The organism is Streptomyces sp. NPDC004647 (assembly GCF_040609575.1).
Lineage (GTDB): Bacteria > Actinomycetota > Actinomycetes > Streptomycetales > Streptomycetaceae > Streptomyces.
Genome location: NZ_JBEXKU010000031.1, coordinates 1 through 56,606, shown reverse-complemented (window position 1 = coordinate 56,606; position 56,606 = coordinate 1). Strand labels below are relative to the sequence as shown.

Here is a 56,606-nt window from a genome sequence, read left to right as displayed (position 1 = left end):
CAGCATCGGGTCCAGTACGTACACCTGGCGGCCCGAGAGGTCCTCGGGCATCCGGGTCGCGTACGTGGACGCCTGGAGCGTCTCCTCGTCCCGGATCATGCCCAGGAAGCCGACCTCGGCGGTCGGCAGCAGCCGGACCATGCCCTCGAGCATCCCCAGCCCCGCCCTCAGGATCGGCACCACCAGCGGGCGGGGGCGGGCGAGCCGCACACCGGTCGTCGCCGTCACAGGGGTGACGAGGTCTGCCTGCTCGGTGCGCACATCGCGGGTCGCCTCGTACGCGAGCAGGGTGACCAGCTCGTCGGCGAGCCGCCGGAAGGTGGGTGAGTCGGTGCGCTCGTCGCGCAGCGTGGTCAGTTTGTGCGCCACCAGCGGGTGGTCGACGACGTGGATCCGCATGGCTTCGACAGTAGCCGAGCCCCGCCGCACCGGGGCCGCCCGGTCGGCCCCCGGCAGTCTGTGGCAGCGGTGGCATCAAACCATCTGATCGGGGGAAAGTGGGGACGTATGCCCGTTGAGACAGGTACGACTCCTCGGCGGGGCTCCCACGCCGACGGGGCAGGACCGTCGGCCCAGCTCGGGGAGGTGTGGCTGTTGCCGGACCGGAACCAGCCCAGTGACGCGCCCGTTCCCCAGGACGATGCGGAACGGCGCAGGCGACGCGCCCAATTCCTTCGTGAACTGAACGAGGCCAAGGCGCTGCGGGAACGCGTCAAGCCGCGCAGGGCCCGAGCGGCCCGGATGCGCCAGCAGATGCGGATGAGGACCTTTCGCTGGTAACCCTCCGATGGGTGGCGAAATGCGGTCCGGTGGCAGGACTGGTGCACGACGCACAGCGGAAGACCTCTCGCGGACGCGTTGTTTCTGCCACGATTCCGAGTGGGCGGGTCCAGAGGAGAAGACCGCTGTTCCCGCCGGACCCGGCACACGCCTATGACCAGTGGGAGAGTCACGGTGTACTTCGCCGCACTGCTCGCGCGCACCGAAGACGGGTGGGAAGCGAGCGATACAGAGCTCGACGATGTGGAGACCTTGGCCGATCTGACGGATCTGGCCCGTGAGGCATCGGTCGACGACGACACGGTGCTGGCCTTCATCGAGCAGGAGGACGCGTGGTTCGGCGTCGTCCGGGTGGACGGCGAGGAAGACCCTCGCATCTACATCTCGGATGCTGCCGCCGCCGCACGCAGCTCCTACGGGGAGATCCTGCTCACCGACGAATTGCTCGGCCGCGACCCGGACGACGATCTGGACCGCCTGGTCGACCTGGACGGCACGGAGGACGGCGAGCCCGAGGAGGACGAGGAGGACTCGGTCGACGCCGACGAGCCCGTGCCGCCCGGGCCGATCGGCGACTCCGAAATCCTCGATGACCTGGGGATGTCGGAGAAGCAGCTGGTCGTCCTGGACAGCGACGCCCTGGGCACCATCGCCGAGGCACTCGGCTGCGTGGACGTCCTGGAGGCGGTCCGCTGACCTGCACCGCCCACCGCTGACCGACACTGTCCCCATGGACGCTCCTCCCCCTGCCCCGCCGGATCCGCCGCGAGACCCGCTGCGCGATCCGTGGCGCGCGTCGATGCGCCTGGCGCTGGAGGAGGCCGCGCGGGCACCGGAGAACGGGGACGTGCCGGTGGGCGCCCTCGTGCTGAGCCGGGACGGCACCGTGCTCGGACGCGGGCACAACGAGCGGGAGGCGACCGGTGACCCGACGGCGCACGCGGAGGTCCTGGCCCTCCGCGAGGCGGCTCGCGCCGCGGGAGAGTGGCGGCTGACGGGCTGCACGCTCGTGGTGACACTGGAGCCCTGCACGATGTGCGCGGGCGCCATCGTGCTCTCCCGGGTCGAGCGGGTGGTCTACGGCGCTGCCGACGAGAAGGCGGGCGCGGTGGGCTCGCTGTGGGACGTCGTACGGGACCGCCGGCTCAACCACCGGCCGGAGGTCGTCCACGGGGTGCTCGCCGAGGAGTGCGCCGGGCTGCTCACCCGCTTTTTCCGCAGGACCGATACCGATTTCGGAGCAGAGCCACCCGTCCGCTAAGCTCTCTCTCGGTAGCGTGTCCGAGCGGCCTAAGGAGCACGCCTCGAAAGCGTGTGAGGGGGCAACTCCTCCGTGGGTTCAAATCCCACCGCTACCGCTTCGACGAAGAAGGCACCGCCCCACGGGACGGTGCCTTCTTCGCGTCCGTCCCCGCCCGTCGGATCCCGTTGCCATCGGATCACCGTCGGTGGCCCGGCCGTCGCGGCGAACAGCACCGGCACCCGGGTTCCCGCAAAAGACCCCGTACGCCGGGAGCTTGGCCCGAAGGCCGTATCGAAGATCGGATGAACGGATGCCACCGGCCTGCTGATTCGGCCGTACGTGTGGATAGACTCTCGCGACCCGCCAGGGGACAGGCGACCGGGACACCGCGGCAAGGGAGGCGGCACGGCATGGTGCAAACGAAGAAGATCGGGCTCTACGTGGTCATCGTCTTCGTGCTGTACACGATCATCACGTCTCCGGATCGGGCGGCCGATCTCGTCCAGGTAGGGTTCGAAGGCATCTCGAGCGCGGCGCACGGCGTCGGCGAGTTCATGACCCAGCTGGTCAACTGACCGGCTGCGCGTTGTCCCGAGGAGTGCCCGAATGATTCGCCACCTTGTCCTCTTCAAGCTCAACGACGGTATCGAGCGTGACGACCCCCGCGTCGTCGCCGGAGTGAAGGCCTTCCAGGAGCTGGGCACGCAGATCCCGGAGCTGGAGTTCTGGGAGTGCGCCTGGAACATCTCGGAGCGCCCGATCGCCTATGACTTCGCGATCAACTCCGCGGTCGCCGACACTGACGCCCTGAAGCGCTATCTGGAGCACCCGGCGCACCAGGCGGGCGTGGCGCAGTGGCGGGAATTCGCCACCTGGGTAGTCGCCGACTACGAGTTCTGATCCGTCCGGGTCCGAGGCCCCTCGCCGCATGGGCGAGGGGCCTTCTGCATGCCCACGCAATGCCCCAACTTGCCGCCAACACGGCGTTATACGGTGCTTGCACACAGTGCACATGTCTTGTGATGCTATGACCGCTTTTGCCGGATCAGTGGATCGAGACACCGTGAAGGGGTGGCATGACCGCATCGGCCCGTACTGCGTCCGAAGCGCCGCCGCCCCAGGAAGAGGGCGCCGGGAGGACCCGCGAGAGCCGGGGCGCAGATACCAGGGCGCTCACCCAGCTGCTCTTCAAGGAGTTGTCCGGCCTCGAGCCGGGGACACCGGAGCACACGCGTGTGCGGGCCGAGCTGATCGAAGCGAACCTCCCGCTGGTGCGCTATGCCGCGGCCCGCTTCCGCAGCCGCAACGAGCCCATGGAGGACGTGGTCCAGGTCGGCACGATCGGCCTGATCAACGCGATCGACCGGTTCGACCCCGAGCGCGGTGTCCAGTTCCCGACCTTCGCGATGCCGACCGTCGTCGGCGAGATCAAGCGCTACTTCCGGGACAACGTACGGACGGTGCACGTGCCGCGCCGACTGCACGAGCTGTGGGTGCAGGTGAACGGAGCCACCGAGGACCTGACGGTGCAGCACGGCCGCTCCCCCAGCACCGCCGAGATCGCGGAGCGGCTGAAAATCGCCGAGGAGGACGTGCTCGCCTGCATCGAGGCCGGCCGCTCCTACCACGCGACCTCGCTCGAGGCGGCCCAGGAAGGTGACGGGCTTCCGGGCCTGCTCGACCGACTCGGCTACGAGGACCCAGCACTCGCCGGAGTGGAGCACCGCGATCTCGTGCGCCACCTGCTCGTACAGCTGCCCGAGCGCGAACAGCGCATCCTTCTGCTGCGCTACTACAGCAATCTGACGCAGTCCCAGATCAGCGCTGAGCTGGGCGTATCGCAGATGCATGTGTCCCGGCTGCTGTCCCGCAGCTTCGCCCGGTTGAGATCCGCAAATCGGATCGAAACGTAACCGGAACGAGGGACCAACCCAGCGCAGATATGTCGACTTGGCGCTACAGCGTGTTGCCGACATGTGACATTCTGCTGGAACCGCGTTTGCCGCAGCCTCACCTCCGGTATTCAGGTGGAGGTTGCGTTGCTCGAAGGCAGAGCGCGCTGCGATCCGTCCGCGACCTCAAGGGGGTGGCATGTCCGTAGAACTGGGCAGCTCGAAGGTGCTCTCCACTGACGCACCGCACGTGCTCGACAACTGTGACACCATCGACACCCGCACCCTCTCCCGCTCCCTGTTCCTGCGGCTCGCCGCCCTCGACCGGAACAGCGCCGAGCGCACCTACGTCCGCGACACCCTCATCGAACTGAACCTCCCCCTGGTGCGCTACGCCGCGGCCCGGTTCCGCAGCCGCAACGAGCCTATGGAGGACATCGTCCAGGTCGGCACCATCGGCCTGATCAAGGCGATCGACCGGTTCGACTGCGAACGGGGCGTGGAGTTCCCGACGTTCGCGATGCCGACCGTCGTCGGCGAGATCAAGCGCTTCTTCCGCGACACCAGCTGGTCGGTCCGGGTACCGCGCCGGCTCCAGGAGCTCCGTCTCGCGCTGACCAAGGCGAGCGACGAACTCGCGCAGAAGCTGGACAGGTCGCCGACGGTGCCCGAACTCGCCGTGTGTCTCGGGGTGTCGGAGGAGGACGTCGTCGACGGACTCGCGGTGGGCAACGCCTACACCGCGAGTTCGCTGGACTCCCCGTCGCCCGAGGACGATGGCGGTGAGGGATCGCTCGCGGACCGGCTCGGCTACGAGGACTCGGCCCTGGAGGGGGTGGAGTACCGCGAGTCGCTGAAGCCGCTGCTGGCCAAACTCCCGCCCCGCGAACGGCAGATCATCATGCTCCGGTTCTTCGCCAACATGACACAGTCCCAGATCGGTGAGGAGGTGGGCATCTCGCAGATGCACGTCTCGCGGCTGCTCACCCGCACCCTCGCCCAGCTCCGGGAAGGGCTCATCTCGGACTGACCCACGACCGTCCGCTTCACAGCTGACGCTTCGTCAGACAAACTGTGCCCCATGCGACGGATGACGCGAGGCCTGCCGCTCCACGGCCGCCGGGACAGGGCGATCGCCTCCTCGGCGGCCGCGCTGTGCCTGGCGGCGCTGCTCGCCGGATGCGGCGGTGACGGCGCGGACGACGGGTACGTGGCGGTCGGTGCGGTGGGCCCGGGTTCCGATGGGGCGTCGGCGAGATTCGTACCGCCCGAGGGCGATGTGACGCTGGTCCCGCTCGACGGACGGGGGGACGGCAGCCACGCGCCCGGTGGTGGGGACCGGGCCGCGGCCAGGGACGGCGGGGAGCGTACCGCCGGTACGTCAGGGCCGGGCGATACGCCGCGGGGCGATGGCGGCGGGGGCGAGCGCGGTGGCGACGGCAAGGGCGGACGTCCCGGCGGCCGACCGGGCACGGGCCCGGGCGGCGGAGCCGACGACGGCTCCCCCGGCGCCGGTGGCACCACCGGCAGCGGAAGCGGAAGCGGGTCCGGAAGCGGAGCCGCAGCCGGCGGCGGCTCCGGCCGCCCGGGGGATCACGACGACGGCCCCGCCGACCCTGCCCCGCCCACCCCGAAGCCGCAGACCCCGGCCTCGCTGTCCACCGGTGCCCCGGAGCGCACGGCCACCGACAAGCGCTGGTGCGAGAAGGTGACCCTGGAGTTGCGCAACACCGGGGACAGACCGGTCACTTCCGGCACCGTCACCTTCGGCATCCACATCATCGGCGCGCTCGGCACCGACTGGGCGACCATCGGTTCGACGCGGGAGCTGCCCGCTCCGATCGACGGCGGTACGCGTCAGAAGAAGACCTGGACCGTATGCGTGGATGCCTGGCGGGTCCCGCTGGGCATGCACATCGAGACACAGGACGTCGACGTCCACTGGAGGTGACTGCGGTCCGGTGGGCCGCGGACCACTCCCTGCGGCGGATCAGCCCAGGGCGAGCCAGGCCACCGCACCGATGATCGCGACGACGGCAATCACCGCGACGATCAGGCCGGGGCGGGGGCCGGCCGACGCTGCGGGGGCTGCCCGACGCTGCGGCCCGCCCTCGTCGACGAAGGCGCGGAACATCTGAGTGCTGCCGGCCGGGTCGTGGTTGCCCTGGGGGACGTGAGGGTTGTTCGTCATGGGGCAGGACCCTAGCGAACCAGCGGGTCCGCCCCAACCCCTGGGGCCGCGCCCCGCCGTATCCGTTCGCCCGGCCGACGCGCACCGGGCTCTCTTGACCTGTGGCGAACGGAGCCTTTTCGCTTCCTTTGCTCCGCAGACCCCCGATTCATTTGCCTTCAGCAACCATTCTTTTCTATGGTTGCCCTAAGCAACTTGACGCCCGGGGGAGTGCCCATGACTGAGCAGAGTCGGTACGAGGAACTGGCCCGGCAGCTCAGCGACTTCGGCGCCGTCAAGCGCGATCTCGCGCGCACGCTGCCCCATGAGTGCCCGGCGGGTTCCACGGCCGTACTGACCCTGCTGCACCGCCACGGCGAGATGCGGATGAGCCGGCTCGCCGAACTGCTCGCGATCGACATGTCGGTGACCAGCAGGCATGTCGCACACGCCGTCGAACGCGGCTGGATCGACCGGCTGCCCGACCCGCTGGACAAGCGATCGCGGCTGCTCCGTCTGAATCCCAGCGGCGAGCGGCTCCTGCGCGAGATCTCCGACCGTTACGTGGCGAGGCTCGCCGGGGCGCTCGGGGACTGGTCCGACGAGGAGGTCGGACAGCTGAACACCCTGCTGGCCCGGCTGCGCGACAGCTTCGGCGACTGCCGGTCGCGAGGCACGGTCCACGCTCCGGGACACGGAGACGGCCACGGACACGGAGACGGCCAGGGACAAGGTCCGGGACAGGCCCAGGGACAGGAACCGCCTCAGCGCCTGGGACAGCAACAGGGAAACACCATCGACTCCACCACCCGTACACCCGCGTGAAGACAAGGAACAGAATGACAACGACCACACCAGCCGGTGTGCGGGAAGACGCAGGCACCGGCGCGCACGCCGGGCACGCCGCGCCCATGAGCCATCGGCAGATCATGGAGGCGCTGTCCGGGCTGCTGCTCGGCATGTTCGTCGCAATCCTGTCGTCGACGATCGTCTCCAACGCACTGCCGGAGATCATCAAGGACCTCGACGGGGGCCAGAGCGCCTACACCTGGGTCGTCACGGCGGCCCTGCTCGCGACCACCGCCTCCACCCCCCTGTGGGGCAAGCTCGCCGACCTCACCAGCAAGAAGACGCTGGTGCAGATATCGCTGGTGATCTACGTCATCGGCTCGGTCGTCGCGGGTCTGTCGCAGAGCACCTCGATGCTGATCGCGTGCCGCGTGGTCCAGGGCATCGGCGTCGGCGGCCTGGCGGCACTGGCCCAGATCATCATGGCGGCGATGATCTCCCCGCGGGAGCGCGGCCGCTACAGCGGCTACCTCGGCGCGACGTTCGCCGTCGCGACCGTCGGCGGTCCGCTCATCGGCGGGATCATCACCGACGCCGAGTGGCTGGGCTGGCGCTGGTGCTTCTACGTCGGCGTGCCGTTCGCGCTCATCGCGCTGGTGGTTCTGCAGAAGACCCTCAAACTCCCCGTCGTGAAGCGGGATGTGAAGGTCGACTGGTCCGGCGCCTTCTTCATCACGGCCGCGGTTTCGCTGCTGCTGGTCTGGGTGACCCTGGCCGGTGACAGGTACGACTGGATCTCCTGGCAGACGTACGCCATGGTCGGTGGTTCGGTCGTCCTCGGGGCGATCTTCATCCTCGTCGAGTCCAGGGCGAGCGAGCCGATCATGCCACTGCGGCTCTTCCGCAACAGGACGATCACTCTCGCCTCCTTCGCCAGCCTCTTCGTGGGCGTCGCGATGTTCGGCGCGACCGTTTTCCTCAGCCAGTACTTCCAGCTGGCCCGGGACGAGTCGCCGACGATGTCCGGTGTCATGACCATCCCCATGATCGCCGGCCTGTTCGTCTCCTCCACGATCTCGGGGCAGGTCATCACCAGGACCGGCCGCTGGAAGGCCTGGCTGGTCGGGGGCGGTGTGCTGGTGACGGCGGGCATCGGGCTGCTGGGCTCCGTCCGGTACGACACCAAGTACTGGCACATGGCGGCCTTCATGGTCGTCCTCGGCCTGGGCATCGGCATGATGATGCAGAACCTGGTACTCGCCACCCAGAACCAGGTGGCCCCGAAGGACCTCGGCGCGGCCAGCTCGGTGGTCACCTTCTTCCGCACCCTCGGCGGCGCTGTCGGCGTCTCGGCGCTCGGTGCGGCGCTCAGCAACCGCATCACCCACTACGTCGAGGACGGCCTGCGCGAACTCGGCCCGAAGGCCGCCGGTGCGGGCGCGGCCGGTGGCCACGGCGCGCTGCCGGACCTGGACGCCATGCCGGCCCCGGTCCGTACGGTCATCGAGAGCGCGTACGGGCACGGCGTCGGTGACATCTTTCTCTATGCGGCGCCGGCGGCACTGGTCGCCCTGCTGATGGTCCTCTTCATCAAGGAGGTGCCGCTGAGGACCAGGAGCGGTCTGCAGCAGGCCTCCTCCGAGAGCGCCCCGGACCCGGCCGCGGCCCCCGCGCCGAACGCGGAGCAGGAGCCCGCCCTCACCACGGTGCAGGAGGCCGGCGCGGTCGCGGCGCAGGAGAACATTCCGGTGGGTGTGGCCGTCGCGGCTCCGTCCGGGTCCGGCCAGGTGAGCGAATCCGCACCGGCCGGTGCGGCCGGCCCTCCGCAACTCGCCGCGTCGACCTCGGTGGGCGGCGGGGACCGTGCGCCGTCCGGCACCGCGATCCACGGCTTCGTACGGAATGCCGACAGCAGTCCGGTACCGCGGGCCGCCGTCACGCTCATCTCGATGGGCGGCCGTCAACTGGGCCGTTCCGTGGCGCACTCCGACGGTGCGTACGCCCTGGACTCCCCCGGCTCGGGTTCGTACGTCCTGATCGCGTCCGCCGTCGGGCACCAGCCGCAGGCGTCCACGGTCGTCGTCGGCGACGAGCCACTCGCCCACGACGTGCTGCTGTCCGGTACGAGCGGGCTCGCGGGCACCGTGCGCGACGCCACCGGCGGCCTGCCGGTCTCCGCGGCGATGGTCGTCGTCACCGATGTGCGCGGTGAGGTCATCGCCACGGGAAAGACCGGTGGCAACGGCGAGTTCGGCTTCGACGAGCTGGTGCCCGGCACTGTCACGGTGGCGGTGAACGCACCGGGCTTCCGCCCGCTGGCGCTTCCCGTCGAGGTCGGCGTCCAGGGTGTCACCCGGATCGAGGTCGAGCTGCGGTCCGGCGCCCGGGTGCAGGGCACCGTACGAGCCGGCGCCGACCGACGTCCGCTGCCGGACGCACGGGTGACCCTGGTCGACGCGGCCGGAAACGTGGTCGCGACCTCCACAACCGGTGAGGACGGTGCGTACACCTTCACCGACTTGGACACGGGCGACTACACGCTGATCGTGAGCGGCTACCCGCCGGTGGCGAACCCGCTGCCCGTGACCGGCCGCGGCGTCGACCGCTGCGACATCGAACTCGCCCACCCCGGCGAGTGACTGAGCCTCCCCGGCCCTCCGGGCCTGGGAGACGCCGGGGCCGGGGGGCGCGCGTGGAGCGGAGACGCGCCCCCTGGCCCACGGCGGGGGGCCACCCCGCCGCTGGGGGAAAAGGAGCCCGGCCAGGGCGGCCTGGACACCTCCACCACACCGGAGGTCCTCGCACATGAACACGACCCACGACGGTCAACGACGCTCATGGCAATACAGCTGGCGCGGCACGTCGGCGACACCGGCGCCGCGAGCGATCCCGCTGCGGCCGGCCGGGCGCCGCCGGGTCGTAGGCTTCGCGCCATGGCTCCGAACATCGCGACCAATACCACCGTGGACCTGGACCGGCTGCTGGAGTTCGTACGCCCCCGGCACCGGGCGATCCTGCTGACCACCCGCGTCGACGGCCGTCCCCAGGGCTCCCCGCTCACCTGCGGAGTGGATGATTCCGGTCGGCTGGCGATGTCGACCTACCCCGAGCGCGCCAAGACGCGCAACGCCCGGCGCGACCCCCGGGCGAGTGTGATCGTCCTGTCCGACGAGTGGAACGGGCCCTGGGTACAGATCGACGGCACGGCTGAGGTGATCGACCCGCCGGAGTCCGTCGAGCCGCTGGTGGAGTACTACCGCAACATCGCGGGCGAACACCCGGACTGGGACGAGTACCGGGCCGCCATGCTCAAGCAGGCCAAGGCGCTGATCCGTGTCACGCCGGAGCGCTGGGGTCCGATCGCCACCGGCGGCTTCCCCGCGCACCTCGCCCCACAGGACTGACCCGGCAGGACTGACCGGGCAGGCCGACCGGGCATGTCCGGACGGGGCAGAACTCCCCCCGGCAGGACCGCTGCACGGGGCTGCTGCACAGGCCGGCCCACAGGAATGGCCCACCGGCCCAGCCACCCGGCCCGGCCCCGCAGGACCGGTCAGCTCCCTGCCGTACGTCCCCGCATCGCTTCGATGCCCGCGATCGCGCAGTCCAGTGCGATGTCGAAGTCCCGCGTCCGCATCTCCTCGACCGTGCTGTCGCCCCGGGCCCCCACCATGTCCCTCGACTCCTCGAACTCCGGGCGGTCCTCGATCGCGCCCGTCACCCGGCGCAGGAAGTCGTCCTGGCTGATGCCCGCCTCCTGGCAGCGAGCCGTGAAACCACCCTCGATGGTGCCGAAGCCGTAGGCGAACTGGTAGACGAGGGCCATCGCGCCCGGCAGCTGTTCTGGCGTCAGACCGCTGGCGCGCACCACGCGTTGTGCGGCGGTGGCGAAGGCCATCGCCTGCGGCCCGACGTTGAGGTACTCGCCCATCAGCCGGGACACCCAGGGGTGCGTGACCAGCAGGTTCCGGTACGCCGCCGCCAGTAGGCGGAGGCTGTCGCGCCAGTCCGCCGCCTCGTTCTCCTCCGGCAGCGGGATCTCACCGGTGACCGAGTCGAGAGCGAGCTCCAGCAGGTCGTCCTTGGTATCCACGTACCAGTAGACCGACATCGCGGTGACGCCGAGTTCCGCGGCGAGCCGGCGCATCGAGAACTTGGCCAGACCCTCGGAATCGAGCAGCCGCACGGTCGCCGCGACGATCTTGTCGCGGTCGAGTCCGGCCGGCTGTTCGCTCCTGCGTCTGGGCGCCGGGCGGCCCTCCAGCCACACACTGGTCCGAACCGGGTCCTTCGTGCGGTCGGCAGCTGCCATGGCGCACCCCTCCTCACGGTCGTCCTCAAGGCCGTACTCCGGGCCCGTGCCGCTCCGGTGGGACCGGCCGTTGACCAGGATCGAGCGGACCCTCGGGTTCCGGTCCACCCGGGCCCTCCGATGCTATGCCGCCTTCGCAGGTCGGTCTGCCCTCCCCCCGGACTCCACCCGGGGTGCCGCCGGCCCTGCGCAGGATCATCGCGGCGACCGGTCCGCCGAGCATCACAGCCGCCGCGCCGACCAGCCGGCTCGTCTCCAGAACGACGTGTTCCGTGTGCTCCGTGTGCGGGTCCGCTACGGTCTTCGGCGCCGAGCCACCAAGGAGCCTGGGATGCCGCTGCGCCGTCGTTACGCTCGACTGCTGCTCGCCGCCGGACTGCTGGGAGGGGTCACGACGCCGCCCGCCCACGCCGATGCCGCCCGTGCCGCCGATGCCGCCGATGCCGCCGATGCCGCCGATGCCGCCGATGCCGCCGATGCCGCCGATGCCGCCGATGCCGCCGATCGGTACGTGCCACTGCGAGTGGCCTCGTACAACATCCATGCGGGGGCCGGGAGCGATCAGATGTTCGATCTCCCGCGCACAGCCAAGGCGATCCGCGCGCTCGACGCCGATGTGATCGGTCTTCAGGAGGTCGACGTCCACTGGGGCGGGCGCAGCGAGTGGCGCGACCTGGCCGAGGAGCTTGCCGAATCGCTGGGGATGCGGGTCTACTTCGCGCCCATCTACAGCCTCGATCCCGCGGCGGAGGGCGAGCCGCGACGGGAGTACGGTGTCGCGCTGCTGTCCCGCTTCCCGGTGCTCGACGCCGAGAACCACGAGATCACCCGGCTGTCGACACAGCTCCCCGATCCGGTGCCGGCACCGGCACCCGGCTTCGGCGAGGTGGTCCTACGGGTGCACGGCGTGCGGGTGCACGTCTACACGACACATCTGGACTACCGCGCAGAACCGTCCATACGGCAGGCGCAGGTCGCCGACACCCGGCGCATCATGGCGGAGGACTGCGACCGGCGCGGCCGGTGCCCGCGTCAGGTGCTGGTCGGGGACTTCAACGCGGAGCCGGGTGCGGCGGAGTTGGCACCGCTGTGGGAGCGGCTGACCGATGGGGTGCCGAAGGGGGATGGTCTGACGTATCCGGCGCAGCAGCCGGTCAAGCGGATCGACTATGTGACGGTGTCGGACGGGATCCGGGTGCGCGGCGCGGCGGTGGCCGAGACTCTTGCCTCGGACCACCGCCCCGTCGTGGCCGACCTGCTGGTGCGGAGCGGGCGCTGATCGAACCGGTCGGTTGGTGGCCGGTCAGCTGGTCGACCGGCCAGCTGGTGGGCCGGGTCAGCTGATGGGCCGGGTCAGGTCGTAAAGGGTTACACCGTCCACGGTGACCTTGGTGAAGTTGCCCTCGACCCAGGAGCTGATGGAGCCGCTGCTGTTACTGCCGCCATCGCCGTTGCCACCGGGGCCGGCTCGGCCGCCGCTGATGAAGTAGTGGATCCGGCCCTGCTCCACGTACTCCTTGAACCCGGCGAGGGTCGGGGACGGGTCGCTGCCGTTGAAGCCGCCGATGGCCATCACCGGGTCCTCGGTGGCGAGTTGGTAGCTCGCGGCGTTCTGCGAGCCGACGGCGGCTGCGATCCAGGTGTAGTCGCCGGAGTTCCGCTGGAGCCGGGCGGCCACCTCGTCACTGACTTTCGCGCCGTCGAGCAGTCCGCCCATGCCCCCGCGTCCGGCTCCGGCTTCGCCGCCGGGGCCGCCCTGCTGAGCCTGATTCCGGCCTTGACCACCTATGCCGGGCGGGTTCCCCTGTGCGCCCGCGGGGGGACCACCGCGCTGCGGGCCGTTCCCGCCCTGGGAGTTCCGGCCCGGGAAGTTGCCCTGCGGGTTCTGGTTCTGCGGGTTCTGGTTCTGCGGGTTCGGGTTCTGCGGGTTCTGGTTCTGGGGGTTCGGGTTCTGGGGGTTGGGGTTCTGGGGGTTCCGGTTCTGCTGCCCCGGCGGCTGCATTCCGTCGCCCGGCCCGCCACCGCGGCCGGCGCCGCCCGGCCCGCCCGCCCCACCCGGTCCTCCCATGCCGCCCGCGACCCTCGGACCCGCGGTCACGATCGACCCGGTGTGCGGGCTGTCGACCGTGCTCAATGTGTACGCGAGCGGACCGGCCAGCGAAGCCGCGAGGCCCAGTCCGGCCACCCACAGAGCGAGTTTCCGGCTCATACGGCCCGCGAGCAACAGCCCGGCGCCCGCCGCCAGTCCGGCGCCGAGCACCGCCCAGCGCAACCACGGCAGCCAGTCCGCACTCCGCCCGAGCAGGACGTACGCCCAGACCGCGGTGACCGCGACCGTGCCGCCCAGCATCGCGGAGGCGGCGGAGCTCCCACGCCGCTCCCACAGGGTCACGGCGCCCATACCGGCCAGCGCGGCGCCGTAGGGCGCGAGCGCGACGGTGTAGTACTCGTGGAAGATCCCGGCCATGAAGCTGAAGACGACCAGCGTCATCAGCAGCGAACCGCCCCAGGCGAGGAAAGCCGCGCGGCGCGTGTCCGTGCGCTCCGTACGCCAGGTCAGAGCAAGTCCGGCGGCGAGCAGGATCAGAGCGGCCGGGAGTAGCCAGGAGATCTGGCCGCCGGTCGATTCGGCGAACATCCGCCCGATACCCGACTCGCCCCACCGTCCCCCGCCGCCGGGACCGCCGTCCCCGCCGACGCTGCCGGTCTCGTTGCCGTTGATCCGGCCGAGGCCGTTGTAGCCGAAGGTGAGCTCCAGGAAGCTGTTGCTCTGCGAGCCTCCGATGTACGGGCGGGAGGAGGCGGGCCACAGCTCGACGAGGGCAACCCACCAGCCGCCCGCGACGACCACCGTGAGCCCGGCGAGAGCGAGTTGACCGAGCCGCTTCCGTACGGACGTCGGCGCACACACGGCGTACAGCAGAGCGAGCGGCGGCAGGATCAGAAAGGCCTGCAGCGTCTTCGTGAGGAACGCGAAGCCGACCGCGACACCGGCCAGGACCAGCCATTTCGTCCCAGCGTCCTCGAGAGCCCGCAGCACGCAGGCGACCGTGACGGTCATCAGAAGCGCGAGCAGCGCATCAGGGTTGTTGAATCGGAACATCAGCGCGGCGACGGGCGTCAGCGCGAACACGATGCCCGCGATCAGCCCGGCCGCTGGGCCGAACCGGCGCCGTACGGCCACGTGGAGCACCCAGACCGTCGCGACGCCCATCAGCGCTTCGGGCACCAGGATCGACCAGGAGCTCAGACCGAAGAGCCGTACGGACAGGGCCATGGGCCAGAGCGCGGCCGGCGGTTTGTCGACGGTGATGGAGTTGGCGGCGTCGGACGATCCGAAGAACAGGGCCTTCCAGCTCTCGCTGCCGGCCTGGACGGCCGCCGAATAGAAGGAGTTGGCGTAGCCGGAGGAGCTGAGGTTCCAGAGGTACAGCAGTGCGGTCCCGGCCAGCAGTGCGAGGAACGCGAGGCGCGCCCAGCGAGGGTCTTCGGGGCTGCCACGCCAGGCTCGCTGCGCAGGCGTCGGGTGCCCCGGACCGGGTCCCCGCCCCGCTCGCCTCCCGTCTCCCCGCCCGCCCGGGGCAGGCCCGGCGGAACGAGGCGGCGGGGGCGCGCCGGCCGGGGCGGGCATCCGGCTCTCCCCTGCCGGGGGGAGCGCGGTCGGGGGGTGCGGGGGAGGGGCGTACGCGGGCGCCGCCGGGATATCCGCTGGGGCGCCCGGCGCGGGCGTGCCGCTTCGTCCGTTGCCTGGGTGCGGGTGGGGCGGGTGGCGCGGGTGGTGCGGGTCCTGCTGGGGCGCGGTCATCGGTCGATCCTCGGGGTGTGGTCGCGGTCATGGCCGTGGTCATGGTCGTGAAGGTCTGCGAAGTGCAGGGCCGGGGGAGTCCGGGCGTCATCGACAACAGCTCGACCGGTACCGGAAGTCGACCCGGACTGTGCCGGAGCAGCGGTCATCGCGCGGACCCGCTCCGGCCTCGGCTCGGCCCGGCCGTCCGGGTCGGCACGCAGGGCCGGGAAGACCCAGGCCCGCAGCAACAGGAAGCGCAGCACTGTCGCGGCCAGATTCGCGGCGATCAGTACGGACAGTTCCGTGGCATGCGACGGGCTGCCGCCGCCGGCAAGATCGAGGGCTGCCAGGGAACCGCTGGTCAGGGCAAGACCGATGGCGAAGACCAGCATGCCCTGGGCCTGGTGCCGAACGACCCGCTCGGGGCCCCGTACGCCGAAGGTCAGCCTGCGGTTGGCCGCCGTGTTGGCGACGGCCGACAGCAACAGCGCGACCGCGTTGGCGATCTGCGGCCCGGCGCCCAGCCGCAGCAGTGAGTAGAGCGCGATATAGACCAGCGTGCTCAGGGCGCCGACCGTACAGAAGCCGACGAGCTGGCGGGCCAGCCCCTGGGGAACGTCGCCCAGTTCGCGGTCGCGCGGATCGTCCCCGAAGGGACGGCGCAGACGCGCCAGGGGGAGCGCGCCCGTACCGAGCGCACGCCCCACGCGCCAGACGCCTTTGAGGTCGTCGACGGCCGTCTCGACGATGTCGACCCGGCTGTCCGGGTCGTCCACCCAGTCGACCGGCACCTCGTGGATGCGCAGCCCCGCGCGCTCGGCGAGCACCAGCATCTCGGTGTCGAAGAACCACCCGGTGTCCTCGACCATCGGCAGCAGCAGCTCCGCGACGTCCTGCCGTATGGCCTTGAACCCGCACTGGGCGTCGCTGAAGCGCGTCGCCAGGCTCCTCCGCAGGATCAGGTTGTAGCTGCGCGAGATGAACTCCCGCTTCGGGCCGCGGACAACCCGCGAACTGCGCGCCAGCCGCGAGCCGATCGCGAGGTCGGAGTGGCCGGAGATCAGCGGGGCGACGAGCGGAAGCAGAGCGTTGAGGTCCGTGGACAGATCCACGTCCATATAGGCCAGGACCGGCGCCGGGGACATCGACCAGACCGTGCGCAGCGCCCGCCCGCGCCCCTTCTGCTCCAGCCGCACAGCGATGACTTCGTCGATGCGGTCGTCGAGCCGCGCCGCCACCTCGGGCGTACGGTCGGTGCTCGCGTTGTCGGCGATGGTGATGCGGAAGCCGTACGGGAAGGTGCGGGTCAGGTGGCTGTGGAGGCGGCGGACGCAGGGCTCGAGGTCGGCCTGCTCGTTGTGGACGGGGATGACGACATCGAGCACCGGCCCGTCGTGCGGGGCGCCCGGACGCTGAACGGCCGGCAGGTGCTTGCGGGCGGGCAGGGTGCCCAGTGGTGGCATCTCTGTTGGCATGCAGGTGACACTCGCCGGGCGCGCTGTCACGGCTGTGTGATCGGCCTGTGCCCCGCCTGTGAGTGCTGCACCTGCTCAGGCCTCGGCGAAAGTCCCTGAGGAAATCCCTGCGGAGGCCCCTGAGAACGTCCCTGTGGAAATCCCCGCGGAGGACCCTGCGGAGATGCGTGCGGAGATGCGTGCGGAGATCCTTGCGAAGGCCGTCGCGAAAGCTCCTGCGAAGGACCGTGCGGAGATCCCTGCGGCTGGGGCACGCGCGCGTGGGCAGCGGGAAGGTGCACCGCGAAGACCGTACGACCCGGCGCGCTCCGCACCGCAACGCGCCCGCCATGAGCGCTCACCACGGCCTGCACGATGGCCAGCCCCAGACCCGTACTTCCCGCCGCACGCGCGCGTGAGACGTCCCCGCGCGCGAAGCGTTCGAAGACGTGCGGCAGCAACCCGGCCGGGATGCCGGGCCCGTCGTCGTCGATCTCCAGCAGCATCCCGCCGCCGTCCGGACCGCGACCGGGCGGCCGTACGCGAGCGGTCACCGTCGTTCCGGCCGGAGTGTGCGTACGGGCGTTGGCCAGCAGGTTGACCAGCACCTGGTGGAGCCGCTCGGGATCACCGCGTACGAGCGCGGGTTCGTCCGGGAGTTCGAGCCTCCAGCGGTGATCCGGCCCCGCCGCTCGCGCGTCGCTGACGGCGTCCACCACCAGCGGGGACAGATCGGTCTCGGCCAGGCCGAGCGGCCGGCCGGCGTCGAGCCGGGCGAGCAGCAGCAGATCCTCGACCAGGGTGGTCATCCGGGCCGCCTCGGATTCGATGCGGCCGAGGGAGTACCGGGTGTCGGGTCCGGTCTCCTCACGTCCTCGCCGGGTCAGCTCGGCATAACCGCGGATCGAGGCCAGGGGCGTACGCAGCTCATGGCTGGCGTCCGCGACGAACTGCCGCACCTGTGTCTCGCTCACCTGCCGTGCGGCGAGCGCCGAACCGACGTGCCCCAGCATCCGGTTGAGCGCGGCTCCGACCTGTCCGACCTCCGTCCGTACGTCGGTGTCCTGCTCCGGAACCCGCTCGAGGAGCGCCACTTCCCCGCGGTCCAGGCGGAGTTCGGACACCCGGGTCGCGGTCGCCGCCACCCGGTGCAGCGGACGCAGCGCGATCCTGATCATCACCGTGCCCGCCAGTCCGGCCGCGGCCAGGGCCGCCGCGGCCACGCACACCTCGGCCACGATCAGGGTGTCGACCGTGTCCTGGACACCCCGCGCGGGCAGCCCGACGACGATGCTGCCGCCGGCCACCTCCCGGTCCGGCACGGCCTTCAGGCGGTAGCTGCCGGCCCCCGGGATGTCGACGGTGTGCGGCGTGCCGTCGGCGGTCGCCGACTCGATGGCCGCGGTCTGCTCGGCGGTCAGCCTCACCGCCTCGCCCTGTTCGGTGCTGCGCGCGGCCGAGGTGACCTCGCCGCCGGCCAGCCGCGCGCCGAGCGTGCCCGGCGGCTGTCCCGGCCCGGTGATGAAGCCGAGGTCGCCTTCCGGGGAAGGCGGATGAGGGCGCAGGGCGCGCTCGGCGACCCCCCGGAGGTCGCCGTCCAACTGCCCGTGGAGATAGGAGTGCAGAGTCATCGTGGTGACGCTCCCGATGACCGCGCAGACCACGGCGATGAGCGCGACGGACGAGACGACGAGCCGGGTGCGCAACGACCTGCGCCGCCGTATCCGGCCGCGGCGCCGTTGCGCGGGCGGCGGCGGGATGCGCACGCTCACTCTCCGGGCTTGATCAGATAGCCGGCCCCCCGCCGGGTGTGGATCATCGGTGGCCGGCCGGCGTCGATCTTCCGGCGCAGGTACGAGATGTAGAGCTCGACGACGTTGGCCTGTCCGCCGAAGTCGTAGGACCAGACCCGGTCGAGTATCTGCGCCTTGCTGAGCACGCGGCGCGGATTACGCATCAGATAACGCAGCAGCTCGAACTCGGTCGCGGTCAGATGGATCGACTCCCCGGACCGCTCCACCTCATGGCTGTCCTCGTCCAGCACGAGGTCGCCCACGACGAGCGACGACTCCGCTCGCGCCGCTGCCGCACCGGAACGCCGCAGCAGTCCGCGCAGCCGCGCCACGACCTCCTCCAGGCTGAACGGCTTGGTGACATAGTCGTCGCCGCCCGCCGTCAGCCCGGCGATCCGGTCCTCGACCGCGTCCTTGGCGGTCAGGAACAGCACCGGTATTTCGGGGATCTCGCGGCGCAGCCGCTCCAGTACGGCGAGGCCGTCCAGGTCCGGCAGCATGATGTCGAGCACGACCGCGTCCGGCCGGAACTCCCGCGCCGTGCGCAGCGCTCCGGCCCCGTCGCCTGCGCTGCGCACCTCCCACCCCTCGTAGCGCAGGGCCATGGAGAGGAGATCGGCGAGTGCGTTCTCGTCGTCCACGACGAGAACGCGGACCGGGCTGCCGTCCGGCCGGAACAGTTCGGAACGCCCGTTGGGCATCGTCGCGGTCATACTCCCCACCCTTGACGCCGCCTCTGAGAGTCACCTTTCCCCAGGCTGTGAATTCCCTGAGAATCGGCTTTTCGCGACCCCGAAGCGGGTGATCTCCAGGTCCGGCCAAGTCACCAGTGGGCCGTGCGCAGCGACCCGGACGGCAGATTATCCGCGACCGACGGCTGACAGCCGTCAGCCGTCAGCTGTCAGAAGAGGCTGTCCTGGACACCGTCGGTCTCGGCCCGGCCGACCGCGAGAGTCCGCTTCGGCGCGGTGGTCCCCGTCGCGCTGTCCGCGGTCCGCAGCCGCCACCCCGCCATCAGCCGGGCGTCGGCCACCAGCACCCCGCTCTCCGTGCCCAGATGGAGGTCGGGACCCGCCGCGCCGAGCAGCTCGCCCGCCAGCGTGACGCCGTCTTCGAGCCCGGTGATCTCGGAGATACCGTCGGCGCCCGCCCGCGCGGCCAGCCGGTCGAGCCCGAAGACGCCTGTGTGGTCGACCGGTTCGAACGGTGCGCGCTCCATCGAGCCGGGCCACCCGGGCAGCGCGGCTACGCGCGCGTGGAGCGAGGCCAGTTCGGCGAACCGCTCTCCCACCGGCGGCAGCACCGCCCGTACCGCCCGCTTCTCCCGGTACGGGATCCGGTCCTTCACGCCCAGCGCCGCCCCCAGCAACTCCTCGGTCCGCCGCGCCGCCATCAACGGCCCCGTCCCCAGCCGGCTGAAGGCCACCGCCCCTTGCTCCAGCAGCCGGGCCGAACCACGCGCGGCCGCGGTGATCCCCACCTTGAGCAGACCGGGCCCGAAGTAGGCGAGATAGACGGCGTAGGGCTGCGGGTCGTCGGCCCGGGTGTCGGCCGCGACCGACCGGGACCGGTCGAGCCGCGCACAGTCCGCGCACTGTGCGTTCGTGCTGCGTACGGGCACGGTGGCGGCGACGGGGCACAGGGTCCGATGCCCTCCGCGCCACACTCCGGTGCAACCGCGCGTGCCGTCGGCGACGCATGCCAGCGGGCTGCCGGGCGACAGCAGACTCATACGCTCCTCGGTTCCGGCCCCGGCCCGGACTCCCGCTCCCGCTCCCGCTCCCGCTCCCGCGCGATACCACCCGAGCCCGGGCCCTCCGGTCCCCCAGAGCAGCCCCGTGCACCGCCATTCGCCCACCGTCGCCGTCACATCCGTCCCCCTTTTCAGCCTCTTCAGGCTTTTCAGACCTTTCGTCCATTTCGACCAAGAGGAGCGGTTGCTGTCAACCGCCGCCTCCAGGCCAACGCAAAAGGCCCCTTCCATTTCTGGAAGGGGCCTCTGAGCTGCTGCGCGCTCGGCAGGATTCGAACCTGCAACCTCTTGATCCGTAGTCAAGTGCTCTATCCGTTAAGCTACGAGCGCTTGCGTTCCGGGCGATTTGTCGCCGGTCGGCGTTGCGGGAACAACATTACATGACCCGCTGCCTGAGACGAAATCCGTTACCCATCCACCCTCTGAGCTGCGAAAACGACCCTTGAAGCGGCCAAAGACGGCTGAAGCCCCGGCCGTCGGGGCCGGGGCTTCAAATGATCGAGAAGATCGAGCGGAGGCTCCGGGATTTGAACCCGGGATGGGGGGTTACCCCAAACCGCATTAGCAGTGCGGCGCCATAGACCAGACTAGGCGAAGCCTCCCCACACAACACTCTCGCGCGAACGCGATGTGGTGTGTGCAGATGATGGCACAGCCGCGCGGGCTGTCACCAATCGCAGCCTACGGTACCCGGGACGCTGCCAGTGGAGCAAAGCCCTTCCTGGTCGCGCCGGGGTCCCCTCCGTTTCAGGGCCGGAGACCGCCCGTTTCAGGGCCGGGGTCACGGACCGGGTCATCCCTGCCCCGGACGGCGGTCACCCGGAGGGCCGCGACAGGTTGCGCAACGCCTCGGCGGCCGGAGCGTTAGTTATGGCGGGCCGCATCAGCGGCCCCTGCCGCCTCTGTCCCGCCCCGCACCTCAGGAGTCCCCGATGCTGCTCCGACGTCTCGCCGTCACCGCGTTCTCCCTGGCCGCTGCCTTCGCCGCCCTCCCGGCCACCGGTGCCGGCGCCCTGCAGATGCCGCTCCCCATGCCCGCCCCGGCAGCGGACACCGAGCCGGTCCCGGACGACGTCATGCCCAGGGACACCCTCACCCCCAGGGACCTGATCACCCCGAGCGACGAGTTCCCGCCCCCGGCAGTCCTCGTACCCCCCGCCGGCGAGGACCGGCTCACCATCACCGTCACCGACAGCGGCAACCGCTCCTTCGACGGGTCGTACCGCCTCGACTGCCACCCCGCGGGCGGCACGCACGCACATGCCCGGTCCGCGTGCGACCGGCTCGACGAGTTGACCCGGTGGGGCGAGGACCCCTTCGCGCCCGTCGCCCCGCGCTCCAACTGCACGATGATCCATGGCGGTCCGGCCACGGCGCACGTCACCGGCAGCTGGGCGGGCCGGCCCGTGGACGCCCGTTTCGACCGCAAGAACGGCTGCGAGATCAACCGCTGGAACAACCTCCGGCCGGTGCTCCCGGACACCACTTCCTGACCGGTCCGGTCCCGTCCCCTGACCTGGAATGGGCCTGTTTCCCACCCCATCACAGGCTCGAACGCCTTATGTCGGGCGTGCGGCGAGTCGCACAAGGTCGTCGCCCGCCCTCCCCTCATCCGCCGTCGCGCCCGTAACCACTGCCCGTAGACTCCCTCTAGTGACACGCCCCGGAGCGCGCGGCAAGATGACCGGGGCTGTCGGCAAGGTGCAGTGATCAGGGAGGAATGGTCGTCGTGAGCAGCAGGCCATCCCGAGGCGCTGCTCGCCTCGCATCAATACTCGATGCCCTCCCCGACGCCCTGTTGCTGGTGAACTGCAATGGCACGGTCGTCAACGCCAACACCATCGCACTCGAGACCTTCGAAGCCCCCGGGACCGCACTCGTCGGCCGGGGTCTCCTCGACCTGCTGCCCTCCTTCGACTCCCGGCGCATCCCCGGCTCGATGCGACGGCCCGACGGCGACGGGGAGGACGGCCGGACGAAGCCGACCCGGATGGTTGCGCGGCGTACCGACGGGACGGAGTTCCCCGTCGAGGTGACCAGCGCCAACCTGGAGGACGGCCGCACCCCGTACGCCGACCCGTACGAGCACCACTACACCGGGGACGAGCTGCTCATGCTCGTCGTACGGGATCTCAGCGGCACCGTCGACACCGAGGCCGAGCTCGCCCGCCAGCAGCGCCAGACCGAGATGATCCTGCGGGCGGCCGCCGAGGGCGTCGTCGGCGTCGACACCGAGGGCAAGGTCGTCCTGGTCAACCCGTCCGCCGCGCAGATCCTCGGCTACCGGGCCAGCGACCTCGGCGGCCAGGAGCTGCACCCGCTGATCCACCACTCGAGGCCCGACGGCACCCCGCTGCCGTACGACGAGTCGCCGCTCGCCGACAGCCTCCGCTCCGGCCGCAAGCACCGGGTACGGGGACAGGCGCTGTGGGCGAAGGACGGTCGCGCGGTACCGGTCGACCTGACGACCGCGCCCGTACGGGACGGGGAGCAGCTGGTCGGAGCGGTGATGACCTTCACCGACCGGCGGAAGTACAACGCGCTGGCCGAGCGCCACGCCCAGTTGCTGGCCGTACTGGACGAGTCACTGCGCGGGCCGCTGGAGCAGCTGCGCTCGGAGCTGGGCACGCTCGCCGCCGATCCCGCCGGGCAGCTCTGGCCGGAGGCCAACCAGATCCTGCACTACCTCACCGCCGGCTACGCCCGGATGACCACGCTCGTCGACAACGTGCTGAGCTACCAGGCACTGGACATGGGCGACGAGCGACTGGACCGGAAGCCGGTCTCGCTCGACGCGGTCGTGGCGGACGGTGTGGAAGGTGCCATCGAGCTCATCGGTCCCGGGCGCGCGCAGTTCGCCGTGCACGCCCCGCCGATCGAGGCCGAGGTGGACCCGGCCCGGGTGGCGCAGGCCCTCGCGCATCTGATCGCGGACGTGGCGGGGGTCGATGCCACCGGTAACGCCCCGGCCGGGGGCGGATCGGGCGACTCGACGATCGTGGTGGCGGCGGCGCAGCGCGGTGAGGTCGTACGGATCGAGGTGCGCGGGCCGTACTCCGGGGGAGACCCGGTACACCAGCCGATCGTGCGCGGCATCGTCCAGCGGCACGGGGGCGTGCTGCAGACCCATGAGGTTCCGGGCACGAACGGCAGCGCGTACGTACTCGAGTTGCCGCTCGAGGCGGGGGCCGCGCCGGTGACCGAGCGGCAGCCCACCGACCGGGAGCGCGAGAACGCGACCACGGTGATGCCGGTGCCGAAGGAACGGGCGCGCGGGACGGCCGATGCGCCGGGCGCGAGCGACGCTTCGCACGCCGGGCGGGCGCACGGAGACTCCGGCACCGGAGCGGGTGCCGAGGCCGGAGCGGCCGGCGTTTCCGCGCAGGCAAGCGATTCACAGACCCCGACCGGCCGGCGCCGCGCGCGCCGGGGCCCGGAATTGGGGCAGGGGCAGTGGGCGGACCCTGAGTCGAACGGCTCGGGCATACAGGGCGGTACCGCGGCGGACGCTCCGGAGACGGGCAACGGAAGCTCGGCCGCGGACCAGGACGGCTCGTACGGTGCCGACGCTTCGGCCGGCCGGACCGCCGGGCGCCGTTCCGCGATTGTCGATCCGCGACGGCGTTCCGGGCAGGGCCGCGCGGTGCCCGAGCTGCCGTCGGCCGCCGCGCAGGACGCTTCACAGGGCGGTCAGCAGGGCACGAGCAGCTCCGCGGAAACGGGAGCGGCTCCGGAAGCAGCCGGCTCCCGGCCGACCGGGCGGCGCCGCGGGCGCCCCAGTCCTGCCGAGGAGCCCGTGCCGTCCGGCGGCATGACAGAGGGGTTGATGGCGGGCCAGGTGCCGGAGGACGCCGACCACGGCTCGGGGCCGAAGCCGTCGCGGCGCGCCCGCCATGGCGGAGGCTCGGCGGAGTCCTACGGTTCGCTGGCGACGGCCGGGGACGCGTGGGCGGCGAACGAGGACGACGACGCGTTCGAACCCCAGGACACGGCGTACGCCCCTGGAGCGAACGGCGCGGGCCCGACCGTGCCGCCGCAGGGGACCGGCGCCGAACCGACCGGGCGCCGGGCCCGCCGCGTCCCAGGCCCGACGGACAGCACCGGCGGCGGACCGGCAGGCCGCGGACTTCCCGCGTTGCCCGCGGCACGGGCGGACGCCGGGCAGCAGGCCGGCTGGCCCACCCCGGACGAGCGGGGACAGCAGGGCCTCAGCCCTGTCCCGGCACAGCTGCGGCCGGCCGGGCAGCCGGGCATGCCTGCCGCGGCCACCCACGGTGCGGACAACACGTTCGGCTCCCAGGACACGGCGTACGCCCCCGGAGTGAACGGCGCTGCCGTGCCCCCGCAGGGGACAGGTGCCGACCCGACCGGCCGCCGTGTCCGCCGCCCCGCAGCTCCTACGGACAACACCGGCTCCGGAGCCATGCCCGCGCTGCCCCCAGGGAGCGGACCGGTACCGGCCGCCGCGCCCGCCGAGGGCAGGCAGACGCAGCAACCGCAGCCGTACGGTTCCGAGGGCGGCTCCGCCCTGCCGCACCAGGCACAGCCGGAGCAGCAGCCCCAAGCCCAACCAACGGGAGCCCAGCAGCAGAGCCGCAGGGTGCGCCGGCCGCTCGCCGATGCCACCGAGCGGTCGGTTCCCGGTCAGGACCGGCCTGCCGGCGCCGAACCGGGCGCGGCGCGGCAAGCCTTCGCGCTTCCGCCCGCCGCAGCCGACCGGGCCCAGCCCGCGCCCCACACCCCGGACCAGCCGGGCGACTGGCCGGCCGACGAGCACGGCCGCGACCTCACAGCCGCCGGTCCCGACGCCGACCACACCCCGCCGCAGGCGCACCCGCTGCCGACCGGTCGCCGTCGAGCCCGTCCTGATCCGGCCGAGGAGCAGCAGGCGCAAGCACCCGGCGGCGGCGCGCAGGCGGCCCCACCGCAGGGAGCCCCGGCACCGGGGGCTACCGCACCGGGGGCCGGAGAGAACGCGGCCGGGAACGTACAGGAGCCGGTGCAACCGCAGGCCGCACCGGCCGAAGGCATGCCGGGGCAGCAGCCGCAGCCCTACGACAGTCCTGCCGGGCCGCCCCCCGCACAGCCCCAGCCCGAGCACGAGCCACAGCCCGAACCACAGCCCCAAGCCCAACCAACGGGAGCCCAGCCGCAACCGCAACCACAGGCCGACGACCCGGCAGCTGCCCAGTCGCGCGCGATCAGCGTGCGGACGCTCGGCCAAGGCGTGCCCTTCGCACAGCAGATCGCCGATCAGCAGCGACCCCAGCAGACGCAGGGCGGATCGCCCGCGCAGCCGTCCACCGGGTCCGGCAGACGGCGCAGGCTCGCCGCCCCGCCGCAGGACGGGGGTCGCACTCCGGCCGACGCGCTCGAGCCCACCGGGCGCCCCCGGGACGCACAGCAGCAGCCACAGCCCCAGCGGTTGCTGGACAGCACCGAGGGCCGGGCCTACGCCATAGGCGCGCCCGACGAGGGAGCCGAGGGCCCCGAGCCGCTGGACGGTCCGAACGGTGCCATCGATGTCACCGACTCGCAGAGCGCACCGCCCCGGGACGACGAACTGCCGCCCGAGCCGCTCGACAACCCGCGCCGGCTGCTCGTCTGGCCCGCGCCGGACGTCTCCACCCAGCAGGCGCTGAGCGACCGCGGCTACCGCCCGGTGATCGTGCACTCCAGGGAAGAAGTGGACGCGCAGATCGCGGCCTTCCCGGCGGCGCTCTTCGTCGACCCGCTGACCGGGCCGATCACCCGGACCGCGCTGCAGTCGCTGCGTACGGCGGCGGTGGCGGCCGAGGTGCCGGTTCTGGTGACAGCGGGCCTCGGGCAGGCGACCCGGGAGGCTGCGTACGGCGCCGACCCGGCCGTACTGCTCAAGGCCCTCGCCCCGCGCGACAGCGAGCAGCACCCGTCGCGCGTCCTGCTGATCGAGGCGCACGACGCCATCGCCGGCGCACTCTCGGCGACGCTGGAGCGGCGCGGGATGCAGGTCGCACGCGCGGCCGCCGACGCGGACGCGGTGACCCTGGCCACCCAGATGCGGCCGAATCTGGTGGTGATGGACCTGATGCAGGTACGTCGCCGCCGTGCCGGGATCGTCGACTGGCTGCGGGCGAACGGCCTGCTCAACCGCACGCCGCTCGTCGTCTACACCTCCGCCGACATGGACCCCGCGGAGCTCCCCCGGCTCACCTCCGGCGAGACGGTGCTGTTCCTCGCGGAGCGCTCGACGAGCGCCGAGGTGCAGAGCCGGATCGTGGACCTGCTGGCGAAGATCGGCGCGAACTGAAGGCCCCCGGCCGGGGCGGTGCTCACCGCCCCGGCCGGGTCGCCTCACAGCTCGGTGATGTCCAGCTCCCCGTCCGCGTACTGACGGCGCAGCACCTTCTTGTCGAACTTGCCGACGCTGGTCTTCGGCACGGCCGGGATGACCGCCCAGCGCTCGGGCACCTGCCAGCGGGCGATCCGGCCGGCGAGGTAGGCCTTGAGCGACTCGTAGTCGGCGGTCGCGCCTTCCTTCAGTACGACGGTGGCGAGCGGCCGTTCGCCCCACTTGTCATCGGGTACGGCGACCACCGCCGCCTCGGCGACCTCCGGGTGGCTCATCAGCTCGTTCTCCAACAGAACCGAGGAGATCCACTCGCCGCCGGACTTGATGACGTCCTTCGCCCGGTCGGTGAGGGTGAGGTAGCCGTCCGGGGTGATCGTGCCCACGTCGCCGGTGCGCAGCCAGCCGTCCTCACTGAACTTGTCCTCGGGACGGATCGGCTCATCGGCTACCCCGCCGTAGTACGCCCCCGCGATCCACGGGCCGCGCACCTCCAGCTCCCCGGCCGACTCACCGTCCCAGGGCAGGAATTCGCCGCCGGGTCCCGCCAGCCGGGCCTCGACGGAAGCGGGGAAGCGGCCCTGGCTGCAGCGGTACGTCCACGCCTCCTCCTCGGTGACCCCGGCCGGCGGATGGGAGACGGTGCCAAGCGGCGAGGTCTCCGTCATGCCCCAGGCGTGCAGGACCCGGATGCCGTGCCGCTCCTCGAACGCCTTCATCAGGGTCGGCGGGCAGGCCGATCCGCCGATGACCACAGTGCGCAGACACTGCACATCGCGCTGCTTGGAGTCGAGTTCGGCGAGCAGACCGCTCCAGATGGTGGGCACAGCGGCGGCGATGGTGGGCCGTACCGTCTCGATCATCTCGGCGAGCGGCTCGGGCTGCAGGAAGCGGTCGGGCATCAGCAGGGAGGTGCCGGCCATGAAGGCGGCGTGCGGCAGGCCCCAGGCGTTGACGTGGAACATCGGTACGACGGGGAGGGTGATGTCGCCCGATGTGATCGCGAAGGACTCGGCGCTGTTGACCTGCATCGAGTGCAGATAGATCGAACGGTGGCTGTAGACGACGCCCTTGGGGTCACCGGTGGTGCCGGAGGTGTAACAGAGGGCGGCGGCCCGGCGTTCATCCAGCTCCGGCCAGTCGAAGTCCGCGGGACGCCCTGCGATCAGCTCCTCGTAGTCATGGACGCGCACGCCGCTGCCGTCCAGGACGGAGCGGTCACCGGAGCCGGAGACGACCACGTGCTCAACCGGCTCCAGCTGAGGCAGGAGCGGGGCGAGCAGCGGCAGCAGGCTGCCGTCGACGATGATCACGCGGTCGGCGGCGTGGTTGACGATCCAAGCGAGCTGGTCCGTGGGGAGCCGGAGGTTCAGGGTGTGCAGAACGGCGCCCATGGAAGGGATGGCGAGGTAGGCCTCGAGGTGGACTGCGTTGTTCCACATGAGCGTGGCGACCCGGTCGTCACCGGCCACGCCCAGCTCGTCGCGGAGCGCGTGCGCCAGCTGCGCGGCGCGGGCACCCGTCTCGCCGAAACTGCGGCGCTCAGGTGCGCCATCCCCGGTCCAGGTCGTGACATACGACCCGGAGTGGACAGTCGATCCGTGTCGCAGGATACGGCTCACTGTCAGCGGTACGTCCTGCATCGTGCTCAGCACCGGGGCCTCCCGAAGGCGGTTGTGCGAGGGAACGGTGTTTCCCGGGGACACCCCCCGGACCCTCACTGCCCGCGATTCTGCGGCCATACCACTGGGTATGTCACTACCCGGCGGCGAAGCTTCCACCGCCTGTATCAGCCCGTGCCGACGAAGTCCAGGTGCCGCCGACCGTGAAATTCGGAAATGCCTCCGCCATGCGACAGCGGGGCTCGGGAAGCGCCGGGGACGGACGGGCCCCCTCCCTTCCGGGCCCTCGTCCGGAGAATTTCCGTCTCAGGCGGCGCGGCTCAGTTCGGGGTCTTCCCGCAGCTTGGACAGGGCACGGGAGACCGCGCTCTTGACCGTGCCGACCGAGACGCCGAGCAGCTCGGCGGTCTGCACCTCGCTCAGGTCCTCGTAGTACCGGAGGACGACCATCGCCCGCTGCCGGTCGGGAAGGCGGACGACCGCCCGCCACATCGCGTCGCGCAGCACCTGCTGCTCGGCCGGGTCCGGCGCGGGGGTGGTCTCACGCTCGGGGAGCTCATCACAGGCGAACTCGTCGACCTTGCGCTTGCGCCACTGCGACGTCCGGGTGTTCACCAGCGCCCGCCGTACGTAACCGTCGAGCGCCCGGTGGTCCTCGATCCGCTCCCAGGCCAGATACGTCTTCGTCAGCGCGGTCTGCAACAGGTCCTCGGCATCGCACGGGTTCGCGGTCAGCGAGCGGGCGGTGCGCAGCAGCACCGGCCCCCGTGCTCGTACGTACGACGAGAACGACGGAAACACTGCAGCGGATGCGCTGGTGCAGACAGGCGTGGTCATGCGCATAACGCTAGGAGCGCAAGGGGTCTACGCGGATCGGCCGGAGGTGCCGAAGAGGGGTCCGCCTCAGGTTGTAGTGGCGGTGCCGGCCCCACCTCCCACAGGTGGAGGGGGTGTCGGTCTTGGGTCAGGGTCCGCGACGCGGGTTCGGCTCCGGCATCGCGTGCCGCCGGTGCCCCTGCTGTTCGCGTGCGGGTACGTGTGCCGCTCCGGCGTCATTCGACGACCGCGACGGGGGCGTCCACCAGGTTGCGGTCGATCTTCATGGTCACGCCGCCGTACTCCTCGGTGACATTTCCCTTGTACTGGTGAATGCGACGGTGCGGGGACCACGCTTCCTGGTCCAGCACCGGCTCCCCGTACAACGACGGTGACACGTCCCAGCGGGCGAACCAGACCACGTCCGGAAGGTCCGACACCCCGAGCTGCCGTGCCGTCGCGAGGTGCTGCACGCCCGAGGTGGAGCTGGAGTAGAAGCCGGCCAAGTAGCCCTGGCTGCGGACCTCGTCGCTCCAGGCGCGGATGAACTCGAGGGTGGTCTCGGCGCATTCGGTGTCGTACTGGTCATAGGCCTCCATGTCCAGATAGAGCGCGCTGCCCTCCGCCATACCGTGCTCGGCCGCGCGCTCCACGGCATCCATGCCCTCCTCGACGCCCAGGCTCACGGGGTCTCCGCTGATGGTCACCTGCTTCTTGTTCTCGCTGTGGACGCAGGGCGACTGCGATCCGACGTAGATCGGCAGGACGCTCCAGCCCGAGTCGTACACGCTCCGCACCCAGTTCCGGTCCAGGTTGGGCTGCTGCTTGCAGGCTCGGCCACGACCGCCGAAGTAGACGCCGACGGCCCGGTAGTGGGACTTCCGCCAGGCGTTCATGGAACCGAGCGGAGGCGCCTCACAGGTGTCGAAGGCCAGACCGGTGAAGACCTCGGCCCCCTGCGTCAGCGGGTCGACGTCGGAGCCGTCCTTGGGGTTCACGGCGAACGCGCTGGGTCCGGTGAACAGTCCTCCGACGATCGCGGCCGTCGCCGCCAGCAGCGCGATCACATATTGAATGATCTTCTTTCGTCGTTCCATAGGGCGAGTGAACGGCGCGCGCAACTTGAAGCAACGCCTGACACGCCACCCGGGGGGCCAAGGTCAGCCGTCTGTACCAAGGATCAGCCCGGATGTCGGAACGCCGGTTCCGGCCGTCACCAGGGCACGCGAGGCTCCGGACATCTGGTTCACCGAGCTGCCGCGCAGTTGCCGAACGGCCTCGGCTATGCCGTTCATCCCGTGCAGATACGCCTCACCGAGCTGGCCGCCATGGGTATTCAGCGGCAGTGCGTCCGCGGCGACGAAGTCGGCGCCCTCCCCCGGCCCGCAGAAGCCGAACTCCTCCAACTGCATCAGCACGAACGGAGTGAAGTGGTCGTAGAGAATCCCCACGTCGATGTCGCCGGGCGCCAGCCCACTGGTGCGCCACAGCTGACGGGCCACCACGCCCATCTCCGGAAGTCCGGTCAGATCGTCACGGTAGAAGCTGGTCATCTGCTCCTGGGCGCGGCCCGCGCCCTGCGCCGCCGCGATGATCACCGCGGGCGGGTTCGGCAGATCGCGGGCACGCTCGGGCGAGGTCACCACGACCGCCTGGCCGCCGTCGGTCTCCTGGCAGCAGTCGAGAAGGCGCAGCGGCTCGACGATCCAGCGCGATGCGGCGTGATCGGCGAGCGTGATCGGCTTCCGGTGGAAGTACGCGGCGGGGTTACGGGCGGCGTATCGGCGGTCGGTGACGGCTACATGCCCGAACACCCCGGGGGAGAGCCCATAGGTGTGGAGGTAGCGCTGCGCGGCGATGGCGACCCAGGAAGCGGGGGTGAGCAGGCCGAAGGGGAGGGACCAGCCGAGGGACGCGCCCTCCGCCGAGGGCTCGCGGTGCTGCACCCCGGAGCCGAAGCGGCGGCCGGACCGTTCGTTGAAGGCGCGATAGCAGACGACGACTTCGGCGACGCCGGACGCGACGGCCAGGGCAGCCTGCTGAATGGTGGCGCAGGCGGCACCGCCGCCGTAGTGGACCCGGGAGAAGAAGGACAGCTCGCCGATGCCGGACGCCTGCGCGACGGTGATCTCCGGGCTGGTGTCCATGGTGAACGTGACCATGCCGTCGACGTCGGCAGGCGTCAGCCCGGCGTCATCGAGCGCTGCTCGAACGGCCTCGACCGCCAGCTTCAGCTCGCTGCGGCCGGAGTTCTTGGAGAACTCGGTGGCGCCGATGCCGACGATGGCCGCCCGGCCGCCCAGGATGTCACGGCTGCGGATGCTCATACGGCTCCCTCCCGGGGCCGAACGTGACCCTGACCGTGCCGGTGACATGGTGGCCGAGGTCATTGGAGCCCAGCACGTACACATCGGCCGTTCCGCCGTCGACGGCGGTGACTCTTCCGCTCAACACCATCGTGTCACCGGGATGGTTGGGGGCACCGAGCCGGATGGCGACCTTGCGGAGCTGTGCGTGCGGGCCCAGGCGTTCGGTGATGTAGCGGCCGACCAGACCATTGGTGGTCAGAATGTTCATGAAGATGTCCGGTGAGCCCTTCGCCCGTGCAGCCTCCGTGTCGTGGTGCACATCCTGGAAGTCGCGGGAGGCCACCGCTCCGGAGACGATGAGCGTCCGGGTGACCGGGATCGTGAGCGGCGCGAGTTCGTCGCCGACGCTGATTCCGGTGGGGAACCCCGCTGGGGCGCCGACGGGTGTTCCATCCATTCCGCTTCTCATACGGCCCCCTGGTGAGCGGCCGGGCCCGTGGATACGACGTCCATCAGCCTCTTCCTCCCTCGCCGTGGTCGGCCGACCGGAAGACGGGCAGCGTCAATTCCTCGTCCACGCCGAGAAATTCCAGTTCCACCGGCATCCCGATCCGTACCTTGTCGTGCGGCACCCCGGTGATGTTGCTGATCACCCGTACGCCCTCGGCCAGTTGGATCAGTCCGACCGCATAGGGCGCGGCCCGACCGGGGGAGGCGTCATCGGACGCGCTGAAAGCCGGGAACTGCGGGTGGTGCATGACGACATAGGAGTAGACGGTGCCCGCCCCGGAGGCCTCGACGGTCTCCCACTCCGCTGAGCCGCAGCTGTTGCAGCCGGGCAGCCAGGGGAACCGGAGGGTCGCGCAACCCCCGCATCGCTGGATGAGCAGCCAGTGGCGCGCTACTCCTTCCCAGAACCCGGCGTTGTCGCGGTTGATCACCGGACGGGGTCGCCGGTCCTTCGATGTCCGCCTCGCGGGGGCGTATTTGAGAATGCGGAAGCGATGGGTGCCCGCGAGTCCGCCCTCCGACCTGACGTCCATCCTGGTCGTGACGAAGTGTCCGGTCCCCAGCTTCGTCGCCTTCCGCGGCGATACCGACTCGACGACGGCATCGAACGTGACCCGCTCGCCCGGCCGGAGCGGCCGCAGATACTCCTGCTCGCAGTCCGTGGCGACGACCGAGGTGAACCCGGCCCCGTCGAGCAGGGCGAACAGCTCGTCGTACGCCGCCGAGCGGCCCGTGTGACCGGACAGCCCGCCCATGGTCCACACCTGGAGCATCGTCGGTGGCGCGACGGCGGGGTACCCGGTGCCGGTGTCTCCCATCGCCTCGCACCAATGCCTGATCATCGGCTCGTTGACCGGGTCCTTCCCCTCCCCGCCGGTCACGGCGGCCCGCCCCTCGTACGCCTTGATCCGCTCGTAGAAGTCCTGGTCGAAATCCTCGTCCGGCACCGCCGCCCCCTTCGCATACCGAGCCGCATCGTGGCGAGATTCCTGACTGTCCGTCAGATGTATCGCGGCTGTCAAGGCCGGGAACGGGCCCGCGCGCGACCTCGGGGCGGGGCCGGACACCGGGAGAGGGAGCCCGGTCGGCCCCCTTTCAGAATTCGAACATTTGCACGAAAATAGGTGTATGGCCTTCTCCGCCACTCCCCGGCCCCGTGTACGGGGGCACGCAGCCGACGCCCGCCGCCACGCCCTGGTCGCGGCGGCCCGCGGTCTGCCCGTCATCCCGCTGACCCGCGGCAAACTGCCCGCCGTCCGCTCTCCGCACCACGCGGACCTCGAGCCCGCGCGGTGCCAGGGGGAGTGCGGCCGGGCGGGACACGGCATCCACGACGCGACGACCGACCCCGCGCGGATCCTGGCGCTGTTCGACGCCGCGCCCTGGGCCACCGGCTACGGCATCGCCTGCGGACGCGCCCCGCACCACCTCGTCGGCCTGGACCTGGACGTGAAGAACGACACGGACAGCCTCGCCACCCTGGCACAGCTCGCCCGCGACCACGGCTTCGCCATCCCGCCCACGGTCACTGTCCTCACCCCCAGCGGCGGCCGGCACCTCTGGCTGACCTGCCCTCCCGGCAGCCCCGTACCGAACTCGGTCGGGCGCCTGTCCCCCGGCATCGACGTACGCGGCGCCGGCGGATACCTCGTCGGCCCGGGCTCGTACAGCAGTCGCGGCGTCTACCGCCTCGCCCCGGGCCCCGCCGAACCCGCCGCCGCCCCGCCCGCGCTGCTCCGCCTGCTCACACCGCCCGCACGCACCCACCACACTCCGGAAGCGCGCGCCGGCCATGACGCGCCGCTGCGCCAGGCGGCCGCACTGCTGCGTTTCGTCAGCCAGTCACGGTCCGGACAGCGGAACGTCCGGCTGTTCTGGGCGGCCTGCCGGGCGTACGAGACCGGGTACGGCCCGGAGCTGGCTGCGGCGCTGACCGAGGCGGCCGTCCACACCGGCCTCACGGAACGCGAGTCCGGTGCCACCATCGCCTCGGCGGCCCGCCACATCCTGTCGAGACCCCTTGACCATGACACCGTGTGAGGCCCTGCACTGGGAGACGTCATGTTCAACATCGGAGACTTCGCCAAACACGGCCGCGTATCGGTCCGCATGCTGCGTCACTACGACGCGATCGGACTGCTGCGTCCTGCCCACGTCGACCCGGTGAGCAGTTACCGCTTCTACGAAGCCGGCCAGCTCGCCCGGCTCAACCGCATCATCGCCCTGAAGGACCTCGGCTTCACCCTTCAGCAGGTGCAGACGATCCTGGACGAGCAGGTGAGCGCCGAGCAGCTGCGCGGGATGCTCAGGCTGAGGCAGGCCGAGCTCGAGGCGACCATCGCCGCTGACGCGACACGGCTGGCCCGGGTCGAGACGAGGCTCCGGACGATCGAGAGTGAGGGACGCATGTCTGCCGACGACGTCGTGATCAAGCCCATCCCGGCAGTCCGGGTGGCCGAGCTGACCGGCACCGCCGCGAGCTTCGGCCCCGAGGACATCGGGCCGGTCATCCAGCCGCTCTACGAGCAACTGTGCCGCCGGCTGACCGACGCGGGCGTGGCCCCGGCGGGACCGAACATCGCCTACTACGAGGACTCCCCGGACGGTGACGACACGATCATCGTCCACGCCGGCGTAACGGTCTCGGCGGAGCCCCAGGACGGCTACGACTTCGCGATCGTGGACCTGCCCAGGATCGAGGCTGCCGCCACCATCGTGTACCGCGGCTCCATGGCCGGAGTCATGCCCACCGTCCAGAGCCTGGCCCGCTGGATCGACGCCAACGGGTACCGCTCTTCCGGTGACAACCGGGAGCTCTACCTCGAGTGCACGGGGAGCCCCGAGCAGTGGGTGACCGAGCTCCAGGAGCCGGTCGCCCCGGCCTGAACCCGGCAGTGGCCGCGATGACCGCACAGGCCACACAGGTCCGGTCTCCGGGGAGCATGGGATCGAATGAGGTCCGTGATCATGCTGCCCGGAGGCCGCCGCCCGCGCGGGGTACCGGCCCGGCCCGCCAGTGAGCGCAACACAGCGGGTGAATCCACCGAGGTGGCCGGAACTCGCCGTTCCCTTGGATTCCGCAGGTCACGGGCCCAGCTCAAGGGCTGAACCACCCAGTCCTGACGGTGTTTTACCTGAAACCCTGTTTTTAGCTAGGGCTAAAGGTGGCATGCTGTCCGGGAGACAACTCTACGTGTCTCACAGCTACTTGGGGGTTCGCATGACCTGGTTCGCAAGTGACGAGAGCTCCGCCGAGACAGCAGGCGCCCGGCTGGCCCGACACGCGGCCACCTCGCTGGCCGGTCTGCTGGCGGAGCGGGGAATCTCCCGCAGCGATCTGGCCAAGCAGATGGGTGTCAGTCCAGGCCGCGTCAGCCAGATCCTCTCCGGCGACGCGAATCTGACGATGCGTTCCCTGGCGTCGGCCGCCGCTGCCCTGGGCGCAAGCGTGGAGATCAAGTTCTTTGATCCTTCGCAGCCCCTGCCTTCCCAAGCCGCAGGGTACGAGGACAACGGTGACGCTTCCCCGCTTCACTGCGGCTTCGCACCTTCACACCGCTAACGGGCCTGGCTGCTGCTCTCACGTCTGCCCCACCATCGGGCGCGCTGCGATGTGCGCTGCCGGCCAGGCACGTTGCGGCCGGCCGTATAGCTGTCCCGATCCTTCAGCTTCCGCAGACTGCGGTCGTCGGTGCGCCTGCCGTGCTCATGCGCCAGCCGCAGGAGCAGTTTGCAGCGCTCCTCCGCCTCGCCGAAGGCCCTCCTGCTCAGCCGGGTCTCCGCCAGAGTGCGGGGGCGGGGGCCCAGCAGACCGGTGACGTTCTCCCGGCAGGCTTCATCCAGGCCCGTCTCCACATCCGTGAGGTGGGCGAAGGCTGCGGTGACCTCTTCATAGCGTTCATCCACGGCCTTCAGCTTGCGCTTGTCGTCGCGGGCGCGAGCGGTGAGGTGGCGTTGGACGCTGTCGGCGAAGATCTGCATCTGCCAGTGGTTTTTGAAGCCCTGCATCATGTCGTCGCACCAGTCGGCGCGGTCGGCGTCCAGGCGCTCTTCCAGACGGGCCAGGAGACGGGTCACGCCCAGGCTCAGAAAGGCGGTGAGAGGCGTCACCGTCTCCTGCTGCCGACGACCGCGCCGGGAGACACCGGCTCCCACGAGCGCCACCGCCGCCGGTGGGACGTGGGACGCGTTGGGCAGCAGAAACGCCGTGGTCACCACGGCCACCAGGGCCATGATCAGAGCCACCGTGACCGCTAACGCCCCGGATCGCCAGCTGCCCAACAGGCGCCCCCTGCCGTCGAAGCGGTCGACCAGGCAGACCCAGGCGATCAACGCGCATAAGCCGCCGGGTAAGACGCCTTGAGTGAACCAACCGGAGTGAAGCCAATCCATTCGTGGACCCCAAGCTCGACGCAGACGACGAGACCCCGTCACAAGACCACAGGGGGAGGGTTGATCCACGGGCGTTCCTGGCTCAGGGCATGCCCACACGGACCCTACGAGCAGATCACGTAGAGCCTCATCGCGATTACACGATGATGCTCTCATTCGATCGGCCACGACAGGGCGGATTCCGACAGCACGCGGCACCCCCGTCCGGCCCCGCGCCGCGTCTCCGCATCAACTGGTCAGCGCCGCAACGGAGGCAGGAAAGCCCGAGACGGGAACCAGTAGGGAGGGAGGCCCGGGACAGCCGACCGGCAGATCGCGCCACCGACCTCACGACCTCACACCCCGACGCCCTCCGCGATCAGCCGGGCAGCCTCTCGCGGCGCGCGGTGCGTCGTGCCGATGACCTCACCTTCGCGGCGATGACCCTCATAGGCGTCGCACCCGGTCGGACCGCGACCCTCTCGTGCCCGATCGGCCGCGGAGCCACGGGGTCCGCCGGACGATCCCGCACGCGGGCACGGCAACGGCCCCCGACCAATCTCCCTGGTCAGGGGCCGTTTCACTGAGCTGAGCTGAGCTGAGCTGAGCTGCGGAGGGTGTGGGATTTGAACCCACGGTGACATCGCTGCCACGACGGTTTTCAAGAGCGTCGCGCAACCCGACGGTGCAGCGCTCTGACCTGCTGTGGAAGGCGAACGAGCCCCGGGAGCCGCTCTACTGGCCCACACATGGCCCACGGGCGTAGTACATCGAGTCTCACCACTCTCCTCCGTGTGAGCATGGAGGACGCCGTTGATAGCCGCCGGGTACATCAGCGCCGACGGACTTCCAGAACGCCTGCGCGCTGACAAAGTGCCCGCCGAGTGTGTGCCACACCACTTTGGGGTGGTCGGCGCGGAGTGCGGCCAAGCCTGCCTTGGCGAGTCCGCATCGCTGATAGTCCGGATCAGCGTGCGGTTCCTCAACCCATCCGATCCGGCAGCGTCGGCAGATCTTGTAGTCCACGGCGAATATGACCTCACCGTGCAGCTTCGCCGCACGCTGACGCCAACCCGTGCGCGTGGTGGAGATCGTGTCCTGCCACGGAGTGTCCAAGCTGGGGACGCTGGGCCAGCCTCGTTGCCGGCCGAGCCGCCCGCGGGTGACACGCCGCAGTACCCTGCGCACGGGTTCCAGCCCGTACGCCCGCCCTAACTCGTGAGTCTGCTCAGCAAGGCACAGCGCTGCTTGCCTGTCTTCATCAATCGCCATGCCGTTCATCGTGCCTGGGCTGTGCTTCAGACGGGCCAGTCCCGCCGATGCGCCCTGATGTCGTCGCCACGCAACAAGGCCGGTGAGCGCGCGTGAGGACTACGGCACCACCGAGAAGCCTTGGCCTACGCATTACGAGTTGTCGGATCTTGTTCCGGCGCCATCCAGGACCGTTCGCCGGACCCACGAAAGCCCAGGCCAACTGGCTCACTGGACACCTTCGGACGGATCTGGATCACTGCGGATGTCGGGCCAACCGAGACCGCAATTGAGCCCACACGGGCCGCCCTGCAGAACGGAGTCGAGGCTCAGGCGAGCCGGTATACCCGAGCGCCAGCGCCAGCACGGGCGATGACCCCAAGCGCTTCGAGGCGCTTCAGCTGGTAGTGCACCGCCGACTTGCTCGCGAGCCCCACCTTGGCCCCGATCTCTTCGAGGGTGGGGCACTCCCCCGTTTCGGCTGTCGCCTCTCTGATGCAGCGAAGGATCTGCGCCTGGCGCTCAGTGAGACTCACCGCCCGGTCCCATCCGGACGAGCACGCTGCCGTAGCTCGGCCCGCTCGGCAGGGCTCAGCGGATGCCGCGCCAGAGCCACGGAGAGGGCCAGCAATCGGCGGCGCAGTGCAGTGCGGCCCGGCTGCTGGGCAAGCTGCGCGTAGGTCGCGCTCCACTCCCGCTGCATGCGTATTAGGTCATCGGGAATCGAGGAGTCCATACACTCAACTAGATCACATGTTCGATTTTCGGAACAAGGCGGAGCCTCCACAGCACCGACGCTGCAGGCCGTCCCGTGGCAGCGGATCGAGCGAGGCCCTCACACAGGCCGACGAATGACCTCTTCGTCCCGAACTACCGGCGGGGCGGTCGCTGAGGTCTGTTGGGCTGGTCGGTCGGTTGCCTGGGGCTGGTAGCGGTCAGCTGCGGTCGCTGTGGTTGCTGTACTTCGCTGCTGTACCGCATCAGTCGGCGGCTTGGACCTGGCGCAGGGAGCACGGCTACCGCCCACCGGGGGCTGTGTACGGACAATGCTTCAACGGCTCCTCATGCCCAGCCTCACTGTGCGACAAGGTACGTCGCTTGACAGCTCCGAACTGCACAGGCGCTTGACCTGTCAACTACATGTCGCTGCCAGGCAGTTGCCATTCAGATAGGATGCCGCGCACCCATCTGTTGTCTACCTGTCCGGAGGCTTCATTGACGTCCTCGTTAGGTGCGTTTCTACCAGCGCATCGCTGGTTGCGGGCTCCATAGCCCGTTGCGCACGGCTGATTGGCACCACTCACCTAGGTGAGGTGTGCCCGCATTCAGCCAACGAGTGAACAAGTCAATGGAGGAACGGTGTCGACCAACTCGGCCCATCAGACGTGCAACCACCCGGCCCGGGACGTCACGATCGTCGCCCTCGGCTCGGCCGTTGTGGCTCTCGTCGCCGTCATCGCCGTGATGGCGCTGGACGGCGGCCCTCTGGCAGCCCTTGCCGGCAGTGGCAGCGCCTTTGCGGCTGCGTTCAGTGTGGGCATGGGAGTCTTGGCGCACATGAAGCGCACTGCTTAGATCGTCAGGTCGGGGTGGCCCTTCACCAGGGCTGCCCCGTCCTCATCCTGCTTGATCGATGCTTTGCTGCCTTCGCCGTATCCGAACCGGGCAACTGGATGTGCTGTCAGCAACCGCGAAGCTTGGGTGCTCTGGCCCTAGCTGCCTTTACTGACCTGCGGCTAAGGGGTGGCGGCGTCCCTGTTGGCTGCAGATTCGCTACCCGGTCTCCGGTGCTGTGTCGGCGTGCACGCTTTCCAACTGTCCGCGCGGTCGTCCGGGGGCGTTCGTGGAGGTTCGCGTGGCAGGTCAAGCGGGGTGAGCGTACGGCGATGAACGGTGGCGTTCGTCGGTGGACTGGACAAAGACCAGGACAACGAGTCGCGCGCAGGCAAGGTTGAGCCAGCAGATTTACAGCGGGCTCCGCCCATCACCTGTGGCCTGCAGTTGTGCGTGCAGTTGAGGTTGTCGGGGGACGCCTAGGGGACGTCCACTCATCGAGCGAGCACAGCAGGCCGTCTGCGGACTTTCTGCAGTGCAGGAGGTGGGTTCTCGACCTTCCGCTCCGGCTCAGCCAGCTCTGTCGCCATGACAGTCGTGTGGCAGTCACAAGTCCATGCGTCCACGGCCCGGACGGATGCCACGGCGCATGGAACGTACCGACCCGGGCGCCGTCCTGTTCGGGAAACGCCCCGAGTGCCTGGAGTGCCCCAAGTGCGCCTGCATGTCAGTAGGTTGCCCTAAAGTCGGGTCCGTGGATGACTTCTTCGACGTCTTTGCAGCTCAGGCTCAGCGCAATGGTCTGGAGCAGACGGTGCTCAAGTTCCAGAATCGGTTCGACCCGGACGAGATCGAGGGCTACGTCCGGGAGTTCCAAAGGCGTGCGGAATCGGTCCGGGTGGGTTACCCGCCGAAGATCCTTGCCGCGCCAGGGATGAAGCCCTGGTATCCGGGGCCGTTGGCTGACGATCCCTATTGGGTGCCGTACGCCGAGTTTCTGCGACAGGACGGCTGGCCCACGGATCGCCTGGAGGTGCTGGACGAGGCCTCCTCGAAGATCATCGCGTACACCAACGACCCTTCGCACGCGACGTTCTTGACGAAGGGCCTGGTTGTCGGTCACGTGCAGTCGGGCAAGACGACGAACTACACGGCGGTGATCGCGAAGGCGGCCGACGTGGGGTACCGGTTGATCATCGTGTTGTCCGGCATTCACAACGGGTTGCGCCGGCAGACCCAGGAGCGGTTGGCCGAGCAGCTGTTGGCCCGCAAGGACGACGGGTGGTTCACCCTGACGTCCGCGGAGGCGGACTTCGAGGAGCAGAACTCCAAGGCGGCCGCGTATCTGCATCAAAGCGGCACCGGGGTGACCCTGTGCGTGGTGAAGAAGAACCACAAACGGCTGCAGCGGTTGATCGAGTGGCTCAGGCCTGCGGTCAAGGCCGGGACGTTCGCCGACCTGCCGGTGCTGATCATCGACGACGAGGCCGACCAGGCGAGCGTGGACACCCCCATCATCAATCCGCAGATCCGCCAGTTGCTCGACCTGTTCGACAAGCGGACCTACCTGGGCTACACCGCCACCCCCTTCGCCAACGTGCTCATCGACCCCTCGGCCGGTGATCTGTACCCGGAGACGTTCATCCTCAGCCTGCCCCAGCCGGACGGGTACTTCGGCGCCGAGAAGATCTTCGGCCGGGAGGCGGTGGAGGGCGAGGCGACGGGCAGTGATCTCGACGGCCACGACATGATCCGCATCGTTCCCGCCGCCACGGTCGACCGGCTGCGGCCGCGCCGGCGGGCAGACACCGCCGGCTTCGTCCCGACCATGACCGACGAACTGACCGCGGCGGTGCACTACTTCTGGCTGGCGACCGCGGCCCGCCGCTGCCGCGGGGACCACGAGCACTCCACCATGCTCGTGCATCCCAGCATGCAGACGGTGGTGCACGAGGCCTACCGGGAGCCGCTGGAGCGGATGCGCCAGGCCATGGTCGACGCCTTGGAGCAGGACGACGAGGAGGTGGTGGGACGGTTGCGCCAGCAGTGGGAGGAGGAGAGCCGCAAGGTTCCCGCCGCTCAGTTCGGCAATCGTTTCGTCCCCTTCGACGATCTGCGCGAGCACCTGCCCGGCATCGTGGCGCAGACTGATGTGGTCCTCGACAACCACCGCAGCCGCGACCGGTTGGACTACTCCCGGCCCGAGCCGGTGGTGGCGATTGCGGTGGGTGGCAACACCCTCTCGCGGGGCTTGACGCTCGAGGGGCTGGTGGTGAGCTTCTTCGTCCGTTCGGCCCGCACCTACGACACGCTGCTGCAGATGGGCCGATGGTTCGGGTTCCGTCCCGGCTACGAGGACCTGCCCCGAATCTGGATGACGCAGCAGCTCAAGGAGTACTTCCGGCATCTGGCGACGGTCGAGCACGAAATCCGCCTGGACATCAGGCGTTATGAGGAGGACGACATCCCGCCCGGCGAGGTGGGGGTGCGCATCCGCACGCATCCGGTGCTGAACGTGACGGCGAAGATGGGGCGGGCCCGGACGGCGTACGCCTCCTACGGCGGCCGCCGGGTGCAGACCCGCTACTTCCCCGAGGACGAGCGGGAGTGGCTGGCCGGCAACCTGCGCGCGGCTCGCACCCTGGTCGGCGACGCGCTGCGCGACGGCGCGGCGCTGGACGACCGCGGCACCGGGGAGGTGCTTTTGCGCGACGTGGACGTGCGTCACCTCCTGCACTTCCTGGAGAACTATCGGGTGCACGAGGACTCGCCGGACCTCGAGCCGCGTCTGATCCGCGCCTACATTGAGACCGAGAACCGGCGTTCGCCGCAGAGCCTGCTCAGTTGGACCGTCGCCGTCATGGGCGGCCCCGCCGCAGACGCCCGGCACGTGGTGGAGTTCGACGAGCGGGTGCGGGTCGGCACCATCAACCGGTCCAAGTTGAAGGACAGCGGCGGTGCGAAGGCCGACATCAAGACGCTGATGACGAAGGAGCACCGGGTCGTCGACATGGACGTGCCCGCGGCCGAGGCACGGCGCCGGTCCGAGGAGGGCCTGGTGGCGCTGCGCAACGACCACCCGGACTTTCAGGATCGGGGTCTGCTGCTTCTGTATCCGATCGCCAAGGACTCCCCGCCCGACGAGGCCAACCGGGACACTCGTCGGCCGCTTCAGGCCGTCGAGCACGTCGTCGGCGCCGCCTTCGTCTTCCCCGGCAACTCCAAGGACAAGGTCGCCAACCGGTACGTGCAGGTGGGCGTCGACCACCAGGCGGTCGACGACGCGGAGTACGACGACCAGGCCAACGCCCTCGACGACGAGGCGGACGACGCATGAGCGGCGCGGACACCGACTGGCGGCGCGAGCTGCGGTTCACCTGGCCGGTGGTGGGGGCGAGGCGGATAGCCGGCGAGCACATGACGATGGCGCCGATCGGCCTGGCCGTGACGGCGGGCGAGGTGCAGGTGGGGCTGGACGCGCGGGGGGATCGCCATCTGCTGCTGCCCGTCGCCCGCCCGGAGGAGGTCCACGAGGACCTGCGCTCGGCGCACGTGCGGCTCAAGCGGGAGAGTCTGCGGGTCGAGGGCCGGGTGCAGCACTACGCGGACCTGGTATGCCACCGCATGGACCTGGGCGACCTCTTCGACGACGTGGTCAGCGAGGTCCTGCAGCGCCTGGCCGAAGACGGCAGCACTCCCGCGCACACCTGCCGGCAGACCCTGGACGCCTGGCGGGAGATGTTCCAGGGCCGCGGAGGGCGGCTGGCGACTTCCGAACAGCGCGGTCTGTTCGGAGAGTTGACCGTGCTGGAGCACGTCCTGCACGGCGATGCGTTCCTGCGGCCCACCCAGATCTGGACCGGGCCCGACCGGCTGCCCCACGACTTCCGCCTGCCCGGCACCTGGGATGTGGAGGTCAAGACGCTGGGTCGGGGCGGCTCCACCGTGGAGATCCACGGTCTGGACCAGCTGGCTCCTCCGCCCGGCGGCCGGTTGACGCTGGTCCTGGTCCGCCTGGTCGAGGACGCGTCCGGCACGTCGCTGCCCGAGCTCGCCGAGCGTGTGGTGGCCGCGGCCGCCGACTCCCGCGGCGTGATCGAGCAGTTGGCCAAGGCCGGATACAGCACAGCGGACGCGGATCTGTACGCCGGCGCGCGCTACGGCCGGCCTCGGCTGCTCGGGCTCGCCGTCGACGCCAGCTTCCCCGCCCTGACACCGGCCGACCTGCGCGGTCCCCTGCCGCCCGGCATCGACGCCGTCCGCTACACCCTGGACGTGGCCGACCGACTGCCCGACGCCCTCGACCACGAACAGGTCGTGGCCCGGCTCGAGGGACGGTCGACGCCATGAATGCTCCCGTGTGGTGGGCCCAACCCTCCGCCCCTGAGGGTGCCTCCGACGCGGAGGGCATCCGCAAACAGCTCGGCCGCCCCGACCTGGATCCCCTGCAAGTCCTGGTGCGGGAGGCCGCGCAAAACACCTGGGACGCCCGCCTGGGCACCGGGGAGGTCGGTTTCGATCTCGCACTCGCCCGACCGGGCGAGACCGGCCTGGCGCCCTGGATCGATGCCCTGTTGCCGGTGTTCGGCGACGACACGTCGCTGGGCCTGGCCGCAGTGCTGCACGACCCCGACACCGTGCTGCTGACCGTCAGCGACCGCGGCACCGGCGGTCTGGGCGGTCCGCTGCGCGGCGACCGCGTCCACCACGGCAGCACGGACTTCGTGGGACTGGTCCGCGACATCGGCCGCACCAACCGCCGCGCGCACAGCGGAGGGACGTACGGATTCGGCAAGGGCGTGCTGTTCACCACCAGCGCGGCCGGCACCGTCCTGGTGCGCACCCGATGCCGGTGGCAGGACCGCGTCCAGACCCGCCTGATCGCCGCCGCGCTGGGAACCGGCTTCGACCACGCCGAGCGCCGTTACACCGGCCGCCACTGGTGGGGACGCATCGCCGGGGACAACATCCCCGACCCGTTGCTGGACGAGGACGCCGACGCCGTAGCCGACGCCCTGGGCCTGCCGGCGCGCGCTGGCGACGAACTGGGCACCGACATCGTGATCGTGGGCGCCCGGCTCGGCTCGAGCGCCCCCGTAGAGGCTGACGAACCCGAGCGCCCCCGCACGATGGAGGAAGCCGCCCAATTCCTCGGCTCCGCCATGCTCTGGGAACTGTGGCCCGTAATGATCGACAACGCCCCGGGCGCCGCGCGCATGCGCTGCCGCGTCAGCGTCGATGGCCGGCCGCTGGACCTGCCCGACCCGGCCCGGGTCCCCCGGCTGCAGCCGTTCATCCGCGCCCATCACAGCGCCCACACCGACGGGCGTCACGTGCGCAGCAGGAATCCCGCCGTCGACCTCGGCCGCTTCGCCCTCGAGGCGTTCATGACACCGGTGCGCCCGCACTGGACGGACGTAGCCGCCCCATCCGAGGGGCCCATGCACCACTGCGCCCTGATGCGGCAGTCGGGCCTCGTGGTGCACTACCGACCGGGCCCCCAACTCCCCGACAGCGACGTCTCCTACGGCGCGGTCTTCCGCACCGCGGTGGGGGTGGACGACGCCTTCGCTGCCGCCGAACCGCCCACCCACGACGCCTGGGTGCCCAAGAACATGCCCGACCCCGACGCCAGGAAGCTGGTGCGCTCGGCGCTGCGCACGATCGACAACCGCATGCGCGAGTACGCCCTCGCCGAACCCGAACGGGTGTCGGCCGCTGGCCCCCAACCGCCGTTGGGCGCCCTGTCCCACCGCTTCGCTTCCCTGGTGCCCACCGGCAGCGGCCAGGGCGCCGACCATCCGCCCCCCGCCCCAGGGCGGCCAGGGGGCGGGGGAACGGGCAGCCTACTGCGCACCCTCGCCCCGCCCCGACTCGTCGAGATCGACGGCGCCTTCTACGTCATCACCGATATCAGCGTCTCCTCGGCCGCCGCCCCCATCCGCGTCCTGGCGATGGCTTCAGTGTCCCTGGACCACGGCAGCGAGAACGATCCACCGGCCGGCGCGATCGGCCCGGAGGTGGTGGGCTTCCGCAGCTCCGACGCGGCGGAGATGCGCGAGGGCGACGTTCTGACCCTCACCGTTGCCGACCGACGCGACTGGGTGGTGGTGGTGCGCCCCGTCGCGGGCGCCGCCACGCGAGTCCGCGTCAGCGCCCACCTCGTGCAGGAAGGAGCCCGCTGATGGCACACGACGTCATGCCGTTCCTGCAGCCCGCCCCCCAGGTCCTGACGTGCGGCCCCTGGCAGATCGACGACGCCGAGGGCACCCGAGAGCTGCCCGCGCTGCTGCCGGACTGGGACCCCCAGGCCGACCTCGCCCTTTCCCGTCATGTCACCGTCGACCACCCTCGGGCGCTGGCCGACTGCAGGTTGCCCGCCGACACCCCGCTTGCCCTGGTCGTCGACTGGCACTCCTCAGCCGCGCACTACACGGGATCGGCGTTCCGCCGCCTCGTGGTCGACGCGACGAACCTGACCGTGCAGATCAAACTGTCGGGCACCGACCTCGGCGGCACCCTCGTGATCCACACACGCCTGGTGCTCGCCGACGACGTCCCCCGCCCCGAGGCGGCGCCCCCCTTCACCCCCCGCCACGCCGGGGAGATCCTGTGCGAGCAGAGCGCAGAAGTCCGCCTGGAGGGCGGCGCCTCCCGCTTCCCGATCTCTGTGATCGACTTCCCGCTGCACGGCTTCGACGAGGACGCCCGATGGGCGCTGGGCCTGCCCGACGACCCTGCCGTCCCCGTCACCGGCGGCATCCGCCTCTACCTCAACCGGACCGACACCGAACTGGTCACCGCCGCCACCCGGGCAGCAGCCCCCACCTCAATGCAGCGCCGTCTGCTTGAGACGATGTACGACGACGTCGCCCGCCAACTGGTGGAAGCCTGCCTGCGCCCCGCCTGGCGCGACGCCGTCACCGACGCGGCTGACGAACCTGGCAGCCTGGCCGAAAGCCTGACGGTATTGGTCTCCAATCTGTTCCACGGCGCGTCACTGCAAACCGTGGCTACCTGGCGCGAGGCCGAACCCTCCGTTTGCGCCGCTGCCCTGCAGGGCGCCCTGCGCCGCCAGCATCAATTGCGCCGGGAGACGCCATGAGCCTGCTTTATCCACGGATCACCCCCGCCGAGGCCACGACGCTCCTGGCCCACTACACGACTCTGATCCCACAGGACATCAAGAACCACGCCGGCCACTCCCCCACCGCCTTCTACGGCACCACCGGCGGCACCCCCGTTACCCCAGCCCACCTCGACCATCTCGCCGACACCCTGCGCGACTGTGCACGGCGCGCCGGTCAGCCGACCCCGCCCGCCGACCACAACAAGATCCTCTTTGACCGCGCCGCGGCCAAAGCCCTGCACACCACGATGGACATCACCCCCGCCGAGGCCGGCCAAGGCGACATGTGGACCTACCTCGCCACCTGCCTCGTCCCCGACGTCACCGCCTGGCGCTTCGGTACCCGCACCCCCGAACGCTGGATCGGCACCGGCCTGGTCCGTCACACCCTCGCCCGCCTGTGGTGGCAGGCCCATGCCCTCGCCGAGACCCGCGACGGCGCCACCCACTACGACCTGCTCGACCGACTCACCGAGTCTGACCTCAACCAGATCTTCGAACGCCGCACCATCGGCGGCACACCACCCCTCGCCCGCGCCCTCGCCCGCGAACTGACCGCCCCCCACCTCACCACCCTGCCTGTCCCCCGCCGCGCCGTCGTCCGCGACACCACGAAACGCCTACGCCGCCTCCTGCCCTACACCTCCTTCACCTCCCTCGACGAAACCGTCATCCAAACCAGAATCCACACCCTTGTCGCCCAATCCATCCAGGCCCTCCAACACGCCAGCGCCCACCCCTGAACCCACCCGCCAACAACGACTGCCGCATCGGCTGCCCAATCCTCAGAACTGCTCAAGGGAGCCTGTCGGCAGACTTACTGTGGGCTCCGTCGACCGCCTGCGACCTGCGACGTACGGTGTGCCGCCCGCTGCCGGGGGACACCTGGGGAAGGCAGTCGCTCGCCGACCGCCTCACAGTTCGGTTCGGTGGATGTAGGAGATGACGGTCAAGGTCTCCTCCTCGATGGTCCACGGCGAGGTGCAGTGGAGGATTCCACCGGCCGCAGTCACAGGTTCAACGGTGCGATCCAGTTCGATGGAGTGGACGATCACAAGGGCGTTGTCCGGCGCGAACTTGCGCTGCCATTCGACCTCGGCCCGCGTCAGGATGATCTGGCTACCGTCGGACGTGGTCCCCTTCACCTCTACGTGAAGTTTTTCGTCCGCTCGCGTCAGGTGCAGGTCGTACGGCTTGCTGGCGCCGACGTCCTTCACAGTCCATCCCTGGGCCTCGAAGTGCTCCGTGGCGAGCAGGACACTGCGCTTCTCGATGGCCCTGCGTTCGGCGGCGGTCAGGAGGAACCCTTGACCGCCCTTGCGGGCGCTCCTGCGGTTCGCGGTGGTCGCCGCACTCTGGGTGGCTTCGCGGACCTCGACCGGCAGGTCGCCGGGAACGTAGGTCGCGTCGTCCGCGGCCTTGTAGAGGGGACTCAAGAGCCGCGCCATGAAGAGCAGATCTTCGCTCAGGACATCCGAGTTCGAGATGGCATCGCGCCGGTACTCGATGGCCACGACGTTGCCAGGCTCGTAGCCCTTGCCAAGCTTCGTGCGTGCGTTGAGACGGATCTCCGTCAGCAAGTCGACGCGCTCGGCGGCAACTTGCTCAATGAGCGGACGGGCCCAGTCGATGCGCTTCTTCAGGGCGGCAGGCTCGCGGGGCTTGAGCTCACCGGCGATCCACTCGGTCGTGCCCTGGTTGAGGGACAGGTAGACGCGTTCACCGTCGCCGCTGAACAGATAGACGATGTACCAGCCGTCGGTGGCGCTCGGGGTTCTGCTCTTCGAGTAGACGCGGGTCCATACGACTTCAGCCTTCTGACCGGCCCCGTCCTTACCCTCCACTCCTACGTCGTCGAGGGGTATCTCCATGGCTACGGCGAGAGCCTCGGCATGCTCACGCAGCCAGTCGCGGATCTCGGTGCGAACGACGACGCCACGGCGCTGCATCTCTTCGGTGTTCTTCGCCTGCCACACCTTCTGAAGGCCGAGCACCTCACTCAAGAGTTCATCCACGCCCGAACAGTAGCCACGGCCACTGACATTGGACTGCGCAAGTTGACCTAAGACGTACTGCGGTCCCGGCCGGGTGGGCGGACCTGCCTATGGCGTAGCGCGCTGCCAGCGCCGCTCGGCGAGGAAGGCGGGCAGCAAGGCGCCGCCGACGCTGTGCGCTAGTGGTTGGTGGATCCCCTGTGCGGCACGCTGAACTACGCCGTTGGCAACATGCTGGCGCGGATCTTGACTTGCTCGCACCAGGCGCGGCAGGCGCCGGCCAGGTTGGTGAAAGTCCAAGGCGGCGCGGAGGCGACCGCGCTGATCCGGTCGCCGGTTACCTCGGCGACGCCGCCTGAACCGTGGCGCCAAGCGGTCGCAGCCCGGAAGGCGATCGGGAGACCAACAGGTCCTGGCGAGGTCGTCGGATCGTGCGGCATGATATTCGGACTAAGGCTATGGTTGGAAAGAAGTGCATGTCTGAGACTGCGGTCGTTCCTGCGAGCGTTACCGTTCGCCACCCTTCCCTCTTATTGATGAGGAACACGCCCGCCCGGCTTGCGAGCGTGGAGTTATTCGCTGGCGCTGGCGGACTTGCGCTGGGTTGTCAGGAGGCCGGCTTCGACCCGCTGGCGACTCTGGAGTTGGACAAGTGGGCCTGTGACACGGTGCGACAGAACCAGGCTCGGGGGAACGAGCTCGTCGCGAACTGGCACGTCGAGGAGGGCGACGTGCGGGACTTCAACTGGTCCCGCGTCACCGACGAGGTGGATCTCGTCGCCGCTGGCCCGCCGTGCCAGCCGTTCTCCATTGGCGGCCGCGGTAAGGCGGACGACGACGAACGTGACATGTTCCCGGCCACGGCGGAGGCGATCGCCCACCTGAGGCCCCGCGCGTTCATCATCGAGAACGTGAGAGGTCTGGCGCGCCCGAGGTTCGCCGATTACTTCCAGTACATCCAGGCCAGGCTTTCGCTGCCCCTCCTCGCCGCGAAGCCCGACGAACTGTGGGGAGATCACCTGCGGCGGCTCCGGGCGGCAGGCGAGGACGTCAGCAACCAAGAGTTGGCCTATCGGGTCACCCCCGCCTTCGCTAACGCAGCGGACTACGGCGTGCCGCAGCAGCGCCAACGCGTCTTCCTGGTCGGTTTCCGAAACGACCTGGACGTGACCTGGGAATTCCCGCATGTCACACACTCGAGACGCGCGCTTCTGCATGCTCAGTGGACAACTGGCGAGTACTGGCAGGAACATGAAGTGCCCAAGGCGAAACGCCCGGAACGGCCTAACATCCCTATACCTGAGGAACTGCGGCCGGACGAGGTCCAAGCGCGCTGGCGCACCATACGCGACGCGCTGACCGGTCTTCCCGAGCCAACGCTGACAGGTACTGCGGGCGTCCTCAACCACGTCCTTCAACCGGGAGCTCGTTCCTACCCTGGTCACACCGGTAGTCCGGTGGACTGGCCCGCGAAGACGCTGAAAGCAGGGCGTCACGGAGTCCCCGGCGGCGAGAACATGCTGCGTGAGACGGACGGTTCCATTCGCTACTTCACGGTCAGGGAAAGTGCCCGCTTGCAGACCTTCCCGGACGACTACGAGCTGCATGGCCCTTGGGGCAAGGCGATGCGCCAGCTCGGCAACGCAGTCCCAGTCGAGTTGGCGCGGGTCGTGGCCGACAGCGTCCACGCCGCCCTGCGCGCGGAGGGATCCGAAGCATGACGGAGACGGAGACGCGACCCGGCACCCTCAACCTGACGCCTCCCCCCCGGATCTTGGAGATGATCGCCGAGGTCGACCTCCAACTTCACCAGTGCCTGTGCGAGTTGATCGACAACTGTCTCGATGAACTCGTCGAGGCCACCCGCGTCGATGAAACGCTGGAACCTCGAATAGACATCACCCTGCCCACGGCGGGCAAGGTGAACCGAGGTGCCAAGGTCGTCGTGAGCGACAATGGCCGGGGAATGTCTCAGGAGGAGTTGCAGTACGCCCTGAGCGCCGGCAGGTCGGGTAAGCAACGGTTCGGTAGCCTCGGCCTGTTCGGCATGGGCTTCAACATCGCCACGGCCCGCCTTGGCACGATAACGGTGGTCCGTACGGGACGACGTGGCGACGACCAATGGATCACCGCCACTATCGACCTTAGGGAGATGCAGCGGCTGTCGTCGTACGAGGTACCCCTTCGCTACGAGCGGAAGGCTCCCGACGAGCACGGCACTCTCATCTCGGTGACGAACCTCCGCGAGGACGTGGTCGTCAAGTTGAAGTCGGCGAGTTCGATCCGGGAGGTCAGCAAGAACCTAGGGAGGATCTACACTTACATGCTGCGTGATCCCAACGGCCCTCATTCGGGCGCGCAGCTGATGGGCGGTTTGAACCAGCGCCTGTACGTCAACTCTCGCCAGGTGCCCCCTCTCGTGCCGTGCATCTGGGACCCGACCCGGTCGGTCATGTACAAGGCTGCGGAGGCGCCTGCTGCGGAACTAATCCACGTGCCGCTCACCAACGCCTTCGCCTGTATGAACTGCGGGCGCTGGTACACCTCAAGGCACGACAAGTGCGTTGAATGCGAGAGCACTGACATCCAGGAGCGAGAGCGCCGGATCGTGGGGTGGCTGGGCGTGCAGAGGTTCGCCGATAAGTCCGACTTCGGTCTGACGTTCCTCCGGAGCGGGCGCGCGATTACGACAAGGGACAGGTCCTTGTTCGACTGGGAGGGGCCAGACGGGGATATTGAGCTGGAGTATCCGATCGAACTCGGAATGGGCCGCATCGTCGGCGAGATCCATCTCGACCACGCTCCGGTCAACGTCCGAAAGACCAATTTCGACACGTCGTCGCCGGAGTGGCGGTACATGGTCGAGAAGGTGCGAGGCGCCCTGCCCTTGCGTCCACAGCTCGCCAAGCGCCTGTTCAATCGTGAGAACGACTCTCCGATGAGTCGGTTCTTCAACGCCTTCCGGGAGAACAAACCGGGTCTCCGGTACCTCATGCCCGGCAACGGCAGCACCGCCATCCACAATGATGCGAAGAGATGGGCACAGAAGTTCCGCAGCGGGGATCCGGAGTATCAGACCGACGAGAAATGGTACGAGGCCGCAGCCGATCATGATCGGGTCAAGAATGGACCACCGCCGGAGCCGGCACCGCCCTCCGACGAGGATGACTGGCTCAAGGGGGAGGGGCTTGGACATCTGAGGACGGGGGCGGCCGACGGCCACTCACCGTCCCCAGATCAGAAGCAGCCGGAGCCAGCCGCAGAGACACGGCCGGAGACCGAAGAGCAACGCTTCGCGAGGTACAGGGAGCACGCGACGCTGCTTCCCGACACTGACCGCGAAGTTCGCCTTGGTACCGCTCAGGCGATCCTTCGCGTCTACGTCACCTCCGGAGTCGAACTGCTTAAGGACGGCCAGCGGCAGCCGGCCGTGGTTCGGATCGTAGCTGGAGAGGTAGAGATCTACGTGGACTCCGATACCACGCTGATCGCGCGGTACGGGTGGTCCCCGCTGAACGTCGCGCTCGTTTGCGCGGCATCGCAGTTGAAGAGCGTGTACTCCGTATCAGGCTCCATCGACGGGCTGGTGACCTCGATCCTCGAGCAGTTTCCGGACCGGCGGGTGGACTCCAGCGCGGTGCGTAGTCGCGCGGAGATGCTGCTGGAGGGCTTGCGAGATCGGCTCGCCGACCTCACCTCGAAGGACGCGGCCACGTTTTGGTCCGCCCTGTCTGGTCAGTCGAAGCGGGCGGCCGAGTCGTACGCCATCGCGGTGGCACCGGACGTCGATTGGAAGGCAGCGGTGGAGAACGGCGAGTTCGCGCGCTACCTGGGAGTCGAGGGCGTCCTCGACCTCGTTACGAGCGGTCCCGAACTGGTACTGGACGGCGGGTTGTTCCGCACCACTTACGCTGCGCTCGGCGAGGAGACGCAGGCGGACCAAGTGGCTCGTGTGAGTGCCTTCCTCACCGACCTTAAGCGGATGGTGATGGGCCCACCCCTGCAGAACACCTTGGAACTGTCCCGCCTGCTCCTTACCGCGGACCTACTGGACGCGGAGATCGTCCAGGCATGAACAGATCATTCCTAGAGCCGGCCTTCCTTGTCGAGGAAGGCCCGAAGGGCTTCACGCGCCAGCTGGAGCGGTTGCTCGGCCTGATCTCGTTCACGGATGTGGTCAACATCGATGGTCCCGGGGATAAAGGTGCTGACCTCCTTGGCCGACTCAACGGTGAGGATTGGATCTTCCAGTCGAAATGGAAGAAGTCTGGCAATGTGGATCGCGATGCCGTGGACGAAACTCACGCGGCGATGCGGCATTACGCGATACACCGAGCGGTGGTGGTCACCAATCGACTGTTCACCCAGAAGGCCAAGGAGCGGGCGGACGCGCTGAGGGACGTCGGAGTCAACGTGACCCTCTGGGACGGCCGACGGCTGGCGACGATCTACGATCGCGCTCCGGAGCGTGTCACACCGTTCGACCTCCATCCCTATCAGGACCGTGCCGTGGAAGCGGCTTGGGCCGCCCTAGAGGACACCGGCGAGGCACTCATCTACCTCGCTACGGGCCTCGGCAAGACGGTCGTCGCCGGCAGGTTGCTGCGACGATTCCTCCTCGCCAGCCCAGGAGCCAAGGTGCTGGTCACCGCACACATGATCGACCTCGTGGAGCAACTCGAACGGGCGATGTGGCGGGACGTCCCCAAGCACGTACCGACCCGTCTGCTGCACGGCGATTCGAAACCCGATTCCCTACCAGGCGTCACCTTCGGCGTATCGAACACAGCACGTGACTACATCCAATCGGGCTACGCCCCCGAGCTGGTGATCGTGGATGAGGCGCACCACGTGGGGGAGACCGGGAACTACGCCACCATGATGGGTCTGCTGCCCAAGGCCAAACGGATGGGTGTGACGGCCACGCCCTGGCGAGGGGACCGGTACGACATTGAGCGGACCTTCGGCGAACCGGTCGAGCGGGTGTCCATCTCGGAGGGCATGAGACTGGGTTACCTCGCCGACGTGAAGTACCGCGTGTTCGCCGACAACATTGACTGGGACTTCGTCCGCCACGCCTCCGAGCACGGCTACTCCATCAAGGACTTGAACAAGCGTCTCTTCATCCCCGAGCGGGACGAGTCGGTTCGGGGACACCTCGAGAAGGTCTGGGATCAGACCACGAACCCGCGGGCCATCGTCTTCTGCCAGACGATCGAGCACGCCGAGCGGATGCGCGACCTGCTTGCCCGACGGCCCGGCTGGGAGCGGTCCGAGACGCTGCACGCCAGGCTGAAGACACGGGAGCGGCGGGCACGACTGCTCAATTTCCGTACAGGAGAAGTGCCCATCCTCGTCGCCGTGGACATCCTCAACGAGGGCGTCGACGTGCCCGACGTCAACATTCTCTGCTTCGCCAGGGTGACCCACAGCCGACGCATCTTCGTGCAACAGCTTGGCCGCGGACTCCGCCTTCGCAAGGGAAAGACGCACGTGGAGGTACTGGACTTCGTCAGCGACATCCGACGGTTGGCCGAGGTATACGACATGCGAGAACAGGTGTCCGAGGGCGAGATCGAGCAGGTATCAGTTGGACGGAACCAGTTCGAGTTCGAGGACCTGAGGGTGAAGGGACTCCTGGACCAATGGATGGCCGACGTGGGTGACCTTGGGGGAGCCGACGACAGCGTTCGTTTGGAGTTCCCGCCCGTCGAGGGGGGCTGATGGCGACCCTTCCGGAACCGATCCGCTTGGAGATCTTCGCGGAGCTAGCCCGGCATTTCGACGCCATGCGATGGGAGGAGGCCTCTTCGCCCGCAGCGACGGAGATGTACGACCGGTTCGTCAAGGATCCCAAGATCGGCGGGCGACTCGCTAGGTTCATGCCCACGGAGAAGATACGCCCGTGGATCAAGGACGGACCGGCGAAGCAGTACCGTCGAGCGCTCGAAGGTGTCGGGCCGATGGCTCAGATGACGACTCGCGAGTACCCAGGTCCGCAGTCGGTCGTTCGGCTCGCCATGGGCTCGGGATGGACCCTTCGCGCGCAGACACTCGACGTGAAACCGATGCGTTGCCTCGCCGACGGCCCCGAAGGTGAGTCGGCCTTCATCACCTGGGGCCCAATGAACGGCCTGCAGGGCATGGTCTGGCACGCTTGCCTACGTCGGGCGGAGTCCGAGTCGCAATTGATCACCATCGCCGTCACCAAGCCCAACACCGCACCGCTGCCCGACGACGACTGGCACCTCGCGCTCTCGCTAGCCACCATCTTGAGAGCACGATGCGAGCAGGTCACCTACATGGTGTCTCGGAAGGCGACCGCTCGCTCACGGACCGTTTGATCACTTCGTCCTCGATCTTGTCGGCCACCTCGACTGGGTCAGCGTGCTCCCAAAAACGAAGAACGGCCCATCCCGCCAACGTGAACGCCCTGGTGGAGTCCTGATCACGCCGTTGATTCTCCGCGACCTTGGCCGCCCAAAACTCCTTCCGATCCCCCTTTGCCGGCCGAAAGTGCTCCGGACAGCCATGCCAGAAGCACCCGTCGATCAGGACGGCGACCCGCTGCCTGGTGAAGGCGATGTCGACCGTCCGCTGCAACGTGGACACAGGCTTGAAGTTCACCCGGTACCGGAGACCGCGCCGATGCAACTCCCGACGCACCTTTATCTCGGGTGCGGTGTCTCGCCCTCGGATTCGAGACATACGCGCACTGACGACCGGGTCGACACCAGCAGACATCAGGCCCTCCACCCGAACTCTTGGACTCCAGCGGCGCCTCGGCAGTCCACACGTCCATCAAGACGCCGACGAGATCCACTAGGACGAAGTCCGCGACGAAGCCGACAGCCGAGACCCACCAGTCGCCTGTCGTATGGGCGAAGCGAGGAACTGGACGGCAGCGTAACACCGACTCCAGCTCGTCCCACGGCACCGAAGTCCAGCCTGCGGGCACTGAACCGCTCCGGGTCTGGTGGAGGTGGTCTGCCCCGCCGCCGTGTCCTCGATCTGATCGCTTCGAGCCGGAAGGTCGCCGAGGTGGCGAAGCTCATGAACATCAGCGAGCAGACCAACTTCAACTCAGTCCTCCTGGCCCGGCTACTACGACGCCCCCGTCCCCAACCCACCACCTTCACCAGCTTCCATCCCGTCTGCTCGGCTCTGCCTGGGCCGATGGTGGACGGGATGGAAGCTCCCCGCGCACGCCACCAGGGGCCCGCAGCCGTGAACGGCGCACCCTCCATCCCGGTGCCGACCGATCCCCGCCGGAGGCATCTCTTTGGCTCGCGGGTGGCCTCCTTGCTTTTGCCCGCTGCACGTAGCGCCGCCGGGCGCGGCCAGCCGGGGCGGAGACAGGAGGCAGGCCGCGCCGCAGAGGCGGCGCGCTCGCGCCGTGCGCGGGCCTTGAACCCGTAGGGAAGGTTGTTACTCAAGCTGCGGTGCTGTGCTTGTCCGGTCTCGGTTGATGCTTGACAGTGCGGCTTCGTCGTTGCCACAGCGGCTGGTTTGGAGCAGCTGTCTGCTTCGAACTCATGGACCTGTTCTCGAACTGCCATCCGCGCAGCCGGGCAACGCCCAGGACGGAGTGGGCGTCACATCCAGCAGAGCAAGCGTTGCCTGGTACGGAATAGGCCCATCGCCGCGCTGGGCATGATGCAGACATGGACCAAGGGTTAGCCGCGCTGATAGCCGGGGTGGCAGCGCTCGTCGGCGCACTGGCCAGCGGCTGGTACACCGGACGCTCCTCGAGGCTCGGGGCGGAGAAGGCGGCGAAAGCCGCACTACAGCAAGTGGCGGAGCAAGGAGCCGTCGAGCACGAGCAGTGGCTGCGAGATCAGAGACAGGATGCCCACCTAGCCTTCACTGGCGAGCTTGACCGAGCCATAGCGCTGGTAGCGAATCAAGTGGTCGAAGTGGCGTTTCAACATCGCGAACCGGAGAGCGCATCGATGGACGCAGCTAGAGCGGGGATACGTGTCGCCACGGAGCGGGTGGTGGTGCTGGGGCCGGAAGAGGTCGAGCTGGAGGCTAAGTTGGTAGAGGAGGCGCTGACCGATGTACTGGACTGGGTCCGGCACAGCGCCCTCAGTGAGCCCGCTTACAACTATCTTAATGAGACCAGCCACAGGCTGATGATGTTCCACTTTCGTCGGGACCGTTACTTGCACGCCTATCGCAATACCCTACGCAGGGCGCCGGGTCCACAGGCGTAGCTCTGGATGGGTAGGGGCGTTGTTCACCGGGCTCTGAGCATCCGTATTGAGGAGGCCACGCTGTCGTTCTTCGATCCGGAATCGCGTGAGCTGCTGCGGGTGCGGCCCAGCCCGCTGACGCCGAGTAGGTCCGGCACCTGCGAGGCATCCGACCGGCGGGCCCAGCACCCCGTCCCGCCGTGGCTGATCCGGGTCCAGCGACGGATCAGGAGCCAGGGCACGATCATGGTTGTCGACAGGTCGTCTCACTTAGCCGGGCGTACGCGGGGCAGACCGTGCACGTGGCGGAGTCCACCCTGACCGCGAGGGCTGGACGGCAGGGTCCGAGTCATCCAGCGCACCACCGACGTCCCGGTTCGCACGTGAAAGCGAACAAGCCCCGCGAATTTCCTGAGGGACTGATGCATGGTCTGGTGACATCTGATCTGGCTTGCCCCTGGGGCGGCCTGGAAGGATGTTGCTGTGCCTGTTCCCTATCCCCAAGAGTTCCGTGATGACGTCGTGCGGGTGGCCCGCAGCCGCGAGAAGGGCGT

At 69.4% G+C, this 56,606-nt stretch carries 47 protein-coding genes, 4 tRNA genes and 1 pseudogene (1 of these 52 running past the window's edge); 30 read left to right on the top strand and 22 right to left on the bottom strand.

Annotated features, from left to right (window positions below; genetic code table 11):
* Positions 1-399: the 5' portion of a uracil phosphoribosyltransferase gene (gene upp / locus ABZW18_RS16255; RefSeq protein ID WP_356187717.1), read on the bottom strand. 237 nt of this gene lie to the left of the window's left edge; only the first 399 of its 636 coding nucleotides appear in the window; the start codon lies at positions 397-399; its stop codon lies off the left edge, out of view.
* A 108-nt stretch (positions 400-507) separates the two neighbouring features.
* Between upp and ABZW18_RS16250 the strand changes: the two genes are divergently transcribed.
* From ABZW18_RS16250 to ABZW18_RS16210, 9 genes are all read left to right on the top strand, one after another.
* Positions 508-780: a hypothetical protein gene (locus tag ABZW18_RS16250; protein ID WP_356187715.1), complete on the top strand. Its 273-nt coding sequence runs from the start codon at positions 508-510 to the stop codon at positions 778-780.
* 153 nt (positions 781-933) lie between these two features.
* On the top strand, positions 934-1,476 hold the full coding sequence (locus ABZW18_RS16245) for a hypothetical protein (protein WP_356187713.1): 543 nt from the start codon (positions 934-936) through the stop codon (positions 1,474-1,476).
* Between the two features lie 34 nt (positions 1,477-1,510).
* Entirely contained in the window at positions 1,511-2,041 is a 531-nt protein-coding gene (gene tadA, locus ABZW18_RS16240; RefSeq protein ID WP_356187711.1) for a tRNA adenosine(34) deaminase TadA, read from the top strand.
* Positions 2,042-2,051: 10 nt separating this feature from the next.
* Positions 2,052-2,138: transfer RNA gene (locus ABZW18_RS16235), tRNA-Ser, on the top strand.
* A 295-nt stretch (positions 2,139-2,433) separates the two neighbouring features.
* The gene (locus ABZW18_RS16230; RefSeq protein WP_356187709.1) at positions 2,434-2,598 is read left to right on the top strand and encodes a hypothetical protein; all 165 of its coding nucleotides are present in this window, start codon (positions 2,434-2,436) and stop codon (positions 2,596-2,598) included.
* A gap of 31 nt (positions 2,599-2,629) precedes the next feature.
* The gene (locus ABZW18_RS16225) at positions 2,630-2,923 is read left to right on the top strand and encodes a Dabb family protein (protein ID WP_356187708.1); all 294 of its coding nucleotides are present in this window, start codon (positions 2,630-2,632) and stop codon (positions 2,921-2,923) included.
* 176 nt (positions 2,924-3,099) lie between these two features.
* Positions 3,100-3,936, top strand: a complete 837-nt coding sequence (locus ABZW18_RS16220; RefSeq protein WP_356187706.1) for an RNA polymerase sigma factor SigF — start codon at positions 3,100-3,102, stop codon at positions 3,934-3,936.
* Positions 3,937-4,114: 178 nt separating this feature from the next.
* A complete protein-coding gene (locus tag ABZW18_RS16215) occupies positions 4,115-4,945 on the top strand; it encodes an RNA polymerase sigma factor SigF (protein WP_356187704.1) in 831 nt (276 codons plus the stop codon).
* Positions 4,946-4,996: 51 nt separating this feature from the next.
* On the top strand, positions 4,997-5,866 hold the full coding sequence (locus ABZW18_RS16210; protein WP_356187702.1) for a hypothetical protein: 870 nt from the start codon (positions 4,997-4,999) through the stop codon (positions 5,864-5,866).
* Positions 5,867-5,905: 39 nt separating this feature from the next.
* Here the strand turns inward: ABZW18_RS16210 and ABZW18_RS16205 are convergent, their stop codons facing one another.
* Entirely contained in the window at positions 5,906-6,106 is a 201-nt protein-coding gene (locus ABZW18_RS16205; RefSeq protein ID WP_356187700.1) for a hypothetical protein, read from the bottom strand.
* A 216-nt stretch (positions 6,107-6,322) separates the two neighbouring features.
* Between ABZW18_RS16205 and ABZW18_RS16200 the strand changes: the two genes are divergently transcribed.
* The 3 genes from ABZW18_RS16200 (at position 6,323) to ABZW18_RS16190 (ending at position 10,278) form a co-directional block, all read left to right on the top strand.
* The gene (locus tag ABZW18_RS16200) at positions 6,323-6,910 is read left to right on the top strand and encodes a MarR family transcriptional regulator (protein WP_356187698.1); all 588 of its coding nucleotides are present in this window, start codon (positions 6,323-6,325) and stop codon (positions 6,908-6,910) included.
* Positions 6,911-6,924: 14 nt separating this feature from the next.
* Positions 6,925-9,513, top strand: coding sequence for an MFS transporter (locus ABZW18_RS16195; RefSeq protein WP_356187696.1), 2,589 nt, complete (start codon positions 6,925-6,927; stop codon positions 9,511-9,513).
* A 294-nt stretch (positions 9,514-9,807) separates the two neighbouring features.
* Entirely contained in the window at positions 9,808-10,278 is a 471-nt protein-coding gene (locus tag ABZW18_RS16190) for a PPOX class F420-dependent oxidoreductase (protein WP_356187694.1), read from the top strand.
* Positions 10,279-10,427: 149 nt separating this feature from the next.
* On the opposite strand, the gene ABZW18_RS16185 is transcribed toward ABZW18_RS16190, so the two are convergent.
* The gene (locus ABZW18_RS16185; RefSeq protein WP_356187755.1) at positions 10,428-11,186 is read right to left on the bottom strand and encodes a TetR/AcrR family transcriptional regulator C-terminal domain-containing protein; all 759 of its coding nucleotides are present in this window, start codon (positions 11,184-11,186) and stop codon (positions 10,428-10,430) included.
* A 331-nt stretch (positions 11,187-11,517) separates the two neighbouring features.
* Between ABZW18_RS16185 and ABZW18_RS16180 the strand changes: the two genes are divergently transcribed.
* The gene (locus ABZW18_RS16180; RefSeq protein ID WP_356187692.1) at positions 11,518-12,465 is read left to right on the top strand and encodes an endonuclease/exonuclease/phosphatase family protein; all 948 of its coding nucleotides are present in this window, start codon (positions 11,518-11,520) and stop codon (positions 12,463-12,465) included.
* A 57-nt stretch (positions 12,466-12,522) separates the two neighbouring features.
* Here the strand turns inward: ABZW18_RS16180 and ABZW18_RS16175 are convergent, their stop codons facing one another.
* The 7 genes from ABZW18_RS16175 to ABZW18_RS16145 form a co-directional block, all read right to left on the bottom strand.
* Positions 12,523-14,817, bottom strand: coding sequence for a glycosyltransferase family 39 protein (locus tag ABZW18_RS16175; protein WP_356187690.1), 2,295 nt, complete (start codon positions 14,815-14,817; stop codon positions 12,523-12,525).
* A gap of 170 nt (positions 14,818-14,987) precedes the next feature.
* Positions 14,988-16,448, bottom strand: a complete 1,461-nt coding sequence (locus ABZW18_RS16170; RefSeq protein ID WP_356187688.1) for a bifunctional glycosyltransferase family 2/GtrA family protein — start codon at positions 16,446-16,448, stop codon at positions 14,988-14,990.
* Positions 16,449-16,474: 26 nt separating this feature from the next.
* Positions 16,475-18,151 carry an ATP-binding protein gene (locus ABZW18_RS16165; RefSeq protein WP_356187753.1) on the bottom strand — a complete coding sequence of 559 codons (1,677 nt, stop codon included), beginning with the start codon at positions 18,149-18,151 and terminating at the stop codon, positions 16,475-16,477.
* 44 nt (positions 18,152-18,195) lie between these two features.
* Entirely contained in the window at positions 18,196-18,933 is a 738-nt protein-coding gene (locus tag ABZW18_RS16160; protein ID WP_356187686.1) for a response regulator transcription factor, read from the bottom strand.
* Positions 18,934-19,121: 188 nt separating this feature from the next.
* Entirely contained in the window at positions 19,122-19,952 is an 831-nt protein-coding gene (locus ABZW18_RS16155) for a DUF2797 domain-containing protein (RefSeq protein WP_356187685.1), read from the bottom strand.
* 278 nt (positions 19,953-20,230) lie between these two features.
* Positions 20,231-20,303 (bottom strand) — tRNA-Arg (locus ABZW18_RS16150).
* Between the two features lie 182 nt (positions 20,304-20,485).
* A tRNA-Ser gene (locus tag ABZW18_RS16145) sits at positions 20,486-20,575 on the bottom strand.
* A 330-nt stretch (positions 20,576-20,905) separates the two neighbouring features.
* On the opposite strand from ABZW18_RS16145, the gene ABZW18_RS16140 reads away from it, so the two are divergent.
* Positions 20,906-21,466, top strand: coding sequence for an SSI family serine proteinase inhibitor (locus tag ABZW18_RS16140; RefSeq protein WP_356187683.1), 561 nt, complete (start codon positions 20,906-20,908; stop codon positions 21,464-21,466).
* Positions 21,467-21,702: 236 nt separating this feature from the next.
* Entirely contained in the window at positions 21,703-26,262 is a 4,560-nt protein-coding gene (locus tag ABZW18_RS16135) for a PAS domain-containing protein (protein WP_356187681.1), read from the top strand.
* A gap of 44 nt (positions 26,263-26,306) precedes the next feature.
* Here the strand turns inward: ABZW18_RS16135 and ABZW18_RS16130 are convergent, their stop codons facing one another.
* The 6 genes from ABZW18_RS16130 to ABZW18_RS16105 form a co-directional block, all read right to left on the bottom strand.
* Positions 26,307-27,956, bottom strand: coding sequence for a long-chain fatty acid--CoA ligase (locus ABZW18_RS16130; protein ID WP_356187679.1), 1,650 nt, complete (start codon positions 27,954-27,956; stop codon positions 26,307-26,309).
* Between the two features lie 273 nt (positions 27,957-28,229).
* Positions 28,230-28,760 carry a SigE family RNA polymerase sigma factor gene (locus ABZW18_RS16125; RefSeq protein ID WP_356187677.1) on the bottom strand — a complete coding sequence of 177 codons (531 nt, stop codon included), beginning with the start codon at positions 28,758-28,760 and terminating at the stop codon, positions 28,230-28,232.
* 215 nt (positions 28,761-28,975) lie between these two features.
* The gene (locus ABZW18_RS16120; RefSeq protein WP_356187675.1) at positions 28,976-29,836 is read right to left on the bottom strand and encodes a DUF1906 domain-containing protein; all 861 of its coding nucleotides are present in this window, start codon (positions 29,834-29,836) and stop codon (positions 28,976-28,978) included.
* 63 nt (positions 29,837-29,899) lie between these two features.
* Positions 29,900-31,066, bottom strand: a complete 1,167-nt coding sequence (locus tag ABZW18_RS16115; RefSeq protein ID WP_356187673.1) for a lipid-transfer protein — start codon at positions 31,064-31,066, stop codon at positions 29,900-29,902.
* The gene (locus tag ABZW18_RS16110; protein ID WP_356187751.1) at positions 31,047-31,460 is read right to left on the bottom strand and encodes a MaoC family dehydratase; all 414 of its coding nucleotides are present in this window, start codon (positions 31,458-31,460) and stop codon (positions 31,047-31,049) included. Before ABZW18_RS16110 ends, ABZW18_RS16115 begins: the two co-directional genes overlap by 20 nt.
* A 100-nt stretch (positions 31,461-31,560) precedes the next feature.
* Positions 31,561-32,505, bottom strand: a complete 945-nt coding sequence (locus tag ABZW18_RS16105) for an OB-fold domain-containing protein (RefSeq protein ID WP_356187671.1) — start codon at positions 32,503-32,505, stop codon at positions 31,561-31,563.
* A gap of 181 nt (positions 32,506-32,686) precedes the next feature.
* Between ABZW18_RS16105 and ABZW18_RS16100 the strand changes: the two genes are divergently transcribed.
* The 3 genes from ABZW18_RS16100 to ABZW18_RS16090 all read left to right on the top strand — a co-directional run bounded on the left by ABZW18_RS16100 (position 32,687) and on the right by ABZW18_RS16090 (position 35,120).
* Complete coding sequence (locus tag ABZW18_RS16100; protein ID WP_356187669.1) at positions 32,687-33,598, top strand: bifunctional DNA primase/polymerase; 912 nt, start codon at positions 32,687-32,689, stop codon at positions 33,596-33,598.
* A 21-nt stretch (positions 33,599-33,619) separates the two neighbouring features.
* Positions 33,620-34,444 (top strand): MerR family transcriptional regulator, encoded by an 825-nt coding sequence (locus ABZW18_RS16095; protein WP_356187667.1) that lies wholly within the window; start codon positions 33,620-33,622, stop codon positions 34,442-34,444.
* 334 nt (positions 34,445-34,778) lie between these two features.
* Positions 34,779-35,120 carry a helix-turn-helix transcriptional regulator gene (locus ABZW18_RS16090; protein WP_356187665.1) on the top strand — a complete coding sequence of 114 codons (342 nt, stop codon included), beginning with the start codon at positions 34,779-34,781 and terminating at the stop codon, positions 35,118-35,120.
* On the opposite strand, the gene ABZW18_RS16085 is transcribed toward ABZW18_RS16090, so the two are convergent.
* The 4 genes from ABZW18_RS16085 to ABZW18_RS16070 all read right to left on the bottom strand — a co-directional run bounded on the left by ABZW18_RS16085 (position 35,117) and on the right by ABZW18_RS16070 (position 37,916).
* Positions 35,117-35,890 carry a hypothetical protein gene (locus ABZW18_RS16085; RefSeq protein WP_356187663.1) on the bottom strand — a complete coding sequence of 258 codons (774 nt, stop codon included), beginning with the start codon at positions 35,888-35,890 and terminating at the stop codon, positions 35,117-35,119. The two genes, ABZW18_RS16090 and ABZW18_RS16085, sit on opposite strands and share 4 nt — an antisense overlap.
* Before the next feature lie 653 nt (positions 35,891-36,543).
* Positions 36,544-36,624: transfer RNA gene (locus ABZW18_RS16080), tRNA-Ser, on the bottom strand.
* Between the two features lie 885 nt (positions 36,625-37,509).
* Positions 37,510-37,716, bottom strand: a complete 207-nt coding sequence (locus tag ABZW18_RS16075; RefSeq protein ID WP_356187661.1) for a winged helix DNA-binding protein — start codon at positions 37,714-37,716, stop codon at positions 37,510-37,512.
* Entirely contained in the window at positions 37,713-37,916 is a 204-nt protein-coding gene (locus tag ABZW18_RS16070) for a hypothetical protein (protein WP_356187660.1), read from the bottom strand. Before ABZW18_RS16070 ends, ABZW18_RS16075 begins: the two co-directional genes overlap by 4 nt.
* Positions 37,917-38,539: 623 nt before the next feature.
* Here ABZW18_RS16070 and ABZW18_RS16065 point away from each other — a divergent pair.
* The 6 genes from ABZW18_RS16065 to ABZW18_RS16040 all read left to right on the top strand — a co-directional run bounded on the left by ABZW18_RS16065 (position 38,540) and on the right by ABZW18_RS16040 (position 46,606).
* A complete protein-coding gene (locus ABZW18_RS16065; RefSeq protein ID WP_356187658.1) occupies positions 38,540-38,755 on the top strand; it encodes a hypothetical protein in 216 nt (71 codons plus the stop codon).
* A gap of 733 nt (positions 38,756-39,488) precedes the next feature.
* A complete protein-coding gene (locus tag ABZW18_RS16060) occupies positions 39,489-42,071 on the top strand; it encodes a Z1 domain-containing protein (protein WP_356187656.1) in 2,583 nt (860 codons plus the stop codon).
* A complete protein-coding gene (locus ABZW18_RS16055) occupies positions 42,068-43,084 on the top strand; it encodes a PD-(D/E)XK motif protein (RefSeq protein WP_356187654.1) in 1,017 nt (338 codons plus the stop codon). Before ABZW18_RS16060 ends, ABZW18_RS16055 begins: the two co-directional genes overlap by 4 nt.
* Entirely contained in the window at positions 43,081-44,919 is a 1,839-nt protein-coding gene (locus tag ABZW18_RS16050; protein WP_356187652.1) for a hypothetical protein, read from the top strand. The genes ABZW18_RS16055 and ABZW18_RS16050 overlap by 4 nt, the downstream gene beginning before the upstream one ends.
* On the top strand, positions 44,919-45,839 hold the full coding sequence (locus tag ABZW18_RS16045) for a hypothetical protein (protein WP_356187650.1): 921 nt from the start codon (positions 44,919-44,921) through the stop codon (positions 45,837-45,839). The genes ABZW18_RS16050 and ABZW18_RS16045 overlap by 1 nt, the downstream gene beginning before the upstream one ends.
* Complete coding sequence (locus ABZW18_RS16040) at positions 45,836-46,606, top strand: DUF6339 family protein (protein WP_356187648.1); 771 nt, start codon at positions 45,836-45,838, stop codon at positions 46,604-46,606. Before ABZW18_RS16045 ends, ABZW18_RS16040 begins: the two co-directional genes overlap by 4 nt.
* A gap of 171 nt (positions 46,607-46,777) precedes the next feature.
* Here ABZW18_RS16040 and ABZW18_RS16035 read toward each other — a convergent pair whose 3' ends face one another.
* Positions 46,778-47,878 (bottom strand): DUF3578 domain-containing protein, encoded by a 1,101-nt coding sequence (locus ABZW18_RS16035; protein ID WP_356187646.1) that lies wholly within the window; start codon positions 47,876-47,878, stop codon positions 46,778-46,780.
* A 117-nt stretch (positions 47,879-47,995) separates the two neighbouring features.
* On the opposite strand from ABZW18_RS16035, the pseudogene ABZW18_RS16030 reads away from it, so the two are divergent.
* From ABZW18_RS16030 to ABZW18_RS16010, 5 genes and pseudogenes are all read left to right on the top strand, one after another.
* Positions 47,996-48,094, top strand: a pseudogene (locus ABZW18_RS16030) (phosphatase); the annotation flags it as partial.
* A 299-nt stretch (positions 48,095-48,393) separates the two neighbouring features.
* Entirely contained in the window at positions 48,394-49,578 is a 1,185-nt protein-coding gene (locus ABZW18_RS16025) for a DNA cytosine methyltransferase (RefSeq protein ID WP_356187644.1), read from the top strand.
* Positions 49,575-51,932, top strand: a complete 2,358-nt coding sequence (locus ABZW18_RS16020; RefSeq protein WP_356187642.1) for an ATP-binding protein — start codon at positions 49,575-49,577, stop codon at positions 51,930-51,932. Before ABZW18_RS16025 ends, ABZW18_RS16020 begins: the two co-directional genes overlap by 4 nt.
* Positions 51,929-53,581: a helicase-related protein gene (locus ABZW18_RS16015; protein WP_356187640.1), complete on the top strand. Its 1,653-nt coding sequence runs from the start codon at positions 51,929-51,931 to the stop codon at positions 53,579-53,581. The genes ABZW18_RS16020 and ABZW18_RS16015 overlap by 4 nt, the downstream gene beginning before the upstream one ends.
* Positions 53,581-54,201, top strand: coding sequence for a hypothetical protein (locus ABZW18_RS16010; RefSeq protein ID WP_356187638.1), 621 nt, complete (start codon positions 53,581-53,583; stop codon positions 54,199-54,201). Before ABZW18_RS16015 ends, ABZW18_RS16010 begins: the two co-directional genes overlap by 1 nt.
* Here the strand turns inward: ABZW18_RS16010 and ABZW18_RS16005 are convergent.
* Positions 54,152-54,565 carry a very short patch repair endonuclease gene (locus tag ABZW18_RS16005; RefSeq protein ID WP_356187749.1) on the bottom strand — a complete coding sequence of 138 codons (414 nt, stop codon included), beginning with the start codon at positions 54,563-54,565 and terminating at the stop codon, positions 54,152-54,154. The two genes, ABZW18_RS16010 and ABZW18_RS16005, sit on opposite strands and share 50 nt — an antisense overlap.
* A 956-nt stretch (positions 54,566-55,521) precedes the next feature.
* Here ABZW18_RS16005 and ABZW18_RS16000 point away from each other — a divergent pair.
* Positions 55,522-56,073 carry a hypothetical protein gene (locus ABZW18_RS16000; RefSeq protein ID WP_356187636.1) on the top strand — a complete coding sequence of 184 codons (552 nt, stop codon included), beginning with the start codon at positions 55,522-55,524 and terminating at the stop codon, positions 56,071-56,073.
* Positions 56,074-56,606: the final 533 nt, after the last annotated feature.

What these genes read in the sequence shown, in the direction of transcription:
- ABZW18_RS16180 (WP_356187692.1), top strand. Translation starts at nt 11,518, where the DNA reads ATGCCGCTGCGCCGTCGTTACGCTCGACTGCTGCTCGCCGCCGGACTG.
- ABZW18_RS16245 (WP_356187713.1), top strand. Translation starts at nt 934, where the DNA reads ATGACCAGTGGGAGAGTCACGGTGTACTTCGCCGCACTGCTCGCGCGC.
- ABZW18_RS16170 (WP_356187688.1), bottom strand. Translation starts at nt 16,448, where the DNA reads ATGCCAACAGAGATGCCACCACTGGGCACCCTGCCCGCCCGCAAGCAC.
- ABZW18_RS16050 (WP_356187652.1), top strand. Translation starts at nt 43,081, where the DNA reads ATGAATGCTCCCGTGTGGTGGGCCCAACCCTCCGCCCCTGAGGGTGCC.
- ABZW18_RS16095 (WP_356187667.1), top strand. Translation starts at nt 33,620, where the DNA reads ATGTTCAACATCGGAGACTTCGCCAAACACGGCCGCGTATCGGTCCGC.
- ABZW18_RS16140 (WP_356187683.1), top strand. Translation starts at nt 20,906, where the DNA reads ATGCTGCTCCGACGTCTCGCCGTCACCGCGTTCTCCCTGGCCGCTGCC.
- ABZW18_RS16045 (WP_356187650.1), top strand. Translation starts at nt 44,919, where the DNA reads ATGGCACACGACGTCATGCCGTTCCTGCAGCCCGCCCCCCAGGTCCTG.
- ABZW18_RS16005 (WP_356187749.1), bottom strand. Translation starts at nt 54,565, where the DNA reads ATGTCTCGAATCCGAGGGCGAGACACCGCACCCGAGATAAAGGTGCGT.
- ABZW18_RS16215 (WP_356187704.1), top strand. Translation starts at nt 4,115, where the DNA reads ATGTCCGTAGAACTGGGCAGCTCGAAGGTGCTCTCCACTGACGCACCG.
- ABZW18_RS16020 (WP_356187642.1), top strand. Translation starts at nt 49,575, where the DNA reads ATGACGGAGACGGAGACGCGACCCGGCACCCTCAACCTGACGCCTCCC.
- ABZW18_RS16220 (WP_356187706.1), top strand. Translation starts at nt 3,100, where the DNA reads ATGACCGCATCGGCCCGTACTGCGTCCGAAGCGCCGCCGCCCCAGGAA.
- ABZW18_RS16205 (WP_356187700.1), bottom strand. Translation starts at nt 6,106, where the DNA reads ATGACGAACAACCCTCACGTCCCCCAGGGCAACCACGACCCGGCCGGC.
- ABZW18_RS16010 (WP_356187638.1), top strand. Translation starts at nt 53,581, where the DNA reads ATGGCGACCCTTCCGGAACCGATCCGCTTGGAGATCTTCGCGGAGCTA.
- ABZW18_RS16225 (WP_356187708.1), top strand. Translation starts at nt 2,630, where the DNA reads ATGATTCGCCACCTTGTCCTCTTCAAGCTCAACGACGGTATCGAGCGT.
- ABZW18_RS16055 (WP_356187654.1), top strand. Translation starts at nt 42,068, where the DNA reads ATGAGCGGCGCGGACACCGACTGGCGGCGCGAGCTGCGGTTCACCTGG.
- ABZW18_RS16250 (WP_356187715.1), top strand. Translation starts at nt 508, where the DNA reads ATGCCCGTTGAGACAGGTACGACTCCTCGGCGGGGCTCCCACGCCGAC.
- ABZW18_RS16185 (WP_356187755.1), bottom strand. Translation starts at nt 11,186, where the DNA reads ATGGCAGCTGCCGACCGCACGAAGGACCCGGTTCGGACCAGTGTGTGG.
- ABZW18_RS16120 (WP_356187675.1), bottom strand. Translation starts at nt 29,836, where the DNA reads ATGGAACGACGAAAGAAGATCATTCAATATGTGATCGCGCTGCTGGCG.
- ABZW18_RS16025 (WP_356187644.1), top strand. Translation starts at nt 48,394, where the DNA reads ATGAGGAACACGCCCGCCCGGCTTGCGAGCGTGGAGTTATTCGCTGGC.
- ABZW18_RS16175 (WP_356187690.1), bottom strand. Translation starts at nt 14,817, where the DNA reads ATGCCCGCCCCGGCCGGCGCGCCCCCGCCGCCTCGTTCCGCCGGGCCT.
- ABZW18_RS16230 (WP_356187709.1), top strand. Translation starts at nt 2,434, where the DNA reads ATGGTGCAAACGAAGAAGATCGGGCTCTACGTGGTCATCGTCTTCGTG.
- ABZW18_RS16100 (WP_356187669.1), top strand. Translation starts at nt 32,687, where the DNA reads ATGGCCTTCTCCGCCACTCCCCGGCCCCGTGTACGGGGGCACGCAGCC.
- ABZW18_RS16070 (WP_356187660.1), bottom strand. Translation starts at nt 37,916, where the DNA reads ATGGACTCCTCGATTCCCGATGACCTAATACGCATGCAGCGGGAGTGG.
- ABZW18_RS16125 (WP_356187677.1), bottom strand. Translation starts at nt 28,760, where the DNA reads ATGACCACGCCTGTCTGCACCAGCGCATCCGCTGCAGTGTTTCCGTCG.
- ABZW18_RS16195 (WP_356187696.1), top strand. Translation starts at nt 6,925, where the DNA reads ATGACAACGACCACACCAGCCGGTGTGCGGGAAGACGCAGGCACCGGC.
- tadA (WP_356187711.1), top strand. Translation starts at nt 1,511, where the DNA reads ATGGACGCTCCTCCCCCTGCCCCGCCGGATCCGCCGCGAGACCCGCTG.
- ABZW18_RS16040 (WP_356187648.1), top strand. Translation starts at nt 45,836, where the DNA reads ATGAGCCTGCTTTATCCACGGATCACCCCCGCCGAGGCCACGACGCTC.
- ABZW18_RS16210 (WP_356187702.1), top strand. Translation starts at nt 4,997, where the DNA reads ATGCGACGGATGACGCGAGGCCTGCCGCTCCACGGCCGCCGGGACAGG.
- ABZW18_RS16090 (WP_356187665.1), top strand. Translation starts at nt 34,779, where the DNA reads ATGACCTGGTTCGCAAGTGACGAGAGCTCCGCCGAGACAGCAGGCGCC.
- ABZW18_RS16015 (WP_356187640.1), top strand. Translation starts at nt 51,929, where the DNA reads ATGAACAGATCATTCCTAGAGCCGGCCTTCCTTGTCGAGGAAGGCCCG.
- ABZW18_RS16200 (WP_356187698.1), top strand. Translation starts at nt 6,323, where the DNA reads ATGACTGAGCAGAGTCGGTACGAGGAACTGGCCCGGCAGCTCAGCGAC.
- ABZW18_RS16115 (WP_356187673.1), bottom strand. Translation starts at nt 31,066, where the DNA reads ATGAGCATCCGCAGCCGTGACATCCTGGGCGGCCGGGCGGCCATCGTC.
- ABZW18_RS16155 (WP_356187685.1), bottom strand. Translation starts at nt 19,952, where the DNA reads ATGAGTCTGCTGTCGCCCGGCAGCCCGCTGGCATGCGTCGCCGACGGC.
- ABZW18_RS16000 (WP_356187636.1), top strand. Translation starts at nt 55,522, where the DNA reads ATGGACCAAGGGTTAGCCGCGCTGATAGCCGGGGTGGCAGCGCTCGTC.
- ABZW18_RS16190 (WP_356187694.1), top strand. Translation starts at nt 9,808, where the DNA reads ATGGCTCCGAACATCGCGACCAATACCACCGTGGACCTGGACCGGCTG.
- ABZW18_RS16160 (WP_356187686.1), bottom strand. Translation starts at nt 18,933, where the DNA reads ATGACCGCGACGATGCCCAACGGGCGTTCCGAACTGTTCCGGCCGGAC.